The organism is Proteus sp. G4415, assembly GCF_963896075.1.
GTDB lineage: Bacteria > Pseudomonadota > Gammaproteobacteria > Enterobacterales > Enterobacteriaceae > Proteus > Proteus mirabilis.
Map to the genome: position 1 here is coordinate 1 of NZ_CAWQOK010000084.1, position 42,233 is coordinate 42,233.

Annotated in this window: 31 protein-coding genes and 1 pseudogene; 19 read left to right on the plus strand and 13 right to left on the minus strand. The window is 40.0% G+C overall.

Annotation, left to right across the window (positions count from 1 at the left end; translation table 11 throughout):
* From AACU95_RS10115 to dgt, 7 genes are all read right to left on the minus strand, one after another.
* On the minus strand, window positions 1-1,340 hold a 1,340-nt coding region (locus AACU95_RS10115), incomplete at its 3' end, for an SLC13 family permease (protein ID WP_161737053.1).
* A gap of 320 nt (window positions 1,341-1,660) precedes the next feature.
* Window positions 1,661-2,962 (minus strand): phosphopyruvate hydratase, encoded by a 1,302-nt coding sequence (gene eno, locus AACU95_RS10120; protein ID WP_004244982.1) that lies wholly within the window; start codon window positions 2,960-2,962, stop codon window positions 1,661-1,663.
* Window positions 2,963-3,026: 64 nt separating this feature from the next.
* On the minus strand, window positions 3,027-4,664 hold the full coding sequence (gene pyrG, locus AACU95_RS10125; RefSeq protein WP_004244983.1) for a glutamine hydrolyzing CTP synthase: 1,638 nt from the start codon (window positions 4,662-4,664) through the stop codon (window positions 3,027-3,029).
* Between the two features lie 511 nt (window positions 4,665-5,175).
* Window positions 5,176-5,973: a nucleoside triphosphate pyrophosphohydrolase gene (gene mazG / locus AACU95_RS10130; protein ID WP_012367510.1), complete on the minus strand. Its 798-nt coding sequence runs from the start codon at window positions 5,971-5,973 to the stop codon at window positions 5,176-5,178.
* A 110-nt stretch (window positions 5,974-6,083) separates the two neighbouring features.
* A complete protein-coding gene (gene relA / locus AACU95_RS10135) occupies window positions 6,084-8,324 on the minus strand; it encodes a GTP diphosphokinase (RefSeq protein WP_004244986.1) in 2,241 nt (746 codons plus the stop codon).
* A gap of 55 nt (window positions 8,325-8,379) precedes the next feature.
* A complete protein-coding gene (gene rlmD, locus AACU95_RS10140) occupies window positions 8,380-9,705 on the minus strand; it encodes a 23S rRNA (uracil(1939)-C(5))-methyltransferase RlmD (protein ID WP_004244987.1) in 1,326 nt (441 codons plus the stop codon).
* Window positions 9,706-10,092: 387 nt separating this feature from the next.
* On the minus strand, window positions 10,093-11,601 hold the full coding sequence (dgt, locus tag AACU95_RS10145; RefSeq protein ID WP_012367509.1) for a dGTPase: 1,509 nt from the start codon (window positions 11,599-11,601) through the stop codon (window positions 10,093-10,095).
* Between the two features lie 119 nt (window positions 11,602-11,720).
* Here dgt and mtnN point away from each other — a divergent pair, with 119 nt between their 5' ends.
* Complete coding sequence (gene mtnN / locus AACU95_RS10150) at window positions 11,721-12,428, plus strand: 5'-methylthioadenosine/S-adenosylhomocysteine nucleosidase (RefSeq protein ID WP_004244989.1); 708 nt, start codon at window positions 11,721-11,723, stop codon at window positions 12,426-12,428.
* Between the two features lie 99 nt (window positions 12,429-12,527).
* Window positions 12,528-13,358, plus strand: coding sequence for a vitamin B12 ABC transporter substrate-binding protein BtuF (gene btuF / locus AACU95_RS10155; RefSeq protein ID WP_017827402.1), 831 nt, complete (start codon window positions 12,528-12,530; stop codon window positions 13,356-13,358).
* 165 nt (window positions 13,359-13,523) lie between these two features.
* On the opposite strand, the gene erpA is transcribed toward btuF, so the two are convergent.
* Entirely contained in the window at window positions 13,524-13,868 is a 345-nt protein-coding gene (gene erpA, locus AACU95_RS10160; RefSeq protein WP_004244992.1) for an iron-sulfur cluster insertion protein ErpA, read from the minus strand.
* A gap of 277 nt (window positions 13,869-14,145) precedes the next feature.
* Here erpA and hemL point away from each other — a divergent pair, with 277 nt between their 5' ends.
* Window positions 14,146-15,432, plus strand: a complete 1,287-nt coding sequence (gene hemL / locus AACU95_RS10165; protein WP_012367503.1) for a glutamate-1-semialdehyde 2,1-aminomutase — start codon at window positions 14,146-14,148, stop codon at window positions 15,430-15,432.
* Window positions 15,433-15,534: 102 nt separating this feature from the next.
* On the opposite strand, the pseudogene mrcB reads toward hemL, so the two are convergent.
* Both mrcB and hrpB read right to left on the minus strand, forming a co-directional pair.
* Window positions 15,535-17,844, minus strand: a pseudogene (gene mrcB / locus AACU95_RS10170) (bifunctional glycosyl transferase/transpeptidase); the annotation flags it as partial.
* A gap of 131 nt (window positions 17,845-17,975) precedes the next feature.
* The gene (gene hrpB / locus AACU95_RS10175; protein ID WP_141192055.1) at window positions 17,976-20,405 is read right to left on the minus strand and encodes an ATP-dependent helicase HrpB; all 2,430 of its coding nucleotides are present in this window, start codon (window positions 20,403-20,405) and stop codon (window positions 17,976-17,978) included.
* 85 nt (window positions 20,406-20,490) lie between these two features.
* Here hrpB and sfsA point away from each other — a divergent pair, with 85 nt between their 5' ends.
* From sfsA to fbpC, 14 genes are all read left to right on the plus strand, one after another.
* Complete coding sequence (gene sfsA, locus AACU95_RS10180; RefSeq protein WP_004244997.1) at window positions 20,491-21,201, plus strand: DNA/RNA nuclease SfsA; 711 nt, start codon at window positions 20,491-20,493, stop codon at window positions 21,199-21,201.
* Between the two features lie 196 nt (window positions 21,202-21,397).
* On the plus strand, window positions 21,398-21,853 hold the full coding sequence (gene dksA / locus AACU95_RS10185) for an RNA polymerase-binding protein DksA (RefSeq protein WP_004244998.1): 456 nt from the start codon (window positions 21,398-21,400) through the stop codon (window positions 21,851-21,853).
* An 85-nt stretch (window positions 21,854-21,938) separates the two neighbouring features.
* Window positions 21,939-22,244, plus strand: coding sequence for a hypothetical protein (locus tag AACU95_RS10190; protein WP_004252502.1), 306 nt, complete (start codon window positions 21,939-21,941; stop codon window positions 22,242-22,244).
* Between the two features lie 114 nt (window positions 22,245-22,358).
* Complete coding sequence (gene pcnB, locus AACU95_RS10195; RefSeq protein ID WP_370685673.1) at window positions 22,359-23,915, plus strand: polynucleotide adenylyltransferase PcnB; 1,557 nt, start codon at window positions 22,359-22,361, stop codon at window positions 23,913-23,915.
* A complete protein-coding gene (gene folK / locus AACU95_RS10200; RefSeq protein ID WP_062814447.1) occupies window positions 23,908-24,405 on the plus strand; it encodes a 2-amino-4-hydroxy-6-hydroxymethyldihydropteridine diphosphokinase in 498 nt (165 codons plus the stop codon). Before pcnB ends, folK begins: the two co-directional genes overlap by 8 nt.
* A gap of 357 nt (window positions 24,406-24,762) precedes the next feature.
* The gene (panB, locus tag AACU95_RS10205) at window positions 24,763-25,554 is read left to right on the plus strand and encodes a 3-methyl-2-oxobutanoate hydroxymethyltransferase (protein ID WP_004247283.1); all 792 of its coding nucleotides are present in this window, start codon (window positions 24,763-24,765) and stop codon (window positions 25,552-25,554) included.
* 43 nt (window positions 25,555-25,597) lie between these two features.
* Window positions 25,598-26,449, plus strand: a complete 852-nt coding sequence (panC, locus tag AACU95_RS10210) for a pantoate--beta-alanine ligase (RefSeq protein WP_004252507.1) — start codon at window positions 25,598-25,600, stop codon at window positions 26,447-26,449.
* A gap of 28 nt (window positions 26,450-26,477) precedes the next feature.
* The gene (gene panD / locus AACU95_RS10215) at window positions 26,478-26,858 is read left to right on the plus strand and encodes an aspartate 1-decarboxylase (RefSeq protein ID WP_004247282.1); all 381 of its coding nucleotides are present in this window, start codon (window positions 26,478-26,480) and stop codon (window positions 26,856-26,858) included.
* 200 nt (window positions 26,859-27,058) lie between these two features.
* Window positions 27,059-27,691, plus strand: a complete 633-nt coding sequence (locus AACU95_RS10220) for a response regulator transcription factor (protein ID WP_004245006.1) — start codon at window positions 27,059-27,061, stop codon at window positions 27,689-27,691.
* A gap of 1 nt (window position 27,692) precedes the next feature.
* A complete protein-coding gene (locus AACU95_RS10225; protein WP_004245007.1) occupies window positions 27,693-29,240 on the plus strand; it encodes an MASE1 domain-containing sensor histidine kinase in 1,548 nt (515 codons plus the stop codon).
* Window positions 29,241-29,322: 82 nt separating this feature from the next.
* Window positions 29,323-30,660 (plus strand): MFS transporter family glucose-6-phosphate receptor UhpC, encoded by a 1,338-nt coding sequence (uhpC, locus tag AACU95_RS10230; RefSeq protein ID WP_017827405.1) that lies wholly within the window; start codon window positions 29,323-29,325, stop codon window positions 30,658-30,660.
* A 2-nt stretch (window positions 30,661-30,662) separates the two neighbouring features.
* The gene (locus tag AACU95_RS10235) at window positions 30,663-31,694 is read left to right on the plus strand and encodes an ABC transporter substrate-binding protein (protein ID WP_004245009.1); all 1,032 of its coding nucleotides are present in this window, start codon (window positions 30,663-30,665) and stop codon (window positions 31,692-31,694) included.
* A gap of 74 nt (window positions 31,695-31,768) precedes the next feature.
* Window positions 31,769-33,847, plus strand: a complete 2,079-nt coding sequence (locus AACU95_RS10240) for an ABC transporter permease (protein WP_004252510.1) — start codon at window positions 31,769-31,771, stop codon at window positions 33,845-33,847.
* Between the two features lie 15 nt (window positions 33,848-33,862).
* On the plus strand, window positions 33,863-34,903 hold the full coding sequence (fbpC, locus tag AACU95_RS10245; protein WP_062814446.1) for a ferric ABC transporter ATP-binding protein: 1,041 nt from the start codon (window positions 33,863-33,865) through the stop codon (window positions 34,901-34,903).
* A 180-nt stretch (window positions 34,904-35,083) separates the two neighbouring features.
* On the opposite strand, the gene AACU95_RS10250 is transcribed toward fbpC, so the two are convergent.
* Both AACU95_RS10250 and dsdX read right to left on the minus strand, forming a co-directional pair.
* Entirely contained in the window at window positions 35,084-36,412 is a 1,329-nt protein-coding gene (locus AACU95_RS10250; RefSeq protein ID WP_202608863.1) for a D-serine ammonia-lyase, read from the minus strand.
* 12 nt (window positions 36,413-36,424) lie between these two features.
* Window positions 36,425-37,762: a D-serine transporter DsdX gene (gene dsdX / locus AACU95_RS10255; RefSeq protein ID WP_004245014.1), complete on the minus strand. Its 1,338-nt coding sequence runs from the start codon at window positions 37,760-37,762 to the stop codon at window positions 36,425-36,427.
* A 221-nt stretch (window positions 37,763-37,983) separates the two neighbouring features.
* Between dsdX and dsdC the strand changes: the two genes are divergently transcribed.
* Complete coding sequence (gene dsdC, locus AACU95_RS10260; RefSeq protein ID WP_004245015.1) at window positions 37,984-38,928, plus strand: DNA-binding transcriptional regulator DsdC; 945 nt, start codon at window positions 37,984-37,986, stop codon at window positions 38,926-38,928.
* Between the two features lie 70 nt (window positions 38,929-38,998).
* Here the strand turns inward: dsdC and gss are convergent, their stop codons facing one another.
* Window positions 38,999-40,876, minus strand: a complete 1,878-nt coding sequence (gene gss / locus AACU95_RS10265) for a bifunctional glutathionylspermidine amidase/synthase (RefSeq protein ID WP_012367498.1) — start codon at window positions 40,874-40,876, stop codon at window positions 38,999-39,001.
* Between the two features lie 590 nt (window positions 40,877-41,466).
* Here gss and AACU95_RS10270 point away from each other — a divergent pair.
* Entirely contained in the window at window positions 41,467-41,763 is a 297-nt protein-coding gene (locus AACU95_RS10270) for a helix-turn-helix domain-containing protein (RefSeq protein ID WP_004245017.1), read from the plus strand.
* Window positions 41,764-42,233 lie beyond the last annotated feature (470 nt).

Below are 42,233 nucleotides of genomic sequence, written 5' to 3' on the forward strand. Positions count from 1 at the left end.
CACACAAGGTTAAGTACCCCACCTACACGTACCATCTCTGTCTGTTTAATATATCCGGAGCCAAATACAATAGCATTGGGTGGCGTTGCCACTGGTAACATAAAGGCACATGATGCACCGATACCAATAATCATCGTTAACGCCATAACAGGCATACCTAAAGCTTGTGCCACCGTTGCAAAGATAGGAACAAGTAACGCAGCGCTGGCGGTATTACTGGTGAATTCAGTTAAAACAATAATAAAGGTTGTTACGGCAAGAATAATGACAAACCAATGGCTGTTACCAAAAGTATCTTTCATAAAATCAGCCATAACCAAACTTGCACCAGAAGATTGTAAAATTGCGCTCAGTGTTAAACCACCACCAAACAGCATTAATACGCCCCACTCTGTATTTTCCTGAATTTGGCTCCAACTTGCGACACCCGTCACCCCAATAACAATAGCGGCACTGACTGCAATGACGGTATCTAAATCTTTCACACCACCGAAAGCGCTACTGATAAAGGAGCTAAAGATCCAGCAAAATACCGTTACTAAGAAGATAATCATGGTAATAACACGTTTGTTATTCCACTCTAACACTTCTAATTTCAGATCAAACTTATGTTTTAGGTTAGGACGTAGCATCAGATACATCACAATAAACATGATAGGCAATAGCACTAACATGATTGGAACACCGTACTTCATCCAAGTAATAAAATCTAAATTTAGTTGAGCAGCAGCAATTGCATTTGGCGGGCTACCCACCAACGTACCTAAACCACCGATACTGGCACTATAAGCAACACCTAATAGTACGAAGACGAAAGTATTACGTTCTGAACGAATATCTAAGTTAGATAAAATGCCTAACACTAACGGTAACATCATTGCCGCAGTTGCCGTGTTACTGATCCACATTGAGAGTAATGCCGTTACCCCAAAAAGTAACAAGACAGCAATGGAGAGCTTGCCTTTAGCAATCATCAATAAGCGGTTAGCGATTAAGCGATCTAATCCTTGAATATGAAGCGCTGTTGCTAATGCAAATCCTCCGAAGAATAAGAAAATAATCGGATTAGCAAAAGATTTTAGCGATTCATTGGTGTTCATTAACCCGAGCACTACCGCAAGGATTGGAATAAACAACGCTGTAATAGTTACGTGAATAGCTTCTGTCAGCCATAACACACCCACAAACACCATTAACGCTAAACCTGCATTAGCTTTTGGATCGTAGGGTAAAAATTCTAGCAATAACAGCAGTAGTACAACGTCGATTGCTAAAATAATTAACCCTCGTTTGTTTATCGGGCTTGATTTCGCCGATGGGGCTAAATTGGACGCATCCATGATAATACTCCACATTAGCTGACGTGAACATTAAGTTCACTAAGCCATAATTGTTAACGAAATAGGTTATATGTGAAATATAAAAACATTTCACTCCATTGAAAATGTGCAAAAGTTATAATTGGGATCTGATCCACGAGAATTAACCGATTTATTAATAAAAGAGTAAAAATTGAACACTATTTTCTCTTACGCATCACACTTTTTATTCCATTGTTCTAGTGTAAATATCCTACTTTCCCTATCTAGCGCCAAAAAAAATGGGTGAACAATACATTCACCCATTTAAAATTAATAAATCTTTCTAATCGAAATTACGATTATGCTTGGCCTTTAACTTCTTTCAGACCATTGAAAGGTGCTTTGCTACCTAATGCTTCTTCGATACGGATCAGCTGGTTATATTTAGCAACACGGTCAGAACGGCTCATAGAACCTGTTTTGATTTGACCTGCTGCTGTACCTACTGCTAAATCAGCGATAGTTGCATCTTCTGTTTCACCAGAGCGGTGAGAGATGATAGCAGTATAACCTGCGTCTTTCGCCATTTTGATAGCAGCTAACGTTTCTGTCAGTGAACCGATTTGGTTGAATTTGATCAGGATAGAGTTAGCAATACCTTTATCGATACCTTCTTTTAGGATCTTAGTATTAGTTACAAACAGGTCGTCACCAACCAGTTGGATTTTGTCACCAAGTACTTTAGTTTGGTATGCGAAACCATCCCAGTCAGATTCGTTTAAGCCATCTTCGATAGAAACGATTGGATACTGTTTAGTCAGCTCTTCTAAGTAATGAGTGAATTCTTGTGAAGTGAAAGTTTTACCTTCGCCTTTCAGTTCGTAGTTACCAGTCTCATTGTTATAGAATTCAGATGCAGCACAGTCCATAGCCAGAGTTACATCTTTACCTAAAACATAACCCGCAGCTTCTACTGCTTCTTTGATAGCCGCTAATGCAGCCGCATTAGATTCTAAGTTTGGCGCATAACCACCTTCATCACCTACCGCGGTGTTCATGCCTTTTGCTTTCAGCACTTTTGCTAAGTGATGGAAGATTTCAGAACCCATACGAACCGCTTCTTTCAGAGTAGGCGCGCCAACAGGTTGGATCATAAACTCTTGGATATCAACGTTGTTATCAGCATGCTCACCACCATTGATGATATTCATCATTGGTAAAGGCATTGAGTATTGACCGTGAGTACCGTTCAGATCAGAAATATGCTCATACAAAGGCATACCTTTCGCTGCAGCAGCTGCTTTTGCGTTTGCTAAAGAAACAGCTAGGATTGCGTTTGCACCAAAGTTTGATTTGTTTTCAGTACCATCTAAATCGATCATGATTTTATCGATATTAGCTTGGTCTTTAGCATCTTGACCCAAAAGAGCTTTAGCGATTGGTCCATTAACAGCTTCAACCGCTTTCAGAACACCTTTACCTAAGAAACGTGACTTATCGCCATCACGTAATTCTAAAGCTTCACGAGAACCTGTTGATGCGCCTGATGGAGCCGCCGCCATACCAACAAAACCACCTTCTAAGTGAACTTCAGCTTCAACTGTTGGGTTGCCACGAGAATCGATAATTTCACGACCAAGTACTTTAACGATTTTGGACATACGGTTTTCCTCTGTACAAGTTAAATTTCCGAGAAGAGAGATACGCGCTCTCTTCTCACATATCCTATTTTAGCAAGCCTTTTTGGTAGTCAAAGGCTGCTTTCACAAAGCCAGCAAATAACGGATGACCGTCACGTGGCGTTGAGGTAAACTCAGGGTGGAATTGACAAGCAACAAACCAAGGATGATTTGGATTTTCAATAATTTCCACCAGCTTGTTATCAACTGAACGACCTGCAATACGTAAACCCGCATCTTCGATACGTTTTAACAGTAGATTATTCACTTCATAACGATGACGATGACGCTCTGTAATAGTATTTTTACCATACAGAGTACGCACTAAACTATCGCCACTTAAATGACAAGGTTGTGCACCAAGGCGCATTGTTCCACCTAAGTCACTATTTTCTGTACGCACTTCAAGATTGCCATTCTCATCACGCCATTCAGTAATAAGCGCAATAACTGGGTATTTACAATCAGGTGCAAACTCTGTGGAGTTAGCATCTTCCATATTGGCAACATTGCGTGCAAATTCAATCATAGCCACCTGCATACCTAAACAGATGCCTAAATAAGGGATTTTATTTTCACGTGCATATCGAGCAGCCATAATTTTGCCCTCAACACCACGTTCACCAAAACCACCTGGAACTAAGATTGCGTCTAACCCTTTTAGGATTTCTACACCACGAGTTTCCACATCTTGAGAATCAATTAATTTGATATTTACCGCAACACGGCTTTTGAAACCACCATGTTTTAATGCTTCAATCACTGATTTATAGGCATCTGGTAATTCAACATATTTACCAACCATACCAATGGTAACTTCGCCTTCAGGGTTGGCTTCTTCGTAGATAACCTGTTCCCATTCAGACAGATTTGCCACTGGGCAATCTAAGCTGAATCGTTTACAGATATAATCATCTAATCCTTGCGATTTCAAGAGTGCAGGGATTTTATAAATGGAATCGACATCTTTTAATGAGATAACCGCTTTCTCGGGAACATTACAAAACAGTGCAATTTTGGCGCGTTCATTAGCTGGAATAACGCGATCTGAGCGACAAATTAATGCATCTGGTTGAATACCAATCGAGAGTAACTCTTTTACAGAGTGTTGCGTTGGTTTGGTTTTTACTTCACCCGAAGCCGCTAAATAAGGCACTAATGTTAAGTGCAGATAGAAAGTATGCTCACGCCCTACTTCCGCCGCCATTTGACGGATAGCTTCTAAGAAAGGAAGTGATTCGATATCACCGACAGTACCACCAACTTCAACTAACACGACATCATGACCTTCACCGCCACGGATGATGCGTTCTTTGATTTCATTAGTGATATGAGGAATAACTTGGATAGTAGCACCAAGATAGTCACCACGACGCTCTTTGCGTAGCACTTCTGAGTATACACGGCCGGTCGTAAAGTTATTACGACGCGTCATTTTCGTGCGAATAAAGCGCTCGTAATGGCCTAAGTCAAGATCAGTTTCAGCTCCATCGTCAGTGACGAAGACTTCTCCGTGTTGAATTGGGCTCATCGTACCTGGATCGACGTTAATATACGGATCTAACTTCATCATGGTGACATTGAGTCCACGGGCTTCTAGTATAGCCGCTAAAGAGGCTGCGGCAATGCCTTTACCCAGAGAGGATACGACCCCGCCGGTCACAAAAATATAATTCGTTTTCATGCTGAACCTGAAAGTTTAGGTGTATTTGGATGATGGATATAACTGGACGGGAACACAGTATACCCGAACCTTATTTTCGCTACAAACATTCTTAGTTGTATAAAGTTCTTTTTCATCACATTACTTATCCGTTTAAACACGAAAAAACAGTAAAAATTCAATCAACTAAACCCGTGAAAATATTTCTCAAGCATTTTAGCTTAATCCTTTCAGCTAAGATATCACTTTTAGAGAATAGATGCTTTATTTTTTTCACGATATAAAGTGTAGCAGGTTTCGTGACATATCTTTTGCTTATGATCATGCTTTTAATTTTTTTGAGGTTAATCACACTTTTTAGCAAATCAAATGCAACAACGATATTTAAAGCCACCTAAAATAAAAAAAGCAAAATTACCTTTTATAATTTCGCCTTTTATAATTTTTTATAAAAAGTGAGCAAAAACAATGAGATTTCATCTATTATTTTTCGCACTTAATGTCACAAAAACAAATAATGATGAGTCATTCTTCACTCAATTTCTTTTTCCTTCGCTTTTTGCCAACCGATCTCCATCTCTTCTAATGAAGCATTTTCTATGTTTATACCCTGCTCTGTGAGCATTTTTTCAACAAACCTAAACCGTTGCTCAAATTTACGACAAGCTCGATTAAGTGCCTGCTCTGGCTTTTGTTTTAAATGGCGCGATAAATTAACCACAGAAAAAAGCAAATCCCCCAACTCATCCTCAATACGTTGATCATCTCTAGGGGCTTTTTTCACTTCTGCCATCACTTCATCTATTTCTTCATACACTTTATCTAATACAGGAGAAAGCTCGTGCCAATCAAAGCCAACGGAGGCACAGCGCTTTTGTATTTTCTCTGCTTTCATTAGTGCCGGTAAAGTAGCAGGAATATCATCAAGTAATGAATATTGTGCTTTCGCTTCACGCTCTTGAGCCTTGATTTTTTCCCAACGATGCTTTTCAGTCGCTAAATTATTTTCATTTTCTGTAGCAAAAATATGTGGATGACGACGTTCTAATTTATTGCTGATAGCTTCACAGACATCATTAAAATCAAATAATTGCTGCTCTTGCGCCATTCTGGCATAAAAAACGACTTGATAGAGTAAGTCCCCTAACTCCTCTTTAAGTGCGGAAAAATCTTTGCGGGCAATGGCATCTAGTACTTCATAGGTTTCTTCTAATGTATAGGGGGCTATGGTGTCAAAGGTTTGTACCCTATCCCACTCACAGCCTGTTTGAGGATCACGTAATTGCGCCATAATGGCTAATAAACGTAAAATTTCACGGTTTTCTGACATTATCTGGCCTTGTATATAAAAGTGATCGTTATGTCGAGTTAACAAAATTTCGTAAAAAAATGCCAAGACACATTGTGCTTGGCATTTTATCCGTTAAGGTGACCAATGTCTTAATGAGAAAAGCGTTTGGCTTCTATGACATCAGGTAATTGATTGAGTTTCGCTAAAATACGCCCTAATACTTGGAGATTATAAATCTCAATATTCATATCAATGGTCGCTATTTGTTGCTTCACATCACTGCGGCTACTAACTCCCAGCACATTCACTTTTTCATTAGCTAAAATAGTGGTGATATCGCGTAATAAACCACTACGATCATTAGCCACAACCCGTACCACTAATGAATAACCACTTGAGTAATTCTCACCCCACACCGCATCGACAATACGCTCTGGTGCGTGAGAAAGTAACTCAGCTAATTGATCACAATCTGCACGGTGAATTGAAATACCACGTCCTTTGGTAATAAATCCAACGATATTATCGCCTGGAATAGGTTGGCAACAACGTGCGATATGATGCATTAAGTTCCCGACACCCTCGACCACAATACTGCCACCACCTGACGTGGTTGTTTTTGGTGTAGCCGTTTTATTTTCTAATGAGCGTAACGCCTCTTTGTCTTCATCTTCCGCTGTGGCTTTATTCAGCTTACTTTGTAAGAAATTGACTAATTGATTGATACGGATATCACCAACGCCTATACCTGCCAGCACTTCATCAAGACTATGGACGTTATAACGAGCAATCAGCAGTTTTTCTGCTTCTTTCATATTAATATCAAGCGGCGCTAATTCATTATCTAAGATTTGGCGGCCTGCAATAATATTTTTATCGCGATCTTGTTTACGGAACCAGTTGTGGATCTTTGCTCTACCACGACTGGTTGTCACATAACCAAGATTAGGATTTAGCCAATCTCGGCTTGGATTAGGGTGTTTTTGAGTAATAATTTCAATTTGATCGCCCATTTGTAGCTGATAGCTAAATGGAACGATGCGCCCGCCGATTTTAGCACCAATACAGCGATGACCAACATCACTATGAATATGATAAGCAAAATCTAATGGTGTCGAGCCTGCAGGTAAATCAATCACATCCCCTTTTGGCGTAAAGACATAGACGCGATCATCAAATACTTGGCTACGTACTTCATCTAGCATTTCACCAGAATCAGCCATCTCTTCTTGCCATGCAATTAATTTACGTAACCACGCAATACGATTTTCATAACTTCCCGTCCCGCCTTTGGTTGTTGCACCAGTAGCACCTTCTTTATATTTCCAATGCGCTGCAACACCTAATTCAGCATCTTCATGCATCTGACGAGTACGTATTTGGATCTCAACGGTTTTACCTTCAGGGCCAAGTACTACCGTATGAATAGATTGGTAACCATTTGGTTTTGGATTGGCAACATAATCATCAAATTCATCGGGTAAATGACGAAAATGAGTATGTACAATACCTAAAGCGGCATAACAATCTTGTAGGCGTTCGACAACAATACGTACCGCACGAACATCAAATAGCTCATCAAAGGCGAGATTTTTTTTCTTCATTTTTCGCCAAATACTATAGATGTGCTTGGGACGTCCGTAGATATCGACTTCAATATTCTCTTGCTGCATATAACCACGCACCGTACTGACGAAATTATCAATATACTGTTCGCGATCAATACGGCGTTCATGCAGTAAATTTGCAATTTGCTTATATTCATCAGGATGAAGATAACGGAAACAGAAATCTTCAAGCTCCCATTTTAATTGTCCAATCCCCAATCGATTGGCTAATGGTGCATAGATATTAAAACACTCTTTTGCCGCTAAGACTCGTTCATCCTCAGTGGCATCTTTCACTTCACGTAAATGGGCAATCCGCTCTGCGAGTTTAATAACTACACAACGAAAATCTTCTACCATAGACAATAACATACGGCGTACATTATCGACTTGTACTGAGCTAGTTTCGTTGGTATGTGTCGCTTTAAGCTGGCGAATAGCATCCATCTCCATTACGCCACGCACTAAATTCCATATCGCCTCACCAAAATGTTCAGTGATAACTTCCTGGTTAATAAGATCTTCTTCAGCAAGTGGGAAGAGAAGTGCTGCCCTCATGCTATCTTTATCCATACTGAGTGTCGAAAGAAGTTCAACCATCTCAACACCGCGCCATAGCAACAGTTGCGCATCTTCACGGCCCAGAACAGTACGATGACAGTATTCCCAGGTTTGCATGATTTCACTCCCCGCATTCGCATGAGTTAAATTCAAGCTATTAACCCATTTATCAACGGCAAACTCCCCTGCAGGTGTTAAGTGAGCACTTCTAACTGCAACCATATTCTCTCCCTACTCGATATAAATCTTATCTGCGACTTATTGAGTGGCTATCTGTTTATTTGCGAATAAACAATGCCATTGATTCCAGATGCCCTGTTTGTGGAAACATATCCAACATTCTTAACTGGGTTAGCTGATATCCGGAATCTAATAATATCTTACTATCTCTGGCTAACGTGGTCGGATTACAGGAAACATACACAATTTTTTCTGCGGATAACGTCACAATATGTGACATCACTTGTGCAGCTCCCGCTCTTGCGGGATCTAGCAGAACTTTATTAAATCCTTCCTGTGCCCAAGGCATAGCAGAAAAATCGGCGGATAAATCAGCATGCCAAAACTGAACATTATCTAATTGATTAAGTTCAGCATTTTTTTTCGCCATCGCCACCAGTGCAGGAACACCTTCGACCCCAACGACTTTATCAACACGCTTTGCCATAGGTAATGTGAAGTTACCCATGCCACAAAACAAGTCTAGTACGCGATCGTTTGGCGATAAATCGAGCCATGCTATCGCTTGAGCAACCATCTTATGATTTATTTCATCATTAACTTGAATAAAATCCGTTGGTGCAAAGTGTAATTTTAGACCCTCTATCTGATAGAAGGGTTCCTTCTCAATCGTTGTTAATTGTGCGATCTCACCATTATCACCCGCCAGATATATCATCACTTGAGCGTGATGAGAAAAATCATCTAACAATTGCTTATCACCCTCAGATAGCGGTGATAAATGACGCAAAATCACTAATGGCCCATTATCTGCTAACACTAATTCCACATGACCTAAATCACGCACGACAGAGAGTTGCTTTAAACACTGCCACAGTGGCAATAACAGTACATTAAGTTGTGGTTTTAATACTGGGCATTGGGTGACCATCACTAAGTCATTAGAAAGTGCTTGGCGAAATCCCATTACCAAACCCTTTTTAGGGTGATAACGTAACCCTAATCTTGCTCGGCGCCGATAGCCATACTCCGCACCGGCAATAACAGGCTGTGCTGAAATGACTACATTAGTTTCACGTTTAATAAGATGTGATAAAACCTCAGCTTTAGTGGTACGTTGCCAATCAATAGGCACATGTTGTTGCTGGCACCCACCACAATGTTGATAGTACTGACAGGGTGGTGTCACTCTTTCTGGGTTTGTGGTTAATCGTGTGATCACTTCTCCCTTGGCAAACTGGCGTTTTTCTTCGGTCAAACGAATGCGTGCAGTTTCTTGTGGAAGTAATCCTTTAACAAAAATGGTTTTGCCCTCAGCATGAGCAATACCTTGACCGTTAGCATCCAATGCATTAGCGGTTACCGCCAAGTTTTTTACCTGTTTTTTAGCAGGACGTTTTTTAGGGGAATAAAACTGCACCATAGTATTAAATTTTATGAATCTATTGCGGATTAACTCTAAAACAGCCTAGTTTGACATTTTCACTCCGCAAACAGAATTAAGTGTTTACTAGACCATTTAGAATAAGATATGAGGAGAGTATACCATCGAACAAGTTATTTACTTAACTGATATAAGCAATATTTTTATGAAATCGAAAAATATTTTTATGCTAACAAGTAGAAGTACTCTTTTATATAGATTTAATATTATTCTATAACTAAAAACTATTATATATAACGTTTACATTGAATATATTTACAATTAATAACAAATATTTTCTGTTATTTTAATAACGCGTAACTATCTCTAAGAAAAATCTAAAAATTATCATTAATCAATATGATAGATATTTCAATCGATTACACATTAATCACATACCATTAATTTTCTATATTCTTCATATGCATAATGGTCGGTCATACCACTGATATAATCTTGTATCAATCTTGTACGATAATAAAACTCTAAGGTTTTTCCCTCTTCACTATTAATATCGTAAATTTTTTCTAATGCTTCATTATAAGCAAGCTTATGTTTAATCGAAAGCTTATGATATAAACGCGTCTCAATAACATAATGAGGATGTTCATTATATTTATGTAGTCTTAGAAAATCATCGGTCGATAATAAAAGCAATGGCTTATAAATATCCAATAACCCACTGATCACTCGATAGCCCTTCATTTCAAGCTCTTCAACTTCGGGGTGACTAAATACCCACTTTTGCGCCACTCGTTTTAACGTTGTCAATAAACGATGTTCAGCACTCTTTCCTTCCAGTAAAGCATGGTTAAAGTTGCCTTCATAAACTTGAGGTAAGTTTTTGATAAAGCGATAGGCGGTGTAAGGTACTAATTTTCCGGTAATATAGACGCGCAAATACATAAAAAATTGATCTTGCATGCTACGCTTAGCTTCATTTTGATCCACTTTTTTAAAAGCTCGATTAACAGTGATATCAAACAGATCACCTTCTGTTACCGCACCACTTTCACTCCATGCATTTTTTAATAACTGCACTAAGCGATTGATATCAAAAATGCCTTTTTCTACCGCATCATCTAAATCAGCAATACAATAAGAAATATCATCTGCCGCTTCCATAATATAAGTCAGTGGAAAACGACAAAAATCTTTCATTGCAAGTTTTTCTTGCACTTCTTTAACAAATTCAGCTTCAGACCAGTAATAACCTGGTTTTTTCATTAAATAGCTAAATTCTTTCGGCGTAGCACCTTGCCAATAAGCTGGACGTGTATATTTTAAAACACAGCCAATTTGCGCATAGGTTAAATTGAGTTTTAACAAGTGATGCGCCATGCGAATTGCCTGAGCATTGCCTTCGAAATGGCATAAGTCTTGACGCAAAGTCTGTTTTAATTCATTTAAATGTCGGTCTGCTGAATAGCGAATAGGTAAAAAAGGACAATTATCAAATTCTATGGAAGCATCAGGTGCTAACACCTTACGAAACCAATGTTTAATTGCAGCTTCACCAAAATGACCAAAAGGAGGATTGCCAATATCGTGCATTAAACACGCCATTTCAATTAAACTTTCAACGCTATCAATCCGTTCATTTAAGCCATATTCTTCTAATTTATTATGCTTTTTTAGTTCGCCGATTATTTGCTTAGCGATATAACGGCCTATTTGTTGTACTTCCAGCGAATGGGTTAATCGACTTCGTACCGCCGAATTTTGCTCTAATGGAAATACCTGTGTTTTTTGTTGTAACCGACGGATCGCCGCTGAATTAATAATACGCCCGCGATCGCTTTCAAATTGGCGCGAGATCTGCATTTCATCATCAATATCGATATCACTGCTGTTATATTTGCGTTGATAATTTAACTTCAGTTTAAAATCGATCATTTCTATCCTCTTTCTGGTATCGATGAAACGAATTCGCTGCGTTATATCGTGTTTTTGCGATAAATGATAAACTCTTGGTTAACGCTATATATTATTAACCTACAAGGGAGTATGACACAATGAGAGTTGGCGTAATAGGTGCAATGGAACAAGAAGTCAAACTTCTGCGTGAACAAATTGAAAACTGCGAAATAGTCTCTCGTGGTGGTTGTGAAATTTATACTGGCAAAATCAATGGTGTAGATGTTGCATTACTAAAATCAGGCATTGGTAAAGTGGCAGCCGCCATCGGTACCACACTATTACTTGAACATTTTCGCCCTGATGTTGTGATCAACACCGGCTCTGCAGGTGGGTTAGATGCAAAATTAAATGTTGGCGATATTGTCGTATCAACAGAAGTACGTTATCACGATGCCGACGTTACTGCTTTCGGTTATGAACCAGGACAAATGGCACAATGCCCGCCGGCATTTATTGCCGATCCCAAACTGGTCAATATTGCTCAAGAGTGTATTGGATCACTAAAATTAAATGCCGTGCGTGGATTAATCTGTAGTGGCGATGCTTTTATTAATGGTGCCGAGCCATTAGCACGTATTCGTCGTACTTTTCCAGAAGTCGTCGCTGTTGAGATGGAATCAACCGCTATTGGACATGTTTGCCATCAATTTGATACACCTTTTGTTGTTGTTCGTGCCATTTCAGATGTGGCAGATAAAGAATCGCATTTAAGTTTTGATGAGTTTTTATCTGTTGCCGCACAACAATCAAGCTTAATGGTCACTACTATGCTTGATAAATTAAAAACAGAGACTCAGTTTTAATTTATTTAATCGATAAGCCGCTTAACAAACCCGTCTCTCTTTTAGCTCAGCAGGTAAGATAAAAATAGACGGGTATATTTGACTATAAAGACGAGAAAAATGCGTTTCTTAAACACTTTTGCACTGCTGCTAAGCCTGATATTGACACCTTGTTATGTTATCGCAGCCACTCCCGCACAACGTGTTATTACTTTATCCCCGTCTGCCACGGAAATGGCTTATGCCGCAGGTATGGGAGAGAATATGGTTGCGGCGAGCGCTTATTCTGATTATCCACAAGCAGCAAAAGATCTCGTACAAGTTGCCGACTGGCAAGGCATTAATGTAGAACGCATTTTGCTATTAAAACCTGATTTAATTATTGCATGGCCAAGCGGTAATCCTCAACGACCGCTCGATCAGTTAAAATCATTGGGTATCCCTATTATTTACTCTGATCCACACAGTATCGAAGAAATCATTGACGATCTTACCCGACTTTCTTCTTATAGCACTCATCCTGAAGTCGCTTTAGCAAGTGCACAAAAATTACGTCAGCAATATCAAGAATTACAGCAAAAGTACGCCTCAACGACGCCTCATCAAGCGAAGAAAAAAGTCTTTATTCAATTTGGTATGCAACCCCTATTTACGACATCAAAACATTCATTACAAAATGAGATTACCGAACTTTGTGGCGGAGAAAATATTTTTGCGAATAGTGCAGTTCCTTGGCCACAAGTCAGCCGCGAGCAAGTGATCAGTAAAAAACCTGATTTGATTTTATTTAGTGGTAAACCAAACCAAATTGCCGCAATACAACAATTTTGGCAACCTCAACTAGATATTCCTATTATCGCTATTGATGAAGATAGTTTTAGCCGACCAGCACCACGTATTATTTATGCGGCTCAACAGATTTGTGAGTCTATCGCAATCCACTCATTTTAAAGTCAATTAACTATTTAAATGAAGATTGAAGAGGTTAACAGACAAGAGTCGTAGGCAAGCTGCAACACAACCAATAACGTGCAGTGAGCGGGGCATATATAAAGATACGGGGATGACTAACGCCGTGGCAAGGCAGGATAGCCACGACGTCAAATAATATAAAAATCAGATACTAAACGATGAACCACAACCACAAGTGCTTTTCGCATTAGGATTGGTGACGATAAAACGTGAGCCTTCAAGGCCTTCAGTATAATCAACACAGCCACCCACTAAATACTGCAAGCTCATTGGATCAATAACTAAGGCAACGCCTTGTTTTTCTATGGTCATATCACCTTCATTCATAGCATCATCAAAGGTAAAACCATACTGGAATCCGCTACAGCCACCACCGGTGATATAAACACGTAGACGCAGATTTGGGTTTTCTTCATCCGCAATTAGATCTTTTACTTTATTTGCAGCCGCATCTGTAAATTGTAACGGCAGAGCCATATCATCACTCATTGTTCACTCCAGACTGGATAATCCAGTAAAAAACAGCCAGCAAAAATTGATGCTTCTTGCTGATATAATGTGATGATTATCTAATACCTGCTCTTAACCTTCAAGTTTGTTGTGGACAAAATGCACTTTTTGATACACAACTTTTCTTTATTAATGAGTGCCAACTCGAACAATAACAATGATAAATCAAAATGTTGTTGTCGTGTATTTGGCTTCATCTGCACTGTGCTTTAGAATAGGCGTTAATCTTACGCTCACCCATCATTAGGAGTCTGACATGAGCAAGTCTGAAACGCTTTATAATCTCGCACAACAAGTGATACCTGGTGGCGTCAATTCACCGGTTAGAGCATTTAACGGTGTTGGTGGCACACCGCTTTTTATTGAACGTGCTAATGGTGCGTATATTTATGATGCCGATGGACGTGCTTATCTTGACTATGTCGGTTCATGGGGACCGATGGTATTAGGCCACAATCACCCCGCTATTCGCCACGCTGTAACTGATGCGGTGCAAAAAGGCCTAAGCTTTGGTGCTCCTACGGCTGCTGAAGTGGAAATGGCAAATTTAGTCACTGAGTTAGTGCCTTCGATGGATATGGTTCGTATGGTGAACTCAGGTACAGAAGCCACCATGAGTGCCATTCGTCTTGCTCGTGGCTACACGGGTCGTGACAAAATCATTAAATTTGAAGGCTGTTACCATGGACATGCAGACTGCTTATTAGTCAAAGCAGGCTCTGGTGCATTGACGATGGGACAACCAAACTCTCCAGGTGTTCCTGCTGATTTTGTTAAACACACTTTAACTTGTACTTACAACGATTTAAATTCAGTACGTCAAGCATTTGAAAATTATCCGGAAGAAATCGCCTGTATTATTGTTGAACCCGTTGCCGGTAATATGAACTGTGTTCCACCTAAAGCCGATTTTCTACCGGGATTACGTGCATTATGTGATGAATTTGGTGCATTACTGATTATTGATGAAGTAATGACAGGTTTTCGTGTCGCATTAGGCGGCGCACAAGCTTATTACGATGTTGATCCTGACTTGACCTGTTTAGGTAAAATTATAGGTGGTGGCATGCCTGTAGGCGCCTTCGGCGGACATAAAGAAGTGATGTCTCAATTAGCCCCTATCGGTCCTGTCTACCAAGCGGGAACATTATCGGGTAACCCCATTGCGATGGCGGCGGGTCTAGCTTGTTTGCAAGAAGTTTCACAACCGGGAGTTCACCAAACACTGGATGAACTTACTACTATGTTAGCGGATGGCTTACTTGAAAAAGCACAACAAGCAGGTATCCCTATGGTAGTAAACCATGTAGGCGGTATGTTTGGTTTATTCTTTACCGATGCCAAAGAAGTGACTTGCTATCAAGACGTAATGAACTGCGATGTCGAACGCTTCAAACAGTTCTTCCACTTAATGTTAGAAAAACGTATTTACCTCGCTCCGTCGGCTTTTGAAGCTGGCTTTATGTCTATTGCTCATAGCAAAGAAGATATTCAACGTACTATCGATGCGGCTGAATACGCCTTTAGCAAAATGAAAGCGTAATCTTTCATTACTTAAATAGCATTTATTGCTGGTATTGCTGGCAAAAAAATATCCTCCGCGATTGCAGGAGGATATTTTTTATCTCAATAGTATTGCGAATAATTACTCAGAAAACAGATCGCGTAACCATTTAGGTGCCGCACTATCGTCGCCGTCGCTCTCTTGTGGTAACGGTGTACAGAGGCTATCAGGATCTGCTGTCCACACAGGTAATGTACGCACGCCGCCACCATAACAAACAAAGTTACCTTCAGCATTAATCGACATCTGTGCTATATCTTCTGGTACAGGTGGATTTAATGTTAATGGTGTTTGATTTTCTAAATAATGACGATAAAGGATCAATGCCCCTGTCGATCCTGTTAAGTTAGTTGGGCCATTATTATCACGTCCCATCCATGCAATAGTAACTTCTTTACCATCAATACCCGCAAACCAGCTATCACGTAAGTCGTTGGTGGTTCCGGTTTTACCTGCAAGGTTATATTGACCAAATTTAGGTTTTAATGCTCGTGCTGCTGTACCTGAATTAACCACCTGTTGCATACCAAACAGTGTCATATATGCTGCTTGTGGAGAAACCGTTGTTTCTGCTTGCGGGTAGCTTTGATAAAGCACCGTACCATCTTGGTTGATAACAGAGCGCAATGCCGATAATTTAGCGCGATTACCTAAACTTCCGATTGTTTGGAAAGTTTGCGCCACTTCCATTGGGGTTAAGTTTAGTGCGCCAAGTAACATCGCTGGTACTTTTTCTAAATTTTCTGCTGGGGCACCTAGTTTGATCCACGTTTTGATCACTTGGTCTAACCCGACTTCTAAACCAAGATTAACCGTTGGTACATTACGTGATGTAGCAAGAGCATCCACCAACATTAATCGCCCTTTATAACCACGATCGTAGTTACGTGGTTGCCATGGTTTTCCTCCCGGAATAGGCACTGAAATAGGTTCATCCGCCAACCAGGTATTTAAACGAAAACGCTCAGGCTCACTTAATGCGGTTAAATAAGTTGCCGGTTTTGCTAATGAGCCAATTGAACGGCGTGCGGACATGGCACGATTAAAACCGGCATATTGTGGTTGTGAACCGCCCACTAACGCCCTAACCTCACCACTGAGGCGATCTACAACAACCATTGCGCCTTCGAGATCGTTGATTTTGCGTGTTTTACGTAAATCAGCAACTCCCGTTTCTACCGCTTTTTCCGCTGCATCTTGTGAAACAGGATCAAGCGTTGTAAAAATTTTAGTCCCCGATAAATCTTTAACCTGATCACCTAATTTAGTTTGTAGCTCTTGACGAACTAACTGCATAAATGCCGGTTGTGGCGTTAGCGCTTCGCTACGAGGTTTTACTCCTAAAGGACGTGCGCTTAATACATCATAAAGCTCTTGATCGATAATTTGTTGGGTCTGTAATAATTTTAGTACCACATTACGGCGCTCTAATGCAGCCTTAGGATTGCGCCATGGATTGTATGCAGAAGCCCCTTTCACCATTCCAACCAATAATGCTTGTTGATCAAGACTTAGTTCATCAACAGGTCGACCAAAATAGTAAAGGCTAGCCAATGGAAAACCACGAATTTGCTCATCACCACTTTGCCCTAAGAACACCTCATTAAGATACAGCTCTAAAATACGATCTTTGCTATAGCTCGCATCCATAATAATCGCCATATAGGCTTCATTAAGCTTTCTTTTTAGCGTTCTTTCATTGGTTAGGAATAAGTTTTTTACTAATTGCTGCGTTAAAGTACTTCCCCCTTGTACCGCTCTACCTGCGGTAAAGTTCGCTAACACCGCACGACCAATAGAATAAATACTGATGCCATCATGCTCATAAAAACGGCGATCTTCCGTAGCAATTAATGTATCGACTAATAGTTGAGGAAATTTATCTCTTGCTAAGAATAGACGCTGTTCACCATTAGCCGATTGCATCATAGTGATAAGCTTAGGATCGAGGCGGAAGAAACCAAATTGACGCTGATTATTCATATTGGTGATACTCACCAATGAGTTTTGTTCAAAGGTCAATTTCGCTAAAATTTGCTCTTCGCGACCATCTGGAAAATCAAACGGTCGACGTAACATCTCTATAGTGCCATTTTTAACGACAAATTCCCCAGGACGGGTGATTTTATTGACATGGCGATACTGCATACCTTCCAGTAAGCTTACCATCTCTTTTTGGCTATAGTTCATGCCAGGTTCTAAATTGACAGTACGTCCATAAACGGCAGCAGGCAATTCCCATACATTACCGTCAAGGCGCTCTTTAATTTGGGAATATAAATAAACACCATAGATGCCGACTAAAACCGCAACCACAATGGCGATTTTAACAAATAACCAAAACCAAGAACGCCTTCTATTGGTTTTCTTTACTGGTTTTTTCTTTCTACTCATGAACAGTTTCTCTCATTAAAACCTCTTCACCACACCCTTAGGGTAAAGAAGCCTAACATTGTCGCTATTTTTCCAAGCTATCCCACAGGAAAGCTCTCAAATTGTTATTCAGCACGTATATATACGCGCTAACTCCATTTTTTTACACGTCGAGTGGGGGCCGTTGTTGCGGGTGAATCTGGCCACAAATGTTTGGGATATCGCCCCTTCATCTCTTTTTGTACTTGTGTATAGCTTCCGGCCCAAAAAGTAGCGAGATCTTGTGTTTTTTGGATAGGTCGCATAGCCGGAGAAAGTAACTCCATCACTACAGGTAATTGCCCTTTTGCCACAATAGGACTTTGTTTTTCACCATAAACCTCTTGGATCCTGATAGCAATAATCGGCGGATTATCTAAATCATATTTAATCATCACTTTAGTGCCCGTTGGAGCAATATAGTGTGTTGGGAACAGCTCTTGCAATAATTGTTGCTCATGCCAAGTTAACTGATTTTTAATTATCCCATTAATATCCATTTGTAGCAGTGCCTTAAGTGATTGGGTATCGCCTAATTCAGGTTGTAACCACAATTCTAATGAGTCTAATAAAACGGCTTCATTCAATACAGGTAAATTGGCCTCAGGGCACCACTTTTGCGCTAAAGCAAGGCGAATAAACAGTTGCTTGCTCTCTTCACTTAAGGGTAGAGCACTTAATCCTTGTTTACGTAACCAATTTAATAATGCCGTTTGCATTTGCGCTTTATTAGGTTTATCTAATGGCATTTGGCTAACGGTTAACTGACCTAATCGGCGCTGTTGCCACGCAAGAAGTGTACCGCGCTTTTCATCCCATTCAACGGTGGTATTATCTTGTATCAATTCCGGAAAGATAGAGGATACTTCATTAATATCAATAGGTAAGGCTAATAAAATTCGCACATCCGCATAATGTGCATTTTGCAACAACAATGGTGCTAAAATCCACGGCGATTGGCTCATTGGTTGAGTATTATCCATCATTGCGCCTTGTCCATTAGCGAGGCGAAATCGACCTTGATTATCACGGTTTTTGGCTATTCTATCTGCAAATCCGACACTCAATAGTGATGCTAATAATTCTGGGCGACATTGCCCTTTGCATTGCTGTAATAGCTGTTTTTCACGCTGTGACCATTGATGATTTTTCTGTTGGATCAGCCATTCAAGATTAATCTCTCTGTCTCTTGGTGGCTGTTCTAAAATGGCACACAACCTTGCTGCGGTAGCAAGATGATGCTCACTTTTTTCACTAGCATAATCTAATATTGCCGCCAATCGGGGATCGATGCCCCACTGTGCCATACGTACTCCCCGCGAGGTTAATCCCCCTTGATTATCAATGGCACCTAATCGTTGCAATAATGTTTTAGCTGCGTTTATTGCTGCTGGTGTAGGCGTATCTAACCAAGAGAGTTGGTTTATATCACGACATCCCCATTGCAATATTGAAAGCCATAACGAAGAGAGATCACTAGATAAAATTTCAGGTACTTGGTGAGTTGCCCCGCGCTCAGCTTGCTCCTGACTGATTAAGTGCCAACAAATTCCGGCTTCAAGACGTCCTGCCCGCCCCGCTCTTTGCGTTTGTGAAGCTTGACTTATTCGTTGGCGCAATAAGCTTGTTACACCACTTTTTAAGTCAAACTGGGCACGTTTTTCAATGGTACTGTCGAGCACCAAGCGAATACCTTCGATTGTTAAACTGGTTTCTGCAATATTTGTTGCTAATACAACTTTGCGATATCCCTTTTCTACAGGCTCTATGGCCTGTTGCTGTTGTGCTAATGAAAGTGCCCCATAAAGTGGAAAAATTAAGGTGTGTTTATCCACTTTGTCAGCTAATAATTGCGCGACTCTAATAATTTCTGCACTACCGGGCAAAAAAACAAGTAAAGAGCCCGTCTCTTGTGTAAGCAAACGTCGCGCCATCGTGGCAACTTCTTGTTCAAAAGGCAGGTGTGATTGAATAGGATAATAGTGCCGTGAAACAGGATAACTACGCCCTTCAGAGCTAATCATCGGCGCATCCGGCAATAGTGAAGTTAATTTTTGATTATCTAATGTTGCAGACATCACCAAAAGGCGTAAATCATCACGTAATCCTGATTGCACATCTAATAGCAGTGCTAATGCTAAATCTGCTTGCAAACTCCGCTCATGAAATTCATCAAGTATCACTAAACTTACACCTGTCAGTTCAGGATCTTGCTGTAACATACGTGTCAACACCCCTTCGGTGATCACTTCAAGGCGCGTCTGCTGACTCACTTTACTTTCAGCACGCATGCGATACCCCACCGTTTTACCCACCTCTTCATTGAGTTGACTTGCTAAACGATAAGCGATGCTTTTTGCCGCAATACGCCTTGGCTCTAATAAAATAATTTTGCCATCAAATATATTTTGTTGAAGCAAATACAGCGGCAGTGCGGTTGATTTTCCCGCCCCTGTGGGGGCGTGAAGTAAGACTTGGGGACATTGTTTTAATGCAGTAACAATAGATCCTGCTACCTCAAAAATTGGCAATAGATGCACACAAGCTCCATAACTGATTAACTTTCTCTGTGGCTCATTGTAGCATTAGCCCTTTATTAAAGGACGTATTTTCACCGGGGTGATTATGAAATTTGAACAACCACTACAATCTGCCACTTTATTAAAACGATACAAACGTTTTTTAGCAGACGTAGTGACGGCAAATGGTGAAGAATTCACGCTCCATTGTGCTAATACGGGTGCGATGACGGGATGCGCAACTCCAGGTGATACGGTTTGGTATTCCACGTCATCGAATGTCAAAAGAAAATATCCTCATAGTTGGGAATTAACCCAAACTCAATCAGGTGATTGGATCTGTATTAATACCTTAAGAGCTAATACGATCATTGCCGATGCGATAGAAGCTGGCGATATTCCAGAATTATCTGACTATGATGAGATAAGACGCGAAGTGAAGTATGGTAGTGAGAATAGCCGTATTGATATTTTACTTAAGTCAAATCATAAAGTTGACTGCTATATTGAAGTGAAATCGGTCACTTTATTAGATGCTGGAATGGGCTATTTTCCTGACGCTAAAACAGAGCGAGGTCAAAAGCACCTTCGAGAGTTGACCGCTATCGCAAAATCGGGCTTAAGGGCTATCTTATTTTACGCTGTCCCCCATACTGGCATTACACAAGTGTCTGTTGCTAAAGAGATTGACCCTAAGTATGACTTATTGCTAAAACAAGCATGTGATGCTGGGGTTGAAATTTTATGTTATCGCATCAATATTAGTGAGTACGATTTAACAATTGGAAAGCAATTACCTTTTATTTCAAAAGGTTAATACATTTTCATGGTGTTGGTTAAGTATTTTTTAACTAAAATGGCCTTTTTACTTGCGTGCCTTCACATCATGAGAAAACTTATTAAAGGAATAATTGCTATCCGCGCGGGCATCTGCTATTTATAGCGCCCTATTTTTTTCCCTTCCTATTTAAGGTGGGGGATTATTCAGAAAATGCGTATGTAGGAGAAGCATTATGCAAGAAGGGCAAAAGCGTAAAACATCGTCCATGAGCATTCTCGCTATTGCTGGCGTTGAGCCATATCAGGAAAAACCGGGCGAAGAGTACATGAACGAAGCCCAATTAGCGCATTTTAAGCTAATACTTGAATCTTGGCGCAATCAGCTCAGGGATGAAGTCAACCGTACCGTCACTCATATGCAAGATGAGGCGGCCAACTTCCCCGATCCTGTTGACCGTGCTGCACAAGAAGAAGAATTCAGTCTTGAGCTGCGTAACCGTGATCGTGAACGTAAACTCATAAAGAAAATTGAGAAAACACTGAAGAAAGTTGAAGATGATGACTTCGGCTTTTGTGAGTCTTGCGGTGTTGAAATCGGCATCCGCCGTTTAGAAGCTCGTCCAACAGCCGATCTCTGTATCGACTGTAAAACATTAGCTGAAATCCGTGAAAAACAGATGGCTGGCTAATTAATGAGTATAGCCTCAGTACTTAGGTGCTGGGGCTTTAATCTAAACATTAATACCCAAGATGACAATGTGTATTAGGCATTTAGTGCCATTATTAATAAACCAACTTTGTTTTGGTGGTTTGGTTACAGCATTGGCTCGTTATCTTCAAGCTGACACAAATTATGAGCGTTGGCGCTTTCACATCAATAATATCATCCTCCAATTAATACTTCTTGATACAATAACTCAGACTATTCGCACTGTGATGACGATGTTTATTCACATAAAAGAGAAGTTATTTGCGTATAATTCTATCACTATAGCTGATGGCCATAAGCAAGGAACAATATTGATGGAGCACATTTTCTTACCTCGTCAACCGTTGCTGTCAGGCAAGATTATTCGTTAACATTATGATGAAGATGCACAATAACCCACACAAAGCATTCTCAAAAAATGTTCAGTAGGCTATGATTAGCCGCTTAATTTTTTAATTATTAGATTTAATTATTCGAGGTGTCATATTTTTAACCGAGTAGCGCATTTCTGCCGTAATTTGCTAGGACGACAAACAACATCGTCAGATACAGAATCGGTAGCGAGTGAAAGGCCTGTCACTGCATCTGACCGACCTAAAAAAGAAACACAAACGACTGTGCGTCGGCGTCCTGCCCTATCCGCAGACCGTCCCCGTAAGAACAAAAGTAATAACGAAAAGGCGAACGGGAGTGATTTGCCAATGACTGTGATCCCAAGAGATCAACACCCGATTTCGCGTAAAGACATCAGTGATAACGCACTAAAAGTTCTTTATCGTCTGAATAATTCAGGCTTTCAGGCTTATTTAGTGGGTGGTGGTGTACGCGATCTATTATTAGGGAAAAAACCAAAAGACTTTGATATTGCTACCAATGCAACGCCAGAAGAAGTCCGTCGATTATTTCGTAATAGCCGCTTAGTAGGTCGACGCTTTCGTCTAGCGCATATTATGTTTGGCCCCGAAGTGATTGAAGTCGCTACTTTCCGTGGCTCTCATGAAGATCATGAAACATCCGATCGCAATCAGTCACAACAAGCACAAAGCGGTATGTTGCTGCGCGACAATATCTTCGGATCGATTGAAGAAGATGCCATTCGTCGGGATTTTACCTTAAATAGTCTCTATTACGGCGTCGATGATTTTGCTGTACGTGATTATGTGGGGGGCTTGGCTGATCTTAAATCAGGTACTATTCGTTTAATTGGCTCTCCTGAAACTCGCTATCGTGAAGATCCGGTTCGGATGCTAAGAGCTATCCGCTTTGCCAGTAAACTGGATATGCGTATCGCACCGGAAACTGCAGAGCCAATTAGCCAATTAGCACCACTATTACGTAATATTCCTTCAGCACGCCTATTTGAAGAATCGCTGAAATTATTACAAACAGGACATGGTTATAAAACCTATCGGTTAATGCGCCATTTCCAACTTTTAGAGCCTCTTTTTCCATTAGTTGCCTCAAGGATCACTGAGCAGCAAGATACCCCAATGGAAAGAATGATCGAACAGGTGCTAAAGAATACCGATTATCGTATTAGTAAAGAAATGCGCGTAAATCCGGCATTCTTATTTGCAGCAATGCTATGGTATCCCTTAGTGGAGCATGCCGAAAAACTGGCTCAAGAAAGTGGACTGTCTTATTACGATGCTTTCTCAATGGCGATGAATGATATTTTAGATGAGCAATGTCGTACTATTGCGATCCCTAAACGTATCACCACCACGATGCGTGATATTTGGCAATTACAGCAGCGTTTACCTAAGCGTCAAGGGCGCCGAGCCAATAAACTGCTTGAGCATCCTAAATTCCGTGCAGCATTTGATCTACTGGAATTACGCGCTAATGTACAAAGAAATCCTGATCTGGAAACATTAGCCGCTTGGTGGGCTGATTTTCAGGTTTCAAACAATACACAACAACGCTCTATGGTCTCTGAATTAGGTCCAGGCCCGGTACGCAAAAGAACACGTCCTCGTAAACGTCCTCGTCACCCTAATGCAAAAAATAATGCACCAAGACAAGAGAACAAACATGAGTAAGCAACAACAGCGTGTGTATATTATTCTGGGCAGTAATTTAAACTCACCAGAACAGCAAGTAAAATCGGCGATAAAAGCGATTAGTGAAATCCCTAATACTACACTGATTGCCCAATCACCTTGGTATCGCACACGCCCTATGGGACCTCAAGATCAACCCGATTATCTCAATATGGCTGTCGCCGTTGATACTACTTTAGCCCCAGAAGCGTTGCTCGACCATACACAAGCAATTGAACTTGCCCATGGTCGTGAAAGAAAAGCAGGTAATCGTTGGGGACCTCGTACCCTTGATTTAGATATCATGTTATTTGGTGATCAAGTTATACAGACCGAACGTTTAACTGTGCCTCATTATGGACTTAAGGTGCGTGAATTTATGCTTTATCCATTGGCGGATTTAGCACCTGAACTTTGTTTCCCTGATGACGGAGAACGATTAGCAGACAGATTAGCGCTCGTACCTAAAAATGGTATGGAAAAGTGGTGATACCACATAATAAGCGTGTTTGATGTTAATGGTTGATGCTGTTGACTGACAGTATCAACCCCGTTCACAACTCTCTTGTACTGTTCCTTTATCGCGTTATCCCTCCCCATAAGTGATAAAATACGCCCTTCCCTCCCGCCTGTTATATCACCATTTCTAATTCTTGGATAAATATCAAAATATTTTTTATTTCTATTTTTTATTATTCAATTCACGACTTTTTCTTCGTTTTTAGTACGTAGATGCTACAATCAGCAGTTAATGTTTTTTATTTATGCCATATTCTCTTTAATAAACAAATAATTAACTGACATAAATAACTCAATTTACACGCAACACACCATGGAGTTTATTATCATGAAGCCGGTTACGCTATCTACGCTCAATCGCTATAAACAAGAAAAGAAAAAGTTTGCCACTATCACGGCTTATGATGCTAGCTTTGCTCGTCTATTTGCCAATGAAGGTATTCCTGCCATGTTAATTGGTGATTCACTCGGTATGACACTACAAGGTCATGACAGCACATTACCTGTCACCGTTGAGCAAATTGCCTATCATACCCGTTGTGTAAGAGCAGGCGCCCCTAACGCTTTCTTAATTGCTGATATGCCTTTTATGTCTTATTCCACTCCAGAGCAAGCCTGTCTTAACGCAGCTATTTTAATGCAAGCGGGAGCGAATATGGTCAAAATTGAAGGAGGAAGCTGGCTTATTCCTACAGTCAAAATGCTCACTGAACGCGCAGTGCCTGTTTGTATTCACCTAGGCTTAACCCCTCAATCTGTTAATGTGTTTGGTGGCTATAAAGTACAAGGTCGAGAAGAAGCTGCTGCAGAGCAACTTAAGCAAGATGCTATGGCACTTGAAGCCGCAGGAGCACAACTAGCTGTATTAGAATGCGTCCCCGTTTCCGTAGCAAAAACTATTACCGGATCACTCAATATTCCCGTTATCGGCATTGGTGCCGGCAATGTCACTGATGGACAAATTCTTGTGATGCATGATTTATTAGGTCTAACACCTAATGCCCCTAAATTTTCTAAAAATTTCTTACAAGAAGCTGGCTCCTTACCCGAGGCTGTCAGACTGTATGTTCAACAAGTTGAACAAAAACTGTTCCCTCAAGAACAACACTCATTTAACTGATTTATCATTTAAATTCATTAAAATAGTTTAAAGGAGTCACGCTATGCTAATTATTGAAACAACGCTTATCTTACGCCGCGAAATTAAGCGACTAAAACAAGAAGGTAAACGCATTGCATTGGTTCCGACCATGGGCAACCTGCATCAAGGTCACCTAAAACTGATAGAAGAAGCGCGTATTCATGCTGATGTGGTTATCGCCTCTATTTTTGTTAATCCAATGCAATTCGATAGAGAAGCCGATTTAGCAAACTATCCACGAACCCTACAAGAAGATTGTGAGTTACTGCGCGATAAACATGTTGATATTGTCTTTGCCCCATCAGCGAAAGAGATGTACCCAAATGGGATGGAAAACCAAACGATTGTTGAGGTTCCAGTACTTTCTTCTGTGTTAGAAGGCGCTAGTCGCCCAGGACATTTCCGCGGTGTAACAACCGTTGTAAGTAAACTATTCAACCTTGTACAGCCTGATGTCGCGCTATTTGGTGAAAAAGATTATCAACAACTGCAGATCATAAAAAAAATGGTCAGTGATTTATGTTTTGATATCAGTATTATTCCAGTCCCTATTGTGCGTGATAAAACAGGATTGGCATTTAGCTCTCGAAATCGTTTGTTATCAGATAATGAAAAACAACAAGCCCCTGTGCTTTATCAAGCTATGCAACAGATAGCCGAGCAATTAAAATCGGGAGACCTTGATGTTAACCAACTATTACAAACTGCCAAAGCAACCCTTGAACAACAAGGCTTTCGTGCTGATGAATGTTTTATTTGTGATGCACAAACACTAGCACCACTTAGCGAAGAGAGCCGATGTGCCGTTATTTTAATGGCAGCTTGGTTGGGTAACACTCGTTTAATCGATAGCCAACAAGTTAGCTTAGTCTAATGCATAATTAAAAATAGGAAACACAACAATGCTACGCACCATGTTACAAGGCAAACTTCATCGCGTAAAAGTCACCCAAGCTGATCTTCACTATGAAGGCTCTTGCGCGATTGATCAGGATTTTATGGATGCCGCTGGTATTCTTGAAAATGAAGCCATTGATATTTATAACGTTGATAATGGTGAACGTTTCTCTACTTATGCCATTTGCGCAGAAAGAGGGTCTGGTATTATTTCTGTCAATGGCGCAGCCGCTCGCCGTGCTGCTGTAGGTGATCGCTTAATTATTTGCTCTTATGTGCAAATTCCAGATAGCGATGCGCGTAGCCATAAACCCAACATTGCCTATTTTGAAGGCGACAATGAAATGAAACGCATTGCTAAAGCCGTTCCCGTTCAAGTCGCTTAATCTGCCAATCCCCCTTACAAATGGAGGTTCCCTGTTTGTGAGGGGGTAATTCTGCCCTGCTAATTGTCTCGATTCAATACGCTAAAAGCGAGAGACAAAGCGCAAAAGCGTGTTTTTGCTCCCTTTTTTCTCGCATAACTTCCTGTAGCTTGTTATAAAACAGATAAATATTACCTAACAATGCTTAGCCTAATAAAAATATGATAAACGTTGCTCTCATCGATGATCACATTGTTGTGCGTTCTGGGTTTGCACAACTGCTAATGCTAGAGCCGGATATTAATATTGTCGGTGAATACGCAAATGGCCAAGAAGCTTGGCCCTATTTATTAAATGATAATATTGATGTGGCGGTGATGGATCTCTCTATGCCTGGAGAGAGTGGCCTACAATTACAAAGTCGATTAAAACAAAAACGCCCTGATTTTCGGACAATTATTTTAAGTATTTATGATACCCCCGCATTTGTACAAAGCGCTTTAGATTCCGGTGCCCATGGCTATTTAACTAAGCGCTGTGGTCCACAAGAGCTCGTTCAAGCAGTACGTGCTGTGTATCAAGGGGGCTGTTATCTCTGTGCTGATGCCATGAAAGCACTTCGACAGACACCAGAAAAAGAAGATGCTTTACATAGTTTAACCCCTCGCGAAAGAGAGATTTTTAATCTGCTAGTACAAGGTATTAATGTTAAAGCTATCGCCGTACAACTGAATCTCAGTCATAAAACGGTGCATGTTCATCGAGCCAATATACTGGGTAAATTGAACTGTGAAACAACCATTGATTTAGTCCATTTTGCATTAAACAACCAGTTAATCACCGGAACACTCTAACATGCAAAGAGGCGCACGTTTTTTTCTTCAATCTCTCTTTTTATTGTTGACCTACTCTTTACTCTGGTTGTCACTTTGGGTGATCAGTTTTTATCTTAGTCATAATGGTCAACAAGCCGCTCTTTTTTTACCTCAAGGCTTACGGCTAGCATTATTTATTTTACTTTGGCGACGTTTTTGGTTGCCGATGTTATTGGCCGAATGGGGGCTTTATTACTGGCTAACTCAACAGCAATTAATTACCCATGTAACTCTTTATCTCTCACCTTTAATCAGCTTATTGGTCGCACTAGAAGTACAACGGATCTGGTGGCGTTACCCACTTTATTGGCAACGGTTAACCTTACTTATCGCAGCGGTCGGATTTAATAGCCTATTACAAGCCTTTCTACTCAGTTTTTTTCTCACGACGTCCACCAGCGCAATATTTTTGACCTCAATAACAGGTGGTATTTTATTGGCTCCCTTTGTTTTTCTACTTTATGAATATTTACGCGAATTACAAAGTCGAGTATTAATCGCCGAAATCACCCCAGAGCCACCATTGCGTACCTCCTTATTAATGTGGGTATTCCTCTTTTGTCTTATTGGATTAAGTGCACAATTCTTTCTTACCCCAGAAATTGAACGCTTATTAGTTATTCTGGTTTTTATTCCTAATGTTTTTATGGCTTATCGTTATGGTTGGCAAGGGGGCGTATTATCCGCGTTGTTAGGTAGTTTAATGATTACCTTTGCTAGACAAGTAAATGGTGCTTTTGCCGATTTGCATGAATTAGAGATGTTTTTAACAACCCAAGCCTTAATTGGTATTGGTTTAGGTATTGCTATTAGTCGCCAGCAACAACTTGCCAATAATTTACGTCATTATCAGCTACGTTTAGAGCAAGAGTTACAAGCACGCCGAGCGTTGATGGAACAACTAGTACATACCGAAGAAGATGTTAAAAAAGCCATTGCTCGTGAATTACATGATGAAATTGGACAAAATATTACAGCTATTCAAATTCAGTCAATGTTAGTAAAAAGAAGTGCAGATAACGATAAAACACGCCAGTCAGGCGAGCAAATTGAGCGATTAGCCCAACAAATACATCAATCTACCCGACAACTGCTACGCCAACTAAGGCCGCCTATTTTAGAAGAGATGTCATTAGAGAAGGCTCTACACCATTTAATTGATGAGTTCTCATTTCATGAAAATGGTATTCACTGTCATTTTCATTATGCTCTTGAAACAGAGCCTGAAAGCGACACCATTATTTTTACACTCTACCGATTAGTGCAAGAACTACTCAATAATATCAGCAAACACGCTAATGCCAGTGAAATCCACATTTCGCTTACTCAACATCAAGCACAATTACGACTGGTTGTTCATGATAATGGTATTGGCATTTTGCCTACACAACCTAATAACGGTTTTGGGCTACGAGGTATTGAAGAGCGGATCTGCGCATTGGGGGGAGAATGGGAAGTAATTAGTCAGCTTGGTACTAAAATAATTGTTAACTTACCCACAAATTCAATAGAAAAGCGTGAAAACTAGGAATTAGTCTTAGTCATCTACAACCTTCTCTCATTCTTTTTAACTGCATTTTTCTTACATTGGCAATATCAGAGAGGATGTTATGTTAGGTAAAAATTTGGCATCAATAAATAAGACCTATGATTTTTGGCGTAAAAATTTAATGTTGTCGATGATCATTGGCTATGCCACGTTTTACCTGACTCGTAAAAGCGTCAATTTTGTGATGCCCGTTATGCAAACGGAACTGCATCTAGATAAAGGTGATATTGGCTGGATAGCCAGCCTGTTTTATCTCACTTATGGTCTATCAAAATTTCTCTCTGGTATTTTCCATGACCAATACGGCTACCGTTGGTTTATGGGCGCAGGTCTGGTAATGACAGGGGTGATGAATATTATTTTTGCCTACTGTTTATCCTTTCCTGCCTTGCTTTTAGTCTGGGCACTTAATGGTTTCTTTCAAGGATGGGGTTGGCCCCCTTGTGCAAGGTTACTCACCCATTGGTATTCACGTAATGAACGCGGTTTCTGGTGGGGATTATGGAATATCTCCATCAATCTTGGCGGGATGAGTATTCCCCTTTTAACCGCTTGGTTGGCAACCCATTTTAGTTGGCAAATAGCCTTAGTTATTCCCGGCCTAATAGGCATTGTTATGGGGTTATGGCTTTGTATGCAACTAAAAGGAACACCAGCAGAAGAAGGGTTACCCACAGTAGGTGTATGGCGGCGCGATATTTTTGAATTACGTCAAGAGCAAGTATCGCCTCCGACCCCTATGTTAACCATTTTGAAAGAAAGCATCTTATTTAACCGAATGATCTGGTTACTAGGTTTTTCTTATATTTTAATTTATCTCATCCGTATGGCGATAAATGATTGGGGAAATATTTGGTTATCAGAAACCCATGGCGCTAACTTGTTAAGTGCTAATGCCATTCTTTCTCTTTTTGAGATGGGTGGATTGTTAGGCGCGTTATGTTCAGGCTGGGGCTCGGATTTATTATTCCGTGGCCAACGAGCACCAATGATATTGCTGTTTTCACTCGGGCTTTTTATCGCAGTAACAGCACTTTGGCTAATGCCAATTCATCATTATGCATTGCTTGCAGCCTGTTTTTTCAGTATCGGTTTTTTTGTGTTTGGACCACAGATGTTAATCGGACTTGCTGCCACAGAATATTGTCATAAAAACGCAGCAGGTACGGTAACAGGCTACTTGGGATTGTATGCCTATTTAGGGGCTGCAATAGCAGGTTGGCCATTAAGTCAGGTCATGGCGCATTATGGTTGGACTGGGATGTTTGTATTATTAACCAGTGCTGCGGCCTTAATGGGACTACTACTAATGCCATTGCTGATCGCTGATGTCAGTAAACGTGAGCATTTAGTTGGCCCACTTTCATTTTCCGATGACGACACATTTAAAAGGTTCTGAACATGAAACTGAAAACTCTCTCTACACTTGTTGCCGCCGGCTTAGCTCTTTCTACGGTAAGTTTATCCACCAGTGCTGCGGGTCGCTTAGTGGTTTATTGCAGTGCCACAAATGCGATGTGTGAAGCTGAAACTAAAGCTTTTGCTGAAAAGTATGATGTTAAAACCACTTTTGTTCGTAATGGCTCCGGCAGTACATTAGCGAAAATAGAAGCAGAAAAACGCAATCCGCAAGCTGATGTTTGGTATGGCGGAACAATGGATCCTCACTCACAAGCGGGTGAAATGGATCTGCTAGAGCCTTATGTATCCGCCAATCTTGATCAGATCATGCCACAATTTCGTGATCCGGCTAAACGCAAAGGAAACTACTCTTCTGCGGTTTATGTCGGTATTCTAGGTTTTGGTGTCAATAAAGATCGTTTAAAAGAGAAAGGTCTACCTATTCCGACCTGTTGGAAAGATTTAGTCAAACCTGAATACAAAGGTGAAATTCAAATCGCTGATCCACAAAGTTCAGGCACTGCATACACTGCATTAGCAACTTTCGATCAATTATGGGGAACAGAGCAAGCCTTTGATTATCTGAAAAAACTAAATACCAATATCTCTCAATATACTAAATCAGGTATTGCACCAGCGCGTAACGCCGCCCGTGGTGAGGCCGCGATTGGTATCGGCTTCTTACACGACTATTCACTCGAAGTTGAAAACGGGGCACCACTAGAGCTTATCTCACCTTGTGAGGGCACAGGTTACGAAATTGGCGGTGTCAGTATCATCAAAAATGCCCGTAATATGGATAACGCTAAGTTATTTGTAGACTGGACACTCTCTAAAGAAGCACAAGAAATTAGTTGGAAAGAGGGTAAATCTTACCAAATTCTCACCAATACCACGGCTGAATCTTCCCCGATGGCTTTGAAATTATCAGACTTAAAACTGATTAACTACGACATGGATAAATATGGCGATAGTGATGTTCGTAAAGAGCTGATAAATAAATGGGTTACCGAAGTAAAAATGGGTAAATAGCCTATCAATAGGGCGAGAGATGCTCTCGCTCTTTTTTTTACATAATAATAATGAGCTTTACTGTCGGGGGATTTATGTCTCACACACTCGCTTTGTCTGAAAAAAAGAGGTGGGATCCCATATTTTTATGGATCCTGATTGCATGGATGGCATTTATATTAATGCCTTCATGGAGCCTTGATTATGGTCTATTTGATTCTACCGCAGATGAATTACTTACCTCTTATGGCTGGAGTAACTTAAATATCAGTCTGCTCTGGTTTTTACTTCCCAGCATACTATTAATTCGTCCTTTACATCCTGTAGGGCGAGAAAATCGTATTCGTCACTATTTTGATGCAAGTTTTGCCTTTTTCTGCGCCTTTATCACTATTGTTACCGCAACGATGGAAGGTCGTGGTCTGGGTTATTCGGTTATCGTGCTATTTATTTCATTAGGAATGATAGCCAAGCATGCTTTAACACGCTTAGAGTGGTTAGGGGGTGATAGCTTTGTGATTGGCTCATTAATCACAGTTGTCGCCTTAATCGGTGTTTTTATTATCTTTCCAAGTGTCGCTATCTTTATTCCGATGTTTCAAGATAGTGCTGGCAATTTTGCCCCCTTTGAATTTATTGCCATTCTCAGCCAAGCCCATATTGTTCAGGTGATGATCAATTCAATCTTACTGTCTATCGCAGTTGGTATTGGCTGTACTTTTTTTGGTTTGATCCTCGCCATTTATACATCACGTATTGCAGTAAGATCAGCGATTATTGGTCGAGTATTTTCTATTTTACCTATTGTCACTCCCCCTTTTGTTGTGGGTTTAGGTGTGACCTTGATGATGGGACGTTCAGGTTATATCACTGAATTTTTGGCAACTTATGCAGGTTTAGAAAATACCAACTGGTTATATGGCTTTACGGGAATTTGGCTTGCACAAGTACTTGCCTTTACCCCTATGTCTTTTATGATCTTAGATGGTGCAATTAAAACAATCCATCCGTCATTAGAAGAGGCTTCTTATACCCTTAGAGCTAATCGCTACCAAACATTCTTTCATGTTTTTATGCCGTTACTAAAACCAGCATTAGCCAATGCCTTTTTGATCGTTATAGTGCAATCACTGGCTGATTTTAGTAACCCATTGGTGCTAGGTGGCAACTTTGACGTGATTGCCACTCAAATTTATTTCTATATCACCGGCTCTCAACTTGATTACCAAGCAGCAAGTACGTTAGGTGCTTCACTGTTGGTATTCTCATTATTAGTGTTCTGCATTCAATATATGTGGATTGGCAAACGCTCATATGTCACGGTGTCAGGTAAATCCTATCGTGGTGATGTTCAACCATTACCCACCTCCTTAGTAACCTTTGTCACTAGTGTGCTGGGTATTTGGGTTATCTTTAATATCTTACTCTATGGCAGCATTTTCTACGGCAGTTTTACGGTTAACTGGGGAGTGGATTACACCTTAACCTTTGATAACTTTATTAAATTATTTGGTCAAGGGATGAGCGATGGCGCATGGCCATCATTACTTGATACCTTACTTTATGCGGGTATCGCAGCACCTATTACCGCTATTTTAGGGCTTTTGATCGCCTATATTGTCGTGCGCCAAGATTTTAAAGGTAAAAAGAGTATCGAATTTACGACCATGCTCTGTTTTGCCGTTCCCGGTACTGTTGCGGGTGTCTCTTATATCTTGGCATTTAATGATTCGCCGTTTTATTTAACAGGAACGGCAGCCATTGTGATTATCTCAATGACCATGCGTAACGTGCCGGTGGGAATACGAGCGGGTATTGCAGGATTGGGGCAAATCGATAAATCGTTGGATGAGGCGTCATTAAGTTTAAGAGCAAATTCAATGCGAACTATTTTGTATGTGCTATTGCCTTTATTACGCCCCGCGATTTTATCCGCTTTAATTTATAGTTTTGTCCGCGCAATAACCACCGTCAGTGCGATTGTATTCTTAGTCACCCCTGAAACTCGCGTTGCTACCGCTTATATTTTAAATCGTGTTGAAGATGGTGAATACGGCGTCGCAATTGCCTATGGCTCGATTTTAATCATCGTGATGTTGGCTATTATTTTCTTATTTGACTATTTGATTGGCGAAGCCCGTGTTTCACGCTCTAAAGCCAAAAATGCACAGTAATACGGAGTATAAATCATGACACAATCACATTTCGTTGAACTGAAAAATATTGTTAAGCGTTTTGGTACAAACACGGTAATTGACACGCTCAGTTTATCTATTCCTCAAGGAAAAATGGTTTCGTTATTGGGGCCATCAGGTTGCGGTAAAACGACAGTATTACGCTTAGTAGCTGGATTAGAAAAACCGACAGAAGGTAAAATTTTTATTGATGGTGAAGATGTTACTGATCGCTCAATCCAACAACGTGATATTTGTATGGTGTTTCAGTCTTACGCCCTGTTCCCTCATATGTCTTTAGGTGACAACATTGGTTATGGCTTAAAAATGTTAGGTCTCCCAAAGGCAGAGATCAAACAGCGAGTGGCAGAGGCTCTAGCGTTGGTAGATTTAGCAGGATTTGAAGATCGTTTTGTCGATCAGATTTCAGGCGGTCAGCAACAACGAGTGGCATTAGCTCGTGCTTTGATCTTAAAACCCAAAGTGCTGTTATTTGATGAGCCATTAAGTAATCTGGATGCTAACTTGCGCCGTAGCATGAGGGAGAAAATTCGTGAATTACAACAACAGTTTAATATCACCTCCCTGTATGTTACCCATGACCAAAGTGAAGCTTTTGCCGTTTCCGATATGGTGTTAGTGATGAATAAAGGCAAAATAATGCAATTAGGTTCACCACAAACTTTATATCGCCAACCGGCCTCTGAGTTTATGGCAAGTTTTATGGGAGATGCCAATCTCTTCCCTGCTACTCTAGGGGCTGATTATGTTGATATTTTTAATTATCGCTTACCTCGCCCCGAGAACTTTAACAGCAACAAAACCGAAATTAGAGTGGGTGTCAGACCTGAAGCTATTACCTTATCTCAACAAGGTGAAGCTTGTCAGCAATGTACAATAATCCATGTCGCCTATATGGGACCACAATATGAGGTGACTGTTGCATGGCAAAATCAAACATTGTTATTACAAGTGAATGCAACCCAACTTCAACCTAATGAAGGTGATAGCTATTATCTACAAATCCATCCTTATGGGATGTTTATCTTAGAATAATGGCTTTTATTTTAGTGAGTGAGGCACCCAATGGGTGCCTCTTTTTTTATCGTTATAAACTACAGCATCTTCCCCTGATGTGACATCCTGGTGTAAATACAGAAGTGATATTACAGATAAGCTTATAATCTTATCCTTTTGTTTTATAATGTTATTATTTGTTTTATTGTTATATGGTTGCTATTCCCCTTGCGCAAGATATTTTTGCATTTCATCAGTTGGCACCATACCGCCCCCCGTCGCCCATACTAAATGCGTCGCATTGTGCATTTTTTGACTATCAAGTAATAAACCTTGTAGATAGTCTTTAGCTTGAGAAACATGAATAGCCCCTGTCATTCCTGCTAAAGCGGAAGGCTCTAGCTGGATCCCTTCTTCTTTGTTTAACAAGCTCAATAAGTTATATAACTCTTGATCATCAATGGTGTAATAGCCATCAATCAAACGCTCCATTGCCCGTCCAACAAAGCCAGAGGCTCTACCTACCGCCAAACCATCAGCAGCAGTAATATTGTCGATACCCACTTCTTGAACAGAAATACCATCATGTAACTGGGTATACACCCCAAGTAACATACAAGGAGAATGGGTTGGCTCAGCAAATAGACAATGTACTGCATCACCAAATGCCAGTTTTAACCCAAAAGCGACACCACCAGGCCCTCCACCTACACCACATGGCAGATAGACAAACAGAGGATGTTCACTATCGACCGGAATATTAAGCGTTTCAAATTGATGTTTTAAACGTAATCCAGCGACGGCATAACCCAAGAATAATGTTTTTGAATTTTCATCATCAATAAAGAAACAACGAGGATTTTTTTCTGCCTCTTTACGTCCTTGTTCAACCGCAATACTGTAATCTTGCTCATATTCCACAACATTAACACCATGAGCGCGTAGCTTGTCTTTTTTCCATTGACGAGCATCCGCAGACATATGAACACTAACGCTAAAGCCCAGTTTTGCACTCATAATGCCAATCGACATTCCTAAGTTACCCGTGGAGCCGACGGCAATACTGTATTGGCTAAAAAATTTGCGGAATTCATCAGAAAATAATTTTTCATAATTATCCTCTGTGGTTAGAAGCCCGGCCTCTATGGCTAATTTTTCAGCGTGAGTGAGCACTTCATAAATCCCCCCGCGCGCTTTAATTGAACCAGAAATAGGTAAGTGGCTGTCCTTTTTCAAACGCAATTGTCCCTCAATAAGGGTGTTATAGCGCTTTTCTAGTGCCCCTTTCATTTGAGGGATATCCACAACGGCTGATTCGATGATCCCCTCAGTTGATGCGGTTTCTGGAAAGGCTTTCATTAAATAAGGTGCAAAACGTTGTAATCTTGCCTGTGCATCCATCACATCATTTTGCGTTAAACCTACATAAGGAAGTCCCTGGTCAGTTGAGGTAACATTGGGGTTAAACCAAACCACCTCTTTTAAATCCACTAAATCACGTACCAGTGGATAATCATTTTTTAATTTATTTATATCTATCGTGGTCATCGTCATTCTCTTTTATATGACAAAAGAAAGCATAAAAGTGCCCCCTAATGCCACAAATGAAGCAATAAAGGTCGCGATACTATAAAAACGGAAAGTTTCGCTTAATGTGGCATTACAATACTGTTTTACTAACCAAAATAGGGAGTCTGTGACAATCGTACAGCCAATAGCCCCAGAGCCAATTGCCAATGTAATAATTTCAGGGCTAATATCTGGATACATTGGCATTAATGGTGCAACGATAGCGGTCGCCCCCATCATAGCAACCGTTGCTGATCCTACTGCTGCATGCAGAATAATCGCTACTAGCCAAGCTAATAAAATAGGATGCATATCCAAATTAGAGAGGATCACCGCCAATGAATCGCTTAAACCACTCCCTTTTAAAATGCCGTTAAATGCGCCCCCAGCACCAATAATTAACAAAATATTGGCAATAGAGCTAAAACTATCTTCTGTTTTTTTCAATAGGGTACTCATGCCCATATTACGGCGAATACCTAAAATATAGTAAGCAACAAAAGCAGCAATAAACATTGCAGTAATCGGGTTACCAATAAATTGTAATGCAATATAAACCGAAGTGCCTTTTTCCATATTAAGCTCTGCGGCGGTCTTAATCAGCATCAGAACAATAGGTAATAAAACCGTAAATAATGTCGCCCCAAGTGAAGGTAAATCTTTTTCTTGACGAATTTCCATATCAGAAAATGCTTCTGGTACGGTTTTAAAAGGTAAGCGCTCACCCAATACTTTTAAGAAAAGAGGCCCGCCCACTAATGAGGCTAATAATCCAACAGCAAGACCGGCAACGATCACCGTTCCCATATCTGCCCCTAACTCATTAGTGACAAAAAGCGCTGCAGGGTGTGGAGGAACAATACAATGCACGGCCATTAATGCAGTACATAAAGGGATGGCGAGTTTTAATAATGAGGTGTTTGTTTTTTTAGCAATAGAGAATGCTAATGGAATAAGTAGCACCACCCCTACTTCAACAAACAGGGTAATACCACAAATCAGTCCCACCAATACCATAATAACATCCGGTGATAACCAACGGCATTTTTGTAAAGTGATACCGATGCGCTCTGCCGCCCCCGATATTTCCATCATCTTACCGAGAATAGTACCCAAACCAATAATGGCGGCTAAAAATCCCAGCGTTCCCCCAATCCCATTTTCAATTGCACTGACCATTTCTAATGGGTTCATTTTCATTGCCATACCGACAAAAAAACTGGCAAGTAGTAGTGCTAAAAATGGATGAAACTTAAGTTTTATTATAGTAAAAACAATGAGCAAGATACTTATAATCAGAGTACCTAGTACCCATAGTGTCGGTTCCATAGATCAATCCCTAATTTTTATTTATTGTTAAACATATTGAATATTAATCATTCGACACTTACAAATGATGAAAATAGATACTAAGATGAATTCAATTAAGCCAAATAGGTGATCAGATGCACAAATATTTATCATTTAGATTTCATCTTGGCTATCTTTCACCTTAACATTAACTTGATTATTACCTTACGTTACTAATAATAATTAAATGAGAATAAAAAATGTTTGGATCTTCTAACGTGATCTTGAGAAATAAGCGCTTATCCAGTTATCAATTAGCACGACTTCACACTTTTGAAGCAACGGGACGGCATTTATCATTCGCTTTAGCCGCAGAGGAATTGTCCTTGACGCCTAGCGCGATCAGCCATCGTATTAATACACTAGAGAAAGAATTAGGGATAAAGCTATTTAATCGCTTTCATCGGCGTATTGAATTAACCGAAGAAGGTGAACGTATTTATTGGGCATTGAAAAAAACACTTGAAGATATTAATCAAGAGATTTTAGATATCTATAATCAAGAAATATCTGGCGTATTAACGGTGTATTCTCGCCCTTCTATTGCGCAATGTTGGCTTGTACCTCGTATTTCTGATTTTACTCAACGCTATCCTTCTATTGAATTAAACTTACTTACTGGCAATGACGATATTAATTTTCGTGGTTATGGTATCGATCTCGCTATCTATTTCGATGATAAACACCTGAAAAATCTCTATTGTGAAGATTTAATCTCAGAATCAATTATTCCTGTTTGTAGCCCTGAATATGCTGCTCGCCATGAATTAGTAGGTAATATCCATCACCTTGCTAATTGTACTTTGTTACATGATAGACAAGCTTGGAGTAATAACTCTGATTTTGATGAATGGCGCGCTTGGAGTGAATATATGGGATTAGGATTATTTCCAAATAAAAGTAATATTTGTTTTGATCGCTCTGATTTAGCTGTTATTGCTGCCGTTAATCATTCCGGTGTCGCAATGGGGCGTAAACGCTTAATTCAAAAACAACTCGCAAATAATGAATTAATAGTCCCTTTTGATAATTGTGAGTTTTTTTGTGCACAACGCTATTATCTGGTTACCCGCGATGAAAAGAGTAACGCTAAAGTACAGCTTTTTATTCAATGGCTGAAAAAACAGATCTTACAAGGGATGTGATCTGACAAAATAAAAAAGAGATCGGTTTAATCTAAACCGATCTCTTACTCATTGGATGATGGTGATGAAATTAATCCGCTAAAAAGTGTTTATCTTCAAGGACAATTAATGGCTCAATATCACTGTCTTTTTTTATCACTAATGTAGGATCAGAGCGTAAGCAACAACCACCATAATGTCCATCTACCGTAAAGGTACAAACCTGAATATATCGGTTAGACACTTTTGGTAAACACCATAACTCTTGATAAATATTTTCTTGATGTTCAAATTGACCACTGGTTTCACCTAATACATTTTCTTGGTGATCAACTAAACCAATATTACTACCACAGCGCCCAGCAATAGGCTTAACTGCATAACCACTCTGCGACAAACGTGGGGTTAAAGTGAACTCAGTATCAAGTAGATAAGGATTATCTGGGAAAAGTTGCCACAAAATAGGTAATATCGCTTTATTACTTGGAATAAGTGTCCAAAGAGGTTCAAAAACCGTGATTTCAGGGCGTAAAAGAACATCAACTAAACGAACTTCTCCCGCCGGATCACCAATACGAATAGGAATAAGTGACTGTTGTTCACTCTCTTCTCTTAGTTGATCTAACGCGGTTTCCCAAGCCCATGTTTTCCATACACATTCAACAATACGTTTATCACCATCAATTAACTGACCACGACTATTCCAATGCAGCTCTTTTAGTCCACGCAGAATTTTGCTGCTATAACCGGCTTTAGTCAGTGCTTGTTGCATAAAGCGAGCATGATAATCTTCTTCATTATCATCATCTTGAAGAATATGTACAAATGGCTTCGCATCACTGTGTTTCCAAGCATCTGATAACGCATCTAATAGACGTTCACCCGGGTTATAACCTGCTTTAATGCCACCCTGTTTAGCCCATTTTTCAATAATTAATCCGGCTTCAGTATGGCAAGATGCAGAATCAGCGTTATATTCATACACCTTGATACCGCGCTCATCCATACAAAAATCTAACCGTCCAGTGATCATTTGATGACGTCTATTTTGCCATGATAGGCGGATACGGGGCCATAACACTTCAGGGATCGCAAATAAACGCAGTAAATTATCGTCTTTCAGCACTTTTTCCGTTGCATGCAGATACATCAAATGCATTTCATTGCTAGCACGTATAAGTTCATGCTCAGCACTTTCTGAAATGGTGAAATATTCATAGCTGTCTTGATTAATCGTATGACCGTGCTGTGCTAGCACATAGGCTTTTTCTAACGGATCGCTTTCATCTAGCCATTTTCCAGCAAATTGCCCCTTGTTGGCTAATTTGGCCTCATGAATAGCTAACAATTCAGGGGCAACTTTAGGTTGAGGTAAACTGTAGGCATTAGGTTCTGTTTGGATCATCCAACCTAGCAAGGTGGTATTATCAAAGGTATCTTCGATAAAATAGCCATTATCACTCACTTTAAGTGGTAACTCTCGTGTCCATTGTTGACCTCGCGGTAACCTAGTGTGGATCACATTTTGTTCTGCAATACGGATTTTATCTTCTAATACTTCGGTAATAACCGCCACATGACCGGTGACTTTAAACTCTCCCCCTTCTTGCCAAATAAGCAACGCTCCTACCGTCGGTGGCTGTTTGCTGCCATTTGCAAAAGCTTGCAAGGGTAAAATATCGTCATCAATCGTTCTTCGTAAGAAACGTAACGAGAAGATCTCATAGGCCATTCCCACATCAGTAAAAACAACCCCGTAATGTAAATAGAGAAAACGGCGTGCAAATTCAACACATTGCCACTTATGCCCCATATACTCATTACCAATATAACTACGGAATGAATCATTGGCGGCATAATCTTCTTTATCTATACTGCTGTAATCTGAAGAGTAAATCGCAACACCACCAGGTGCATAACCGAGTAATGTTCCAAATGGTTCATGACGAATGATCTCTTTTACATTCATAATCTCGACCTTGACGATAATTAGATAATGACTCTGTAATACTTATAATCACCATGTATTATAAGTAACCATCTTAACGCTATCGTCTATCTGATGTGAATGTAAATTTATCAATTTAGATAAAGTAAAAATAATCGAGTTGATTCGATGACATAAAGCTGATTGCGGATTTGACCTGACAAAAAAACTCAAAAATAGTCTGTTATAAATAATATATAACGCCTATTTTTGAGTGTAATCAGTCAAAGAGGTGTTTATCATTTGTTATTCTCCTTTCTTATTTACTCCTTCTCAATCATAAATGCGAGTCTATATAAGTAGAAAAATTGCGTTTATACAATATATAGCACTCTCTATCAAAAAAATGCCGTTTTTCATTCTGCCAAAGTAATTTTTTTTAACATAGGATAAAAAATTAATTATCAATAATAATTTTGTGACTATAAATAATTTACTCAACTAACCGATAACAAAAAGTATGAATTTGACTCATTCAAGTAGGAGAGCTTGAGCTCGTTAAAATTCAGCTTAAAAAACATTGATATTTAATGAAATATTATCAGTAGTTGATAGGAGGAAAGAGGTCACCAATGTCAAAAGTTTATCCTATTTCTCAAATTATTGGACATAAAATTCGCCAACAGCGCCAACACTTACGTTTATCCGCTAAAGCAGTGGCTGAAAGAGTCGGCGTTAGCCAACAGCAATTTTCACGCTATGAGAATGGGCTATGTAAAATTGATGTTGATATGCTCTTCCTTATTGCTAAAGAATTAAATGTTACACCAACCGCTTTTCTTCCTTCACCGCTTAATGAAGATCCTATCGCTTCTTCAAGCGCTGTCACCCAATCTAAGCTATTTTGGAGCGCACAGAGTCAAATTTAATGACCTAAATAACCGTTAATTAGGATCTATAGTGAATTTTTTCGCAAAAGGTATTATTTTGCATTTTTCAATATAAATACAAGTTAGTAACTCCCCCACCTTGTTGAACAGCACCCAAAAAATTGGGCTCTTTTAATCCAAATTGAAGGGTGCTTATTTAAAAAAGCGAATCGCCTTTATTCAACAGAAAAAACAAAACAGATAATGTCGTTTTGCTCCAATTTAATTAATGCCTCATTGAGTCATTAGGTTATTTTTTTGCTAAAATAAAAATAGTTATCTAATAACATCTGAACTCACTTAATAACCATAACATTAAAAAGTGGTAAAAATATGAACAACAACAACGACGAACTCAATAATGCTCTATATCGAGTCGCTTTAGTGTTAGATAAAGGGCTTGAATCAACAAGAGAACTAGCAGCTGGTTATGTAGAAACAATGGGATTGGGGTTTGATAGATCTGTTAG

What these genes read in the sequence shown, in the direction of transcription:
- pyrG (WP_004244983.1), bottom strand. Translation starts at nt 4,664, where the DNA reads ATGAAAACGAATTATATTTTTGTGACCGGCGGGGTCGTATCCTCTCTG.
- AACU95_RS10235 (WP_004245009.1), top strand. Translation starts at nt 30,663, where the DNA reads ATGAAACTGAAAACTCTCTCTACACTTGTTGCCGCCGGCTTAGCTCTT.
- eno (WP_004244982.1), bottom strand. Translation starts at nt 2,962, where the DNA reads ATGTCCAAAATCGTTAAAGTACTTGGTCGTGAAATTATCGATTCTCGT.
- sfsA (WP_004244997.1), top strand. Translation starts at nt 20,491, where the DNA reads ATGAAATTTGAACAACCACTACAATCTGCCACTTTATTAAAACGATAC.
- AACU95_RS10250 (WP_202608863.1), bottom strand. Translation starts at nt 36,412, where the DNA reads ATGACCACGATAGATATAAATAAATTAAAAAATGATTATCCACTGGTA.
- AACU95_RS10240 (WP_004252510.1), top strand. Translation starts at nt 31,769, where the DNA reads ATGTCTCACACACTCGCTTTGTCTGAAAAAAAGAGGTGGGATCCCATA.
- uhpC (WP_017827405.1), top strand. Translation starts at nt 29,323, where the DNA reads ATGTTAGGTAAAAATTTGGCATCAATAAATAAGACCTATGATTTTTGG.
- AACU95_RS10270 (WP_004245017.1), top strand. Translation starts at nt 41,467, where the DNA reads ATGTCAAAAGTTTATCCTATTTCTCAAATTATTGGACATAAAATTCGC.
- btuF (WP_017827402.1), top strand. Translation starts at nt 12,528, where the DNA reads ATGCGTTTCTTAAACACTTTTGCACTGCTGCTAAGCCTGATATTGACA.
- fbpC (WP_062814446.1), top strand. Translation starts at nt 33,863, where the DNA reads ATGACACAATCACATTTCGTTGAACTGAAAAATATTGTTAAGCGTTTT.
- panB (WP_004247283.1), top strand. Translation starts at nt 24,763, where the DNA reads ATGAAGCCGGTTACGCTATCTACGCTCAATCGCTATAAACAAGAAAAG.
- folK (WP_062814447.1), top strand. Translation starts at nt 23,908, where the DNA reads ATGAGTAAGCAACAACAGCGTGTGTATATTATTCTGGGCAGTAATTTA.
- AACU95_RS10225 (WP_004245007.1), top strand. Translation starts at nt 27,693, where the DNA reads ATGCAAAGAGGCGCACGTTTTTTTCTTCAATCTCTCTTTTTATTGTTG.
- panC (WP_004252507.1), top strand. Translation starts at nt 25,598, where the DNA reads ATGCTAATTATTGAAACAACGCTTATCTTACGCCGCGAAATTAAGCGA.
- relA (WP_004244986.1), bottom strand. Translation starts at nt 8,324, where the DNA reads ATGGTTGCAGTTAGAAGTGCTCACTTAACACCTGCAGGGGAGTTTGCC.
- dksA (WP_004244998.1), top strand. Translation starts at nt 21,398, where the DNA reads ATGCAAGAAGGGCAAAAGCGTAAAACATCGTCCATGAGCATTCTCGCT.
- mazG (WP_012367510.1), bottom strand. Translation starts at nt 5,973, where the DNA reads ATGTCAGAAAACCGTGAAATTTTACGTTTATTAGCCATTATGGCGCAA.
- dgt (WP_012367509.1), bottom strand. Translation starts at nt 11,601, where the DNA reads ATGATCGATTTTAAACTGAAGTTAAATTATCAACGCAAATATAACAGC.
- dsdX (WP_004245014.1), bottom strand. Translation starts at nt 37,762, where the DNA reads ATGGAACCGACACTATGGGTACTAGGTACTCTGATTATAAGTATCTTG.
- panD (WP_004247282.1), top strand. Translation starts at nt 26,478, where the DNA reads ATGCTACGCACCATGTTACAAGGCAAACTTCATCGCGTAAAAGTCACC.
- dsdC (WP_004245015.1), top strand. Translation starts at nt 37,984, where the DNA reads ATGTTTGGATCTTCTAACGTGATCTTGAGAAATAAGCGCTTATCCAGT.
- hemL (WP_012367503.1), top strand. Translation starts at nt 14,146, where the DNA reads ATGAGCAAGTCTGAAACGCTTTATAATCTCGCACAACAAGTGATACCT.
- erpA (WP_004244992.1), bottom strand. Translation starts at nt 13,868, where the DNA reads ATGAGTGATGATATGGCTCTGCCGTTACAATTTACAGATGCGGCTGCA.
- gss (WP_012367498.1), bottom strand. Translation starts at nt 40,876, where the DNA reads ATGAATGTAAAAGAGATCATTCGTCATGAACCATTTGGAACATTACTC.
- mtnN (WP_004244989.1), top strand. Translation starts at nt 11,721, where the DNA reads ATGAGAGTTGGCGTAATAGGTGCAATGGAACAAGAAGTCAAACTTCTG.
- AACU95_RS10220 (WP_004245006.1), top strand. Translation starts at nt 27,059, where the DNA reads ATGATAAACGTTGCTCTCATCGATGATCACATTGTTGTGCGTTCTGGG.
- rlmD (WP_004244987.1), bottom strand. Translation starts at nt 9,705, where the DNA reads ATGGTGCAGTTTTATTCCCCTAAAAAACGTCCTGCTAAAAAACAGGTA.